At 63.7% G+C, this 57,671-nt stretch carries 37 protein-coding genes and 1 pseudogene (1 of these 38 running past the window's edge); 34 read left to right on the top strand and 4 right to left on the bottom strand.

All coding sequences use genetic code 11. The annotated features are described in order from the left end of the window. From EN861_RS33150 to EN861_RS33140, 3 genes and pseudogenes are all read left to right on the top strand, one after another. On the top strand, nucleotides 1-144 hold the 3' end of the coding sequence (locus EN861_RS33150) for an HNH endonuclease signature motif containing protein (protein ID WP_210235206.1). Its footprint begins 1,011 nt before the window's first position; the window shows 144 of its 1,155 coding nt (coding positions 1,012-1,155); the start codon falls outside the window, past its left edge; its stop codon occupies nucleotides 142-144. 226 nt (nucleotides 145-370) lie between these two features. Then, the gene (locus tag EN861_RS33145; protein WP_135867683.1) at nucleotides 371-1,510 is read left to right on the top strand and encodes a DUF3800 domain-containing protein; all 1,140 of its coding nucleotides are present in this window, start codon (nucleotides 371-373) and stop codon (nucleotides 1,508-1,510) included. A gap of 15 nt (nucleotides 1,511-1,525) precedes the next feature. Further along, nucleotides 1,526-1,899, top strand: a pseudogene (locus EN861_RS33140) (transposase); the annotation flags it as partial. Between the two features lie 1,395 nt (nucleotides 1,900-3,294). Here the strand turns inward: EN861_RS33140 and EN861_RS33130 are convergent. The 3 genes from EN861_RS33130 to EN861_RS33125 all read right to left on the bottom strand — a co-directional run bounded on the left by EN861_RS33130 (nucleotide 3,295) and on the right by EN861_RS33125 (nucleotide 7,043). Next, a complete protein-coding gene (locus tag EN861_RS33130; RefSeq protein WP_135867702.1) occupies nucleotides 3,295-4,131 on the bottom strand; it encodes an alpha/beta hydrolase in 837 nt (278 codons plus the stop codon). Nucleotides 4,132-4,538: 407 nt separating this feature from the next. Beyond that, nucleotides 4,539-4,694, bottom strand: a complete 156-nt coding sequence (locus EN861_RS35650) for a hypothetical protein (protein ID WP_189343795.1) — start codon at nucleotides 4,692-4,694, stop codon at nucleotides 4,539-4,541. A gap of 612 nt (nucleotides 4,695-5,306) precedes the next feature. Then, nucleotides 5,307-7,043, bottom strand: a complete 1,737-nt coding sequence (locus tag EN861_RS33125; protein WP_135867682.1) for an adenylate/guanylate cyclase domain-containing protein — start codon at nucleotides 7,041-7,043, stop codon at nucleotides 5,307-5,309. Between the two features lie 1,194 nt (nucleotides 7,044-8,237). Here EN861_RS33125 and EN861_RS33120 point away from each other — a divergent pair. The 26 genes from EN861_RS33120 to EN861_RS32995 all read left to right on the top strand — a co-directional run bounded on the left by EN861_RS33120 (nucleotide 8,238) and on the right by EN861_RS32995 (nucleotide 52,250). Next, a complete protein-coding gene (locus EN861_RS33120) occupies nucleotides 8,238-9,962 on the top strand; it encodes an adenylate/guanylate cyclase domain-containing protein (protein WP_135867681.1) in 1,725 nt (574 codons plus the stop codon). 405 nt (nucleotides 9,963-10,367) lie between these two features. Beyond that, entirely contained in the window at nucleotides 10,368-10,994 is a 627-nt protein-coding gene (locus EN861_RS33115) for a toxin-activating lysine-acyltransferase (protein ID WP_135867680.1), read from the top strand. Between the two features lie 300 nt (nucleotides 10,995-11,294). Beyond that, entirely contained in the window at nucleotides 11,295-12,257 is a 963-nt protein-coding gene (locus tag EN861_RS33110) for a hypothetical protein (protein WP_135867679.1), read from the top strand. A 1,639-nt stretch (nucleotides 12,258-13,896) separates the two neighbouring features. Next, nucleotides 13,897-22,020 (top strand): calcium-binding protein, encoded by an 8,124-nt coding sequence (locus tag EN861_RS33105; protein ID WP_135867678.1) that lies wholly within the window; start codon nucleotides 13,897-13,899, stop codon nucleotides 22,018-22,020. Nucleotides 22,021-22,048: 28 nt separating this feature from the next. Then, nucleotides 22,049-23,794 carry a type I secretion system permease/ATPase gene (locus EN861_RS33100; RefSeq protein WP_135867677.1) on the top strand — a complete coding sequence of 582 codons (1,746 nt, stop codon included), beginning with the start codon at nucleotides 22,049-22,051 and terminating at the stop codon, nucleotides 23,792-23,794. Then, complete coding sequence (locus EN861_RS33095) at nucleotides 23,794-25,101, top strand: HlyD family type I secretion periplasmic adaptor subunit (RefSeq protein WP_135867676.1); 1,308 nt, start codon at nucleotides 23,794-23,796, stop codon at nucleotides 25,099-25,101. Before EN861_RS33100 ends, EN861_RS33095 begins: the two co-directional genes overlap by 1 nt. 754 nt (nucleotides 25,102-25,855) lie before the next feature. Then, nucleotides 25,856-26,140 (top strand): hypothetical protein, encoded by a 285-nt coding sequence (locus EN861_RS33090; protein ID WP_135928201.1) that lies wholly within the window; start codon nucleotides 25,856-25,858, stop codon nucleotides 26,138-26,140. 31 nt (nucleotides 26,141-26,171) lie between these two features. After that, entirely contained in the window at nucleotides 26,172-27,743 is a 1,572-nt protein-coding gene (locus EN861_RS33085) for a phage tail sheath subtilisin-like domain-containing protein (protein ID WP_135867674.1), read from the top strand. Nucleotides 27,744-27,746: 3 nt separating this feature from the next. After that, on the top strand, nucleotides 27,747-28,274 hold the full coding sequence (locus EN861_RS33080; protein ID WP_135867673.1) for a phage tail protein: 528 nt from the start codon (nucleotides 27,747-27,749) through the stop codon (nucleotides 28,272-28,274). Then, nucleotides 28,274-28,972, top strand: a complete 699-nt coding sequence (locus EN861_RS33075) for a hypothetical protein (RefSeq protein ID WP_135867672.1) — start codon at nucleotides 28,274-28,276, stop codon at nucleotides 28,970-28,972. The genes EN861_RS33080 and EN861_RS33075 overlap by 1 nt, the downstream gene beginning before the upstream one ends. Further along, nucleotides 28,969-29,751, top strand: coding sequence for a hypothetical protein (locus EN861_RS33070; RefSeq protein ID WP_135867671.1), 783 nt, complete (start codon nucleotides 28,969-28,971; stop codon nucleotides 29,749-29,751). Before EN861_RS33075 ends, EN861_RS33070 begins: the two co-directional genes overlap by 4 nt. 8 nt (nucleotides 29,752-29,759) lie before the next feature. Beyond that, nucleotides 29,760-30,989 (top strand): DUF4255 domain-containing protein, encoded by a 1,230-nt coding sequence (locus EN861_RS33065; RefSeq protein ID WP_135867670.1) that lies wholly within the window; start codon nucleotides 29,760-29,762, stop codon nucleotides 30,987-30,989. Then, a complete protein-coding gene (locus EN861_RS33060; RefSeq protein ID WP_135867669.1) occupies nucleotides 30,986-32,887 on the top strand; it encodes an ATP-binding protein in 1,902 nt (633 codons plus the stop codon). Before EN861_RS33065 ends, EN861_RS33060 begins: the two co-directional genes overlap by 4 nt. Further along, nucleotides 32,880-33,077, top strand: coding sequence for a hypothetical protein (locus tag EN861_RS33055; protein WP_135867668.1), 198 nt, complete (start codon nucleotides 32,880-32,882; stop codon nucleotides 33,075-33,077). The genes EN861_RS33060 and EN861_RS33055 overlap by 8 nt, the downstream gene beginning before the upstream one ends. Further along, nucleotides 33,074-36,265: a DUF4157 domain-containing protein gene (locus EN861_RS33050; protein ID WP_135867667.1), complete on the top strand. Its 3,192-nt coding sequence runs from the start codon at nucleotides 33,074-33,076 to the stop codon at nucleotides 36,263-36,265. The genes EN861_RS33055 and EN861_RS33050 overlap by 4 nt, the downstream gene beginning before the upstream one ends. Further along, nucleotides 36,262-36,918, top strand: coding sequence for a hypothetical protein (locus tag EN861_RS33045; protein ID WP_135867666.1), 657 nt, complete (start codon nucleotides 36,262-36,264; stop codon nucleotides 36,916-36,918). The genes EN861_RS33050 and EN861_RS33045 overlap by 4 nt, the downstream gene beginning before the upstream one ends. Before the next feature lie 12 nt (nucleotides 36,919-36,930). Then, nucleotides 36,931-37,236, top strand: a complete 306-nt coding sequence (locus tag EN861_RS33040; RefSeq protein WP_135867665.1) for a hypothetical protein — start codon at nucleotides 36,931-36,933, stop codon at nucleotides 37,234-37,236. Beyond that, nucleotides 37,233-38,381, top strand: a complete 1,149-nt coding sequence (locus tag EN861_RS33035) for a hypothetical protein (RefSeq protein ID WP_135867664.1) — start codon at nucleotides 37,233-37,235, stop codon at nucleotides 38,379-38,381. The genes EN861_RS33040 and EN861_RS33035 overlap by 4 nt, the downstream gene beginning before the upstream one ends. 1 nt (nucleotide 38,382) lies before the next feature. After that, the gene (locus tag EN861_RS33030) at nucleotides 38,383-38,892 is read left to right on the top strand and encodes a phage baseplate assembly protein V (RefSeq protein ID WP_135867663.1); all 510 of its coding nucleotides are present in this window, start codon (nucleotides 38,383-38,385) and stop codon (nucleotides 38,890-38,892) included. Between the two features lie 4 nt (nucleotides 38,893-38,896). Then, nucleotides 38,897-39,235 (top strand): hypothetical protein, encoded by a 339-nt coding sequence (locus EN861_RS33025; RefSeq protein ID WP_135928200.1) that lies wholly within the window; start codon nucleotides 38,897-38,899, stop codon nucleotides 39,233-39,235. Next, entirely contained in the window at nucleotides 39,232-39,591 is a 360-nt protein-coding gene (locus EN861_RS33020) for a GPW/gp25 family protein (protein ID WP_135867661.1), read from the top strand. Before EN861_RS33025 ends, EN861_RS33020 begins: the two co-directional genes overlap by 4 nt. Before the next feature lies 1 nt (nucleotide 39,592). Beyond that, nucleotides 39,593-42,136 carry a putative baseplate assembly protein gene (locus EN861_RS33015; RefSeq protein WP_135867660.1) on the top strand — a complete coding sequence of 848 codons (2,544 nt, stop codon included), beginning with the start codon at nucleotides 39,593-39,595 and terminating at the stop codon, nucleotides 42,134-42,136. Next, a complete protein-coding gene (locus EN861_RS33010) occupies nucleotides 42,133-45,171 on the top strand; it encodes a putative baseplate assembly protein (protein ID WP_135867659.1) in 3,039 nt (1,012 codons plus the stop codon). The genes EN861_RS33015 and EN861_RS33010 overlap by 4 nt, the downstream gene beginning before the upstream one ends. Next, nucleotides 45,164-47,425 (top strand): hypothetical protein, encoded by a 2,262-nt coding sequence (locus EN861_RS33005; protein ID WP_135867658.1) that lies wholly within the window; start codon nucleotides 45,164-45,166, stop codon nucleotides 47,423-47,425. The genes EN861_RS33010 and EN861_RS33005 overlap by 8 nt, the downstream gene beginning before the upstream one ends. Before the next feature lie 9 nt (nucleotides 47,426-47,434). Continuing rightward, complete coding sequence (locus tag EN861_RS33000; RefSeq protein WP_135867657.1) at nucleotides 47,435-51,334, top strand: DUF6519 domain-containing protein; 3,900 nt, start codon at nucleotides 47,435-47,437, stop codon at nucleotides 51,332-51,334. 25 nt (nucleotides 51,335-51,359) lie between these two features. Beyond that, a complete protein-coding gene (locus EN861_RS32995; protein ID WP_135867656.1) occupies nucleotides 51,360-52,250 on the top strand; it encodes a hypothetical protein in 891 nt (296 codons plus the stop codon). A 707-nt stretch (nucleotides 52,251-52,957) separates the two neighbouring features. Here EN861_RS32995 and EN861_RS32990 read toward each other — a convergent pair. After that, nucleotides 52,958-53,143 carry a helix-turn-helix transcriptional regulator gene (locus tag EN861_RS32990; RefSeq protein ID WP_135867701.1) on the bottom strand — a complete coding sequence of 62 codons (186 nt, stop codon included), beginning with the start codon at nucleotides 53,141-53,143 and terminating at the stop codon, nucleotides 52,958-52,960. A 165-nt stretch (nucleotides 53,144-53,308) separates the two neighbouring features. On the opposite strand from EN861_RS32990, the gene EN861_RS32985 reads away from it, so the two are divergent. The 5 genes from EN861_RS32985 to EN861_RS32965 all read left to right on the top strand — a co-directional run bounded on the left by EN861_RS32985 (nucleotide 53,309) and on the right by EN861_RS32965 (nucleotide 57,364). Next, nucleotides 53,309-53,977, top strand: a complete 669-nt coding sequence (locus tag EN861_RS32985; RefSeq protein ID WP_135867655.1) for a hypothetical protein — start codon at nucleotides 53,309-53,311, stop codon at nucleotides 53,975-53,977. A 231-nt stretch (nucleotides 53,978-54,208) separates the two neighbouring features. Beyond that, nucleotides 54,209-54,466, top strand: a complete 258-nt coding sequence (locus EN861_RS32980) for a hypothetical protein (RefSeq protein ID WP_135867654.1) — start codon at nucleotides 54,209-54,211, stop codon at nucleotides 54,464-54,466. After that, nucleotides 54,463-56,223: a recombinase family protein gene (locus EN861_RS32975; RefSeq protein ID WP_135867653.1), complete on the top strand. Its 1,761-nt coding sequence runs from the start codon at nucleotides 54,463-54,465 to the stop codon at nucleotides 56,221-56,223. The genes EN861_RS32980 and EN861_RS32975 overlap by 4 nt, the downstream gene beginning before the upstream one ends. Nucleotides 56,224-56,782: 559 nt before the next feature. Further along, a complete protein-coding gene (locus EN861_RS32970; protein ID WP_127872300.1) occupies nucleotides 56,783-57,049 on the top strand; it encodes a type II toxin-antitoxin system ParD family antitoxin in 267 nt (88 codons plus the stop codon). A 3-nt stretch (nucleotides 57,050-57,052) separates the two neighbouring features. Further along, on the top strand, nucleotides 57,053-57,364 hold the full coding sequence (locus EN861_RS32965; protein ID WP_127279141.1) for a type II toxin-antitoxin system RelE/ParE family toxin: 312 nt from the start codon (nucleotides 57,053-57,055) through the stop codon (nucleotides 57,362-57,364). The last annotated feature ends 307 nt before the right edge of the window (nucleotides 57,365-57,671 follow it).

Here is a 57,671-nt window from a genome sequence, read left to right as displayed (position 1 = left end):
GCGCGCGTCTTCATGGAAGGCGAGTTATTCTGCCATGAGTCGGGCGGCATGTTCTTCACCTTGGAGGGCGCGATGAAAGCACATTGCCTTGCGATCGGCGCGCCCACGGACAGATATGAGGATTCAATCGACGATTATTGCTAGGGCGCACCCTTTCGGGCCGGGCTCTAGGCGTGCCCCAAGCCGCTAGGCGTCTCGGCCCGAGGAGCACGATCCCTTGCGCGAAGAGTAGGTTCGGGAACACACCACCAAAGCAGAGGGCTATCGTCTGGAGCCGTGAGTCGCCCTCCTGCGGTGAGGCGACGCACGGCTCCAGACCAAGCAGATTTGACCCATCAATAGAAAAGGGCGGGGGAACCCGAAGATTGAAATGTATTGTTATGTCGATGAGAGCGGGAACACGGGACTGGAGCTGTTCGACCCCAACCAGCCGACATTGTACTATGGCCTGCTGAGCGCGCCCGCCAATCTAGACATTGTGGCAGAGCCGCTGCTGAAGGAACTGCGAAAAAATTTAGGCGTGAAACGCCTTCACGCGAACGAGCTTGGCGTTGCACGGCTCACGACGGTCGCGGAGAGCCTGACGCGATTCAGCAAGAAGAACGATTTGCGTTTCTCCATGCTGAAAGTCAGAAAGCCGGATCATGCGCTTATCTGCTTTTTCGACCAGGTCTTTGACTCCGGTCTGAACAAAGCCGTGTCATGGCATCACTATTTCACGCCTTTGCGCTACCCCCTGCTGTTTAAGGTCGCATATCTTTTCGACGAGCCACTCGCGAAAGAGGCATGGAAAGCTCGACGAGAGAAGAATACGGCCCGCGCCGCGCAAATGCTTACGAAACTTTGCAATGACCTACTGCCGCGTGTGAAAACACTGCCAGACGCGCGGTCGCGCGAACTGGTTTCCGGCGCGCTAAGGTGGGCGGCCGCAAACCCGGAAGAAGTCAGCTACGGGGCGGGCAACTACGACTCGGCGTTGCAAATATCCCCCAACCTCATTGGATTTCAGCAAGTTCTGCAAACCATGGCCATACAATCTACGGCACGGAAAAAGCAGGTGAGAAAAATCACCGTTGATCGCCAAACAGAATTCAACGGCGCGCAGGGCGAGTTAGCCGAGTTTTACAGACGCCTGCGGGGGCACAAGGGCGAGATGGGACCGGGTATGCCGACTTTTGACTACTCGCTTATGCCGGAGGTTCCGCCCACCTTCACGCCTGGCGATGCCAGCGCAGGTCTTGAGCTCGTGGACATCACGCTCTGGATTACCAAACGCCTTGAAGACGACAAACCTGTTTCACCGGAACTGAGAGAGCTTTTCTGGAAGCAGGCAAAGCGTGGCTTGACCGATGAAGTCTCGTTGAGAGCAATCGAAAAGCGATGGCAGCATATCATGGACTTGCCCGAGCCCGACAAACCGCTGCCTGAAGAGTTGCAAAACCACTTCAAGGAAATGGAGGAGCGGCGGAAAAAAGAAGTCGAGAAATTGCCGACCGGAAAGGCAGCCTAGAGGTGGTTTTGGAACATTGGCGCGCTCAACGCACCGGCGCTGGCCGCAGCGGTCGGCGACGTGTCGGCGTTTACCAAGGGACGTGACTTTGCTGCCTGGCGTGGGGCTTGTTCCACGCCAGATCACGACCGGCGGCAAGCCGCGGCTGACCGGGATAAGCAAGCGCGGGAGCACCTATATGCGCGTTCTGTTGATACATGGCGAGCGAGCGGCACTGCCATATCTGGCGCGAATGGACGCTCAACTCGGCGCCTGGGCTGCAGGCATTGCTACAGCGCGCCAAGCGCAACGTGGTGGTCGTTGCGCTTGCCAACAAGCTGGCCCGGATCGCCTGGGCCGTGATGTCAAAGCGACACCCTTATGAAGCTGTAACGGCCTCGGAAGGGTAACGAGTTGGTCGAGCGGGCGCGTCCCGGCATCTGTTCGGCCGCATGAAGTCTGCGGGAGGATGTACATAGAGATGGCCCAACGGTTGATCGGCGTTCGGCAAACCTGTCGGCAGGCAGCGGCCCTTTCGAGGTCGTGTATCTTGTTAGGAGCCGGGCGCGCGAATCTCCATCTTGGCAGGGCGCCCAAAGCGCCGAGGCCGGATACATTGGTGCAGACCGAGTGTGCCTCTCAAGACATTCCGCTTGCAGACGGGGCGGGCCATACATTGCCTGCGGCCGCGCCGATCGCGAGACGGCCGGACCGCGCCGGATTGCCTGTGACGATGCTCCGTCACTCCGATGGAAAAGTGCGCCACGACGGTTCCCGTGCTGCAAATAAGCAGCGCTGCTACCCCGTCGCAGAGCGCGGAAGACTGCACGGCGCATCGGGACTCGAGGCCAGAATACGGAATCGCGGAATCGAGCATAGAATAGTGTATTATCGTAGATTAGGAGAGGACGACGATGGCGAATAAGTCTCGCAAAATACGACCGATTAAGACGGCTAGATAAAAGCCCGCAACGTGCGTGCTCTGACGGTCGTTTGTTTTCAATTAGTTACGCAGCAATTTCACAATGTCTGAATATTCGCGGCACCTTGCGGCAATGATGATTCCTGAATGTTTTCGATGGCTTAATGCAATGTGCAGTGCTTCGGGCAATGACCGGGCAAGGGTTGGAGCCGGCAAGGGGGAGTTCGGAGTGCCGGCGCTTGGCCGTGGGGCCATCCATCCTGACATGATGCGCGAGCCAACGTGGTACGGTGGTCATAGTCGCGATGTCCGATATGCCTTTGGGAGCGAAGAGGAGAGATCACCAGGATCAGGTTCAACCGCCGCGCCTTGCTCGCCCACTCAGGCGCCGCCGCCTTCGGCTCAACAGTGGTGGCGAAGGCTTGTGACACAGAGAGCGCGCGTCGAGACCTTGTGCCAACCGACGAAGTGAAGGCGTTGATTGAGGTGCATGTGACGGCATACGCCGCGTTCGGCAAGGCCATCCATAAGATGGGTGGCAGCAGTCGCGACCACGACAGAGCCAGCCGGGAAGAGCAAAGGGCGTTATTGGCCATTTGCGCCTACCCTGCGGTCAGCGGTGGGGATCGCCTGGCCAAGGCTCGATATCTTGGAGATCGAAGCGCGTGGCGAACTGGACCTGCCAGAGCACATTCGGGCTCTTCTTCGTTCGACGATTTTCGAGGGATGAGACTGCAGCCCGGTTGGCCTCCTTCAGGTCATCCGAAGACCGCCAACTAGCAGAAGCGCGTCGAGGCTTTCCGACCTCCGCTTTGCGCCTCACACCAGCCGTAGGCGGTCGTCGGCCACCCCATTCGAAGCAGACATCGAAAGCGGCGGTGATTCAGGCGCGTATGAAAGCGAGCAGGTCGGAATTGATCACGTCGGCATTCACCGTGCACATACCGTGCGAAAAGCTGGGATAGACTTTGAGCGTGCTGTTCCTGAGCAGTTTGGCCTGGAGCAGTGACGCATCCTTGTAAGGTACGACTTGGTCGTCGTCGCCCTGCAGGACGAGCGTCGGCACAGTGATCGCCTTCAGATCTTCAGTCTGATCGGTCTCCGAGAAGGCCTTGATGCCGTCATAGTGGGCCTTGGCGCCGCCCATCATTCCCTGGCGCCACCAGTTCTGGACAATGCCCTGCGAAACTTGCGCGCCCGGCCGGTTGAAGCCGTAGAACGGCCCCGAGGCCAGATCGAGAAAGAACTGCGCCCTGTTGGTGGCCAGTGCCGTTCGGAAGCCGTCGAAGACTTCGATCGGTGTGCCGCCAGGATTGTTCTCTGCCTCGAGCATCAGCGGCGGAACGGCGCTGATCAGTACAGCCTTGGCGACGCGCCCCTGGGGTTGACCATACCTCGCAACATAGCGCGCCACTTCACCGCCGCCGGTCGAATGGCCGATATGCACGGCGTTTTTCAGGCTGAGATGTTCAGCCACGGCAGAGGCATCGGCCGCGTAATGATCCATATCATGACCCTCGCTGCCCTGTGTCGAACGGCCATGCCCGCGGCGGTCGTGGGCAATGACGCGGAAACCCTGATCCAGGAAAAACAGCATCTGCGCGTCCCAGTCATCCGAACTGAGAGGCCAACCATGATGAAACACAAGCGGTTGGGCATCCTTCGACCCCCAGTCCTTGTAGAATATCTGTGTCCCGTCACTGGCTTTTACGAATGTCATGGCTTCGGCTCCTGTTCCTTGAGGGGTGGGCTCCATTGCGTACTGAGCGATTGCAGTGAAAGGTGGGATGGACAGGACTGAGGCAGCCGCGACACCCAGCGCCAGGGCGGTTCGACGCGAGATAAAGCCCCTGTCGTCGCCTTCTGTCGGCGCTGGCGCGTGGGGTTCGGGCAAGCGTCCGAAAATCGTCCTCGATCCTGATGCGCGCATGCCAACCTCGCGTCGTTGGAAAACCCATTCGTGGTAACACTTGTGACGATGAACTTGATACTCTTGAGGACTGAGCGCCATTGCACGAGGGTGGTTCGCGATAAGCGATATGTCGCGTCCGCTAAACCTAGGTTTAGAGGACGCCGCATTATGCCCGTCCGCCCATGTCGGGGGCCAGTGCTGCGTAAGGCAGACACTTAAAGATTGAACAGATGTTTGATGCGTGCGGTCAGCGGGGCGACCGATTTCGGCCCCGCAACGCCGTGGAGCTGATCGAATTTGAACAGTTCTGCGGCGGTCCTTTTCGACATAATTGAACCGAGCTCGTCGGCAATAGCCGGTCGATCTCGCATGAGCGGCTCCAGCTCGTTCCGGGAAATCTCATAGACAACGACGGCAGTCAGCGCCTCGACGGACCCCGTCTCGCCCGTGACGGAGCCGCCGACAGTCCCATTCGGACGCTCTTTTGCCGACGATATTCGCCTCTCCGTCGCTGACGTTCGCTGCAATATCCATGGGCATTTATGTCCGATGCGGCGTCCAGTTTGCCTGGGGTTCTTGGAAGCTTTTCGAACTTCTTGGGTCGCTCATCAGCCCGAACTTCGGGGGTTGATGGGACAAATTGGGACGCAGGTTCGGTAGGCGCGTCGACTTTCTCGCGCAGGCCTCTTTGTCGGAGCCCCACACCAAAGGCACGCTATTCTCGTAGCTGACCGGCGGCTATGCGCCCAATATCAGTCGTCGAGCTAATCTTAACCGTTTCCCGAAAGCGGACATCCCTGCGAACAGCTGATGCGGTACGTTTGCCAGTTCGCCGCACACACCGAGCCCGCAAATGGCCTCGCAGGTGGCTAGGCGAGGCCAGATTGTTTTCTAATGTGCGCATAGAAGACGAAGCGAGTTGCGGCTGCCCGGAATATTCGCTTGGACCGGATCGATAGCGTGTGGAAACTTGAGATGCTGATTCATTCCGGAAAGCCAGCCTTACGAAGACCTTCGAGGTACATGTCTCGCAACGCCAGGTCGCGATAGGGCTGGGATTCGACCCAATGGCTTATCTTGAAATGGGGGTTTGTTGCGATATAGAGCTGAGCCTCTTCACGCGCTTCCTCTAACCTGCCGAGCACCGCCAGGATCGATGCCAAGTTAACCCTGGATTCCGTCCGATAGGTTGCGTCATTCCTCAGGGTCTTCACTGCTTCCTCATACTTACCGGCAGCGGATTGGGCTTCTCCGAGTAACCAGAAATACCAGCTCGGTGGGCGCGGATTCAGGCGCAATGCCTTCTCGAGGCAGGCAATGGCCTCTACGCCGCGACCTTCATAGGTCTTCAGATCTCCGAAGTTTGCCCAAGCATCGGCATCGTTCGGGTTGAGGCTGAGCGAAATCTCGTACTCCTTGGCAGATTCATCCCATTGGCGCTCTAGGAGGAGTATAAACGCGAGCACCCAATGCGTGCCAGAATTTTCGGGATCGAGTTCAACCGCCTTCCTTGCCGACGCCATAGACTGTTGACGAAGGGGATTCATCGGATAGTTCCTAAAGAGCCAGGCCTCGCATTGACTGATCGCCAACCAACGATAGGCATCCGCGTAGTTAGGATCGAGGGCAATGGCCCGCTCGAACAAGGGAATGGCCGAAACGCCCGCCTCTGTGGAGTATGCCCATTCAGCCCGGCCCCGTAGATAGAGATCATAGGCTCCCAAGTCCGTTGGCCGATAACGCTCCTTCAGGTTTGCCGCGGCCAACTTGCCGGCAAGCCCTTCCACAATCTTGCCGACGACTTCGTCTTGCGCAGCGAAGATATCGGCAAGGTCCCGGTCGAAGCGATCCGCCCAGATGTGCCCACCGGCGGGTGCATCGATCAGCTGGGCATTGATCCGCACGCGGTCCGCCACCCGTCGGGCGCTGCCCTCCAGTACATATTTCACGCCCAGTTCTCGAGCGATCTGGCGGGTGTCTACCGATCTGCCCTTATAGGCAAAGGACGAGTTCCGGGCGATGACGAAGAGCTCGGGCACTTTGGAGAGGTCGGTAATCAGATCCTCCGTCAATCCATCGACGAAATACGCCTGCTCGGCGTCAGCACTCATATTCACAAAGGGCAGGACGACTATTGACGGCTTGACGGGAAGAGAAAGTTCAATGACCGAGACCACCGCGGCGGCTCCATTGTGGCCCACGAGTCGATAGGCTTGGATCGGTCGATCTATGTTTTTGAGCGTCTGAGGGCCCAACGAAACGAATGAATGTGGGAGCTTGCCGTTAATCTGCTCGAAGACACTTCCCGAGATGCACAATCCCCCGGGCTCCGACAGCCTCTCGAGCCGAGCTGCGACGTTGACTCCGTCGCCGTAGAGATCGCCGCCCTCCACCATCACATCGCCGAGATTAATGCCAGCACGCAATACAATGCGTCGGTCCCCAGCCACGTCTGCATTCGCGATATCCATAGCTTTCTGCAATTCGACAGCGCAGTCTACGGCGTTGACTGCGCTTCCGAACTCTATCAGCGCGCCATCCCCGATAAGTTTGATGATGCGACCGTGATGTTTGGAGATCATCGGCTGAACGATCTCTCGACGCCGAGATTTGAGTGTCGCCAAGGTACCTACCTCGTCGCGCTCCGTGAGGCGGCTATAGCCAACCACGTCGATGGCCAGAATTGCAGCAAGGCGGCGTTGAACGCGTTCTTCGGACATCCCAAGGGTGCTCCCCAGCGCGACAAATTGTATTTGCATCACAAGGACGAGTCTATTCGCCCGATTTTCCGCTCTCGACCTGCCTCACCGAGCGCTTGTTCGCTAGCCATGTGGTGCCGAAGCAGAACACATGGGCAAGCGGGTTTACATCGTTATCGAGAGTGGGCAGGTATGTGGCGGTACCCTTAAGCGCCGGCTCCGGGACTAGGGCAGGTCAACGGCGTCCCGGAAAGAATCTGGCCGAGCAAAAAGGCAGAACGGCTGAAACCCCGGGTCGTAGGCTCGGTCAAATTCGTAAAGGCGAGGAGAAGCATCTTCGCGCGTCGGCCGCGAGCAAAGGCCTCCCAGCGTTCGTTGCTACCCATCAGCCGCGCATAAGCCCACCACGTCAGCCGCCAAGATTGCGGAGGAATGGGAATGTACGGGTGGCCTCCTACGGAGTCCACGAGCTGGAAAAGGCTCCCTCCTGATCCAACGCTGTCGCAGACAATATGCCCAGCTTGGACTTATATTAGCACAGGCGTATATTTCTGCGTCAGCCGAGCGGGGTTCTCCTGTTCCGGGCACCAAGCGACAAGTGACGTCGCATGATATTAGTGGGAGGAAGTTGTGGCAGATGAGATGTTGCCATGGCTATACGGCCTTCGAAGCAGGGGACTTCAACACGCTCGCGCAATTGATGGACGGTTCTTGCGCATGGCATAGCCCGGGGAAGAGCTTGATAGCGGGAGACTACAAAGGCCACGAGGCGATTTTTGGCTATTTCGAAAGGTTGGGAACCGAGACACAGGGGACGTTCAAATCAGAACGACGATGGATCGGTAGTGGCAGTTCATCGGGATACGGCAGTGCGAAACGGCAGACGGCTGGATGCGCTCACATGCATTGTCTACGATATCAAGGGTGGTAAGGTTGTAGACGGCCGTGAGTATACTTACGATCTCTATGCTTGGGATGCGTTCTGGTCATAGCGTGTCTGAACGTCGATTGCTTCGCGCGATCACAGCAAAAGCGATATCTGTTTTTTGAGGAAGTCACGATCCCGCCGAAAGCAACAGATGACCCCTAATGGCCGGCGCCGCTCTGTTCGCTCGACGTCCGTCAAAAGGTTGCCTCGAGGGAGGGGGCTTCCAGAATGGAATGCGCACAGGCACAAATACCATCACCGCAACTGGTAGCAGGAGGCCTACACAGGTGGCCGAAGGACGCGTGCTTCGCCGGTTGGCCGCCATCCTCGTTGCGGATGTAGTCGGATATTCGCGGCTGATGGGGGCCGATGAAGTGGGCACACTTGCGGCGCTTAAGAAGCGTCGGACCTTGATCCTGCAGCCTACAGTGCGCGAGTACGGCGGCCGCATCGTCAAATTTTTGGGTGACGGCGTTCTCATCGAATTCGCCAGCGCGGTAAACGCGGTGACCGCGGCGATTGAGCTGCAACGAAAGATGTCGGTAGCCAATGCGGACTTGCCAGATCAAAGCCGCATTGTGCTCCGCGTAGGTATCAATCTTGGCGACGTTATCGGCGAAGGTGCCGACATCTATGGGGAAGGCGTCAACATCGCTGCGAGATTGGAAGCGCTGGCGGAGCCTGGCGGCATATGCGTTTCCGGTAAGATTCACGATGAGGTACGAGGTAAGGTCGACGCCGCCTTCGAGGACGCGGGCGAACGACAGCTCAAGAATATCTCCATGCCGGTCCGGATCTATCGGGCCGGACCTGATGTGGTGCCAATGGCACCCGAGACGATCTCACCCGTTTCGAGCAAGCCGTCGATAGCCGTCCTGCCGCTGGACAACCTCAGCGGCGATCCCGACCAGAATTACCTGTCAGACGGCATCACCGAGGACATCATCACCGAGCTGTCCCGGTTCAAGAACCTTTCCGTGGCCGCTCGTCATGCCTCGTTTCAGCTTGGCGGCAAGGGCGTAAACCCCATGCTGGCTGCGGGCGATCTCGGTGTGAACTTTGTTGTCGAAGGTAGCGTGCGGAAAACGGGCGAGCGGATACGCATAACCGTGCAGCTGATCGACACCGGCACTGGCAACCACGTTTGGGCTGAACGATTTGACCGCGAAACACACGACATTTTCGCGGTGCAGGATGAGGTCGTCTCGGCGATAGTTGCGACGCTCGAAGGGCACATGATGAGCACCGCCGTAGCGCGACTGCGCAAGAAGCCAACGTCGAGCTGGACCGCCTATGACTTCTTCCTGCAAGGCAGAGAAGTCGCCCGCCGGGCCAGCGACAGGGAAGCTGCGCCGTTCTTTGATCGTGCAATTTCCATCGATCCCGATTTTGCGCAGGCTCACGCTATGCTGGCAATCGCGCACCTCGGCAGCTACTGGTTCGACGCCCAACCATCCACGCTAGACGAGGCGCGCCTTGCCGCGCAAAGGGCCTTGGAACTGGACGGCAACGACGCAATCGTCCAGCAGGCCAACGCGATGGTCGCGCTCTGGCTGGGACAGCACGAACGTGCGAGCATGCATTTCAACCGCGCCGTCGATCTCAATCCTGCTGACGCGGAGATTCGCGCCGACCGGGCGGAAGCGATGCGATTTGCCGGGCAGCCAGAAGAGGCGTTGATCGAGATTGACGATGCGCTGCAGAGGAGCAAATTGCCGCCGCATTGGTTTTGGTGGATTCGCGGCGGCATATTGATCGACCTAGAGAGGTATGATGAAGCCGTTGCCGCCCTCAGCAACGTCCCACAGAAGGAATATGGCGCGTGGCTCCAGCTCGCAGCCGCTCACGCCCAACTTGGCCATCTATCCGAGGCCGCACGAGCACTGGGGATGGCGCGGGAGCTCCAGCCGGACATCTCTTTGCGAGATGTCGTCGCGATGAACCCGTATGCGCACAGGGAAGCGGGTGACCCGCTGTTCAACGGATTGCGGAAGGCAGGCTTGTCGGAGTGAAACGGGTCGTGCCAACGGCTTAGTCTGTGTTGGTTGTGGCTCGCCGTCTAATCAGCCACAATGCCAGCATGGCTGACCGCCGGATTCACTCGGTTAGCGACCCTCGAAGCCACTAACTCTCTCGCAGCTTTTCGAAAGGGCGGCCGCTCAGATTCGGCCCCGCGGCTTCGGCCTCCGCAATCCGGCGGGACCAGGGACGCTAGCTTAATTGCGGACGGCTGCTTTGCGCCTCATCTTGGTCATTGAAGGCAGCCTCGCGACCGCCTGGAAGCAGACGTACCGGATACCACGCTGTGGGTCGCCGGATCCTAGCAGCTTCTCGATGAAACGACATTCGGTTGTTGACCCGAACGATTGTTGCAGCAACCATGACCGCGTTGAAATTGCAGGCATTGCGAGGATTTGATGGCGAGCGAAAAGAGCGGCAATGACGAGATCGGAAAGACGTCGTCGAAGCAGAATGGCGGTGGGAGCGAACCTGGCAGGGGTAGCGCCGCGACCGCCGAAGTGAAGGCGGCGCAGCCCCAGTTGTCCGCCAAGGCCCAGGCGAAACTGCGCGAGATGCGCAGCAAGCTCGCCACCGCGTTTTCCCAGGTCACCATGGCGTTGATGGCGACGCCGCGTTATCGCAACCTGTCGATCTCGGACCTTGAGTGGCTGGTGCTCGAACCGCTTCTGCGCGACCGCATCGCGATTGCCTCCGGCAAGCTGCCGGCGAATGCCGAGGAGGGGCCGATGGTGGGCATGGCGATCTGGGCAAAGGTGTCGGAGGTCGTCAGTGCCAGGATCGAGGAGCAGGCCCGCGCCGGCAATTTCCCGGTCCGGCTCAAGGGCAATGACTGGGACAGCGGCGACATCGTCTGGCTACTCGACGTGGTGGCTGCCAACCGCGCGCTGGCCACCAGTGTGCTGATCAATTTCGGCCAGCTCTCCAAGGGCGCACCGGTGCACGTCCATCCGATGATCCGGCAGCTGGTCGACAAGGACATACTGGAAAAGCTCAGTGAAAAGCGTGCGCCCGTGCCGTCGTGAGTTTTGGAAATAGCAGCGTTGGCCGCCTGTTGGCGGCATGTTTTTCCGCACGGCCTTCAATTTGGAAGGAAATATTGCTTCCGATGAGCGGAAACGGACCTTGTCCCTACATGTACAGTAGATAGAAGTGTAAATTAGACATTTCTTATAGAAAGAAACAAGAATTTCTTAAGTTATTTTCCCGTGCACTCTTAACAGTCGATCACGGCTATGTTACCAAATTCGCTGCGGGGGTAACGCGACGGTGATCGTCGCGCGCCCATGAAAGCGGCGAGGGTTTAATGGTGTCGGGCGTCGCGCTTGGCATGGCTGGTGGCATATGCGGGTGGGAACCGGCATCGTCTAAGCGTGCTGTGGCCAATATTTCTGCTCAGCGTGCGATGCGGGCTCAGGCATTTGCATCAGCGCTTTTCCCGCAAATTGAGATTTCTCTATTTAGGAGCAGAGCCAGAAGTGGGGCGTCGAGGAAACCCATTGTGGGGAAAGTCGCAGAATCGATTGCGTCTGCCATCTGTGGTCGCGCTACTGGCTTTTTATTTGCTGGTACCAAGGGCTTTCGCCGCCGAAACGGCGGAAGATGTGTACAAGCTGCCTTGCACGGAACCAGATCTCAGCGCCGAGCCTGGGCATCTGACGAAGGAAGCTGAGCGCAGGCGCCTGATCGACCCCGCGCACCCTGTCGCGGTCAACCTCGGGCTGCTGAAATTCGAGATACCATGGGCTTACATCTATCCCCGCCCGTTCTCCACTCATCTCAATTGCAATCCGAACCGTAAGTCGGTCGGGATCATATTCTGGATACCGGACCTGAAGGCGCCCGAGCGCGACCTTTGGGGGATACCGGAGTTCCATCCGAGTGAAACGGACAGGCCGAATCCCGGGCCGGACGACTCAGTTATTAGGGTTACCGGAATACAGTATTACGGCCAAGGTTATCCGTTAAAGGAAAGCAACGCTGACCAGAGGATCGACAAGCTTCTCAGGTTATATCAAGACGACGGACTGACTATTATCGATCAGGACGGATTGTCGAAAATGCAGACAAAATACACTACAAGAGATAACGATCAGTATTATTTTAGGAATGATAAGGATAGCCTGTTGTTGTCATGCATGCCAACATACTGCCAAGCATACCTCGATCTAAAAGATATGAATCTCACTGCGCAATTCGCAATACGCAGAGAGGTTTTTAGAAAGTATCAGCAGGCATCTCGGGGTATCAGGACACTTCTCATGCGCTGGATGCCTGAGAAGAATTAGAATAATATTCGCATGAGGATATATCATGGTTGCGCTGTCGGATGATCAAGTCGAGACGTTAAAGGCTATCACAAATAATGGAAATGACAATTTTTGGGCAGGCTATATTTTTATTCGATCAGCAATAGAATCGGATCCTGCTTCTTCATCAACGGCATACTGGCTGACGAAAGCTAGCGAGATCAATATCAATGATTCGACAAGCGAAGCAGCCAGTTTCGTTCGCGGTGTCACCAGAAATGGTTTCCTGTTCGATGGCATAACTGACTTCGATATTCAGCAAAATTCGACGTTCATAGGTAGATCAGTACTGGAAGATGTGATCTCCAATCGCGTGATGCCGTCGATTGAGGAAATCGTAAAAAGAGATGTCGGCCAGGCGGTATTGGGTGGTGGGCAAACATATGGCGGTTGGGGCGGTGCGTTCTACTATTGGAATTTTCAACTATCAGAGACGCTGGGCGATACCGTAGGTCAGAGAATCACGAACAATCCCCTCGACTATGATAAATTTATAGCGGCGAACGCGAAGTCAACTTACGATGTGATGGCAAAGTTTGGTCTAACGGCTGAACAGGCTATATCGGCAGTGAATGCTCAAGTGCCATCGTCAGTCATGGCAGATATCATCACGCGTATCTACGAATATACCATCACGCACGAGGTGCCCAGCCTAGCAGGTGATCCGTATAATATTGATGGGTTCACTCCAATTCTCGGCGAGAACGACGACGTTGTCGGATGGCGACACAACACGGAGACCGAAATTGGCGTTGAGGTCACCGATGCGACGCTGATAGCACAGCTTAACGCACGTTACGCGGTTCGCATCAGGCTTGCCGATGATCTCGCTTTCAATTCGGAAAACCCCGATCATGGGTTGGCTGCGCAGGGCGGGTTGGATGCTTTAGCCGACGACACGCGCGAGTTGAACGCCATCTTGCACCAAGCGCCCCAGTCATACGTTTCTACTGGCGGGGCCCAGATTCTGCTTGCGGAGTTGGCTACGTGGTACGCCGACCGCTTTGCTAAAACGGAGGGAGCGGGCACGGTCGGAGGTGGCACATCCCTCGGTATTCTTAAATCAGGCCTGGTCGACTCCGGTGTTCTGTCCGTCGAGTTTTCGGACGAGATCAATGCTGTCATCGACTATGTCGCGCCCAGCTCAGTGGGACTAAGCACTTTGGAAAAGGAGCAACCAAGGCAATTCGCCCTTGATGCTGTTTATCAGGGGCTGGCATCTTCAGGAAAGCCAGACGCCGATGCCACCTCTCTCCTTGAAACCGCAATCAGGACGGTCTGGGACACCGGTGACGATACCGCCCGAGAGACTGCTGTCAAGAAGATCCAATACTACGGGTTTGATGCTCAAGGGGGAACAGGGATCACAATTCATGCGCAGACCCACAACGGCGTTGATATCAATTCAGCTCTCGTGGGTGGCACCGGCAGCGATCATCTGGTCGGTCTCGCAGGTGACGACATCTTGGTCGGTGGGGCGGGCGCTGACTTTTTAGAAGGAGGCCGTGGATCGGACATCCTTTTCGGGGGTGATGGAAACGACACGTTTGTGGGCGGGGCGGGGCAAGATTTTCTGGCCGGCGGCAAAGGAGATGACACATTCATCGCATTGCCCGGGATGGCCAATGCGGGCCTACCTAGCGGCGGTGACGATGACGACACCTATGTCGGCGGCGCCGAGCGCGCCATCTCTTGGAGGCAGTGGGTTCTTGGAAACCATGGCTCGGATGATGCCGACACAATAAAATATTATTCAGGCGCCCAATCCCCTGATCTGATCGATGCAGTGACGCACGAACCCACGGCGGCAAGCCGAAGTGGCGTCATCGTCGAGCGACTCGAAGCGGTTTCCGAGGAAGGTCATAAAAGCATAGAAATTGTCGTCCGCGATATGGAGACCAATCACACCGCTGGGACAGATACACTGATCTCGATCGAGCGAGTGAAACTGTCTGACAATGGCGACACCCTGAAGGTAACCGACCAAGCTCTCGATGCCGAAATCATCATCGACATGGGTACGTCTCGGCGCGTCCAGTCGGAACTGAAGCCCGGCGACACGCTCGACCAAGATGCCTTCATTCACAATGTCGACACGGTCGACTATTCCGGCCTCGGCCATGGTCTGGTCTATTTCAACGGCCTCACGACAGAGCGCGAACAGGGCCTGCTCACTGGCGGCATTTCGCAAACCGGCGGTTTGGCGACTGAACTGGGGCTCATAAGTGGCCTCGGCAACGTCGACAATCTGCGCGTCGAGGGTGCCGACAGGATTGTCCTGACGAACCAGGACGACGTATTCGTTGGTGCGCAATACGGTTCGATCGTCGAACTCGGTGATGGGCAGGACAAAGTCTGGCTACAGCCTGGTATCCTCGTGCAAGGTTTTGATGCCGACGATCGGCTAACCCTATTCGGCACGCTCAACCTTTATGGTGGGTGGAAGAATTCCGCCTCGGAATCTCCCTATGCGGTCGGCGCCTACGGTGTGCAGTATGGCATCAACCAGGATGGTGACCTGCTCGTCATCAATCCTTGGATGATCCCGGCTGACGGCCGCGATCCCCACATGTTTATCGAGGGCTGGCAGCAGCAGGTGCAAGGCGGGGAATTCGGTGTCGGTACCGGACCAGGCAACATCCTTCTCGCCGAAGTTACCATCACCTCGCATAGGCTAATGGACGAGCGTCCCAAGATGGCCAACGAGATTGGTCTTTGGGGCCTGGTCGACCTTCAACTGCGCATGCTCACCGGCGCCTGCGGTCCCGAAACCGCCGATCCGCTGGTGCTCGATCTGGATGGCGACGGGCTCGAACTGACCATGCGCACCGGGACGTCGGCACGTTTCGACGTCGACTTCGACCTCTATTCCGAGCGCACCGCCTGGGCAAAGCCAGACGACGGCATGCTGGCGCGCGACATCAACGGCAATGGCGTCATCGATGGCGGCGGCGAGCTGTTCGGCTATGGCGACACCTTTGGCTACAGCATCCTTGCAGCCCTCGACGGCAATCATGACGGCGTCGTCGACGCCGCCGACAACGGCCTTGCCGACTTCAACGGCGATGGCATCGTCAACGGCTCCGATACGTTCGGCAGCCTGCTCGTCTGGCAGGATTTCAACGGCAACCTGATTTCCGAGGCGGCAGAACTGAAGACGGTCGGCCAGCATGGCATCGTCTCGTTCACTCTGCCCACCGTCGGCAATGGCGCCGTCGAGATCGGCCCGAACGGCGAAGCAGTGATCCTCGACACCATCAATGGCAACCATGTCATCGGAACCTCGGGCTTCACCCGGGCCGACGGCTCGACTGGAACCGTCGGCGAGGTGCTGTTCAACATCGACGACATGAACACCCGCTATGATGGGCCGCCCATCACGGTCACCGCCGAGGCCGCCGCGCTGCCCAACCTGAAGGGCTTCGGCACGCTGACCGATCTGCGCTCGGCGATCAGCTATATGCAGAATCCCGCCGATCCGGTGCAGCAGCAGGCGGCGCATGACCGGGCTGTTGCCATCGAGGGTCTGCTGGCGGCATTCAACACCAACGACCTCGACGCGCTTGTCGCCGCGGTGCGCCCGATCGCCCAAATCTGGGGCAATGCAGCGCCCGTGCGCGACGATGCCGGCGCCATCGTCACCGGCCTCGAAAACCTGCCCGATCTGTTGGTGGTGCGCGTCGGCGGCCAGATCGTCGACTATGTCTGGGGCGGCACGCAATCGACGGTGCAGGACACGGACGGCAGCACCATCACGCTGACCACGGTCGAATTCGCCAGCGGCGCCAGGATCGTGCACAGCCATGATTCCGATCTGTCGACCGGCTCAGCGATCGGCGACTGGCACGACCTCTACGATGCCTTGTTCGGCACCGGCGACGCATACGAACTCGACCCGGCCTCCGGTGGATACTATCTGAAAGGCACCGATGGCGGCCTTGTAACCTACCAGGCGGGATCGATCGGCGGTACGCCTCGGCCGGTCGTCGACAGCGCAACCGGTGATCTAGGCCTGACGCCCGGCACCGCTCTCGACTGGGTCCAGGGCGAAGACCTGGCCTTCTTCGAGCGCTATATCGGCGGCGACCTGTCCGTCTTCTACCAGCGGCCGGCACCGCAATCGGCGCCCGTCGCGACGTTGATCGAAACGATCACGCGGATGGAGGAAGGCTACAAGCAACTCGCCGTCAGGGTCGCGGTGCAGGGCGGCCCGCTCTCCAGCTATTTCAGTGACCTTGCCTATGACACCGACGCCAATGTGTTCGTCGCGACCAATCATCTGCGGCAGCTCGGCGGGTCGTTCGAGAAAATCATCGCGGAAGCGGCCACACACGCCGATCCGATCGACTGGCTGCATGACTGGAAGCCGCTGCTGGACTACGTCATCGGCAATTTCCAGCGCGGCGAGGCCTTTCTGCAGAACACGAACCCGTTCCTGCTGCAGAATGTCGTCGATGGCTATGAGACGGCCGGATCGACATTGGACTTCGTCGATGTCGCGACCGCGATCGGCCTGCCGGGCGACGCGATCATCGCCGCCAGCGGCGATGTCGTTGGCAGCAACGACATCGACCTGTTCTACCTCAATGGTGACGAGACCAACGTCTCCGGAAAGGCGGGCGCCGACGCCTACGTCTTCGGGTGCAATCTCGGCCACGTCGTCATCGAGGACACTGTCGTGCTCGCCGATGGCACGGGCAACCAGGTGCGTTTCTCGCAGCACGTCGCATCCGATTTCGACGTCACCCGTGATGGCTCAAATCTCGTTCTGACCCTGATTGCCACGGGCGAGACGGTGACGATCAAGGATCAGTTCGCCGGCGAATGGCCGAGCGACCTGATCGGCAACGCATGGCCGGTTTCGGGCATCGATCAGATCGTCTTCGCCGACGGCACGACCTGGAACGATGCCGACCTGACACGTGAAGCCGCGACCGTCGATCCCGGCAGTTCAACCGTTACCGGCTCGAACGACACCGACTACATCTGGGGCGGCAAGGGCGACGACCGGCTCGAAGGCGGCAGCGACTTCGATATCTACCGCTTCGACCTCGGCGACGGCCATGACGTGATCCACGACTTCGAGAACAATCCCTTCCGCTCGATGGCGGATTCGATCTATTTCGGCGCCGGCATCACGGCCGCGAACGTCTGGTTCACCCGAGAAGGCAATTCGAGCGACTACACCATCCACTACGGTAATCTCGGCGACCAGATCGTCGTGGAGGACGCCAACAACAAGCTCTATCCGTTTGTCTATCCCGAGTTCTTCACCAGCAGCATCGAATACATCGTCTTCACCGACGGATCGTCGATCACCGAGCGGCAGATCATGGACCGCCTCATCGATTATCAATCGACAGATGGCGATGACAACATCTATGGCTTCAACGCCGATGATCATATCGATCTCGGCCGCGGAAACGACTTTGCCCAGGGCGGCAACGGCAACGATACCTACCTGTTCGGCGAGGGCTATGGCCATGACCGCATCGATGATGGCGCCGGCAACATTTTTGGCGGCCTGGACGGCGACGCGCTGACCTTCACCACGCGGTTCAATCTCGAAGAGCTGCAGCTTCTGAGAGATGGCAACTCGTGGGATCTGACGCTGCGAGTTCCCGATGGCAGCGATGTGACGATCGTCAACCAGTTCTACGCGATCTATCCGTTCATTCCCGATGTCGTCTATTTCAACCGCATCGACAATTTCAACTATGTCGACCGCGCCGGCCAGGCGCATACGCTTTCATGGGTGGACCTGCAGTTGGAGATGCTCGATCGGGCAAGCACCGACGGCAACGACACCATCTATGCCTTCAGCAGCTATGACATCCTCGAGGGCGGCCGCGGTGACGACTTCATGAGCGGCGGCAACGGCAACGACATCTATCGCTATACGCTCGGCGATGGTCATGACAGGATCTGGGACAACGGCCAGGCCGTGCTTGGCGGCACCTTCGATATCATCGAACTGGCCGGCATCGATCCTGACGATGTCCACTTCAGCCGCGACCCGGCAGCGCCCAACGACCTTATCCTCAACATGCCTGACGGCGGCTCGATCCGCCTAGTCAACCAGTTCTGGCACACCAACATCAACTGGCGCCCGGATGGCATCGAGGAAATCCATTTTGCCGACGGCACGGTCTGGACCGAGACCGATTTCGTCGCGCGCTATCTTGCCGATCAAGCAACGTCGGGCGACGATGACATCCACGGATCTCCCTGGAACGATACACTCGCCGGCGGCGCCGGCAACGACATTCTGGCGGGTGGCGACGGCGACGACACCTATCTCTTCGGATACGGCGACGGACATGATGTCATTCACGAGAGTCTGGAAGTCGTTCTGCAGGGCGACAACGACACGGTTCGCTTCGGTCCGGGCATAGGCGTCGACGACGTCACTTTCTCGCTTGGTGCCGATCGCAATGATCTCATAGCAACGCTGAATTCGACCGGCGAAACGCTCACCATCTCGGGCGAGTATGCCCTGTGGAACTGGTTCACCTGGTACGATATCGAGCAGTTCGTTTTCGAGGACAATACGGTCCTGACCAAGTTCGACGTCGCTCAGCAGTTGATCTCCGAGCAGGCCACGTCCGGCAACGACACGATCCGGGGCTTCTGGACCGACGACACCATCTATGGCGGTGCCGGCAACGATCAGCTGGACGGCGCCGGCGGTGCCGATACCTATCTGTTCGGCTATGGCGACGGCAACGACTCGATCTGGGAAAGCTCGGATTCCATCTGGGTCAGCACTGACCAGGACAGGATCAAGTTCGGCGCCGGGATCGATACGGCCGATGTGGCCATAGCCGTGACCGGGGCGACGATGAACAGCGCTACGTTCACGCTGACGCAAACCGGAGAGGTGCTCAGTCTGGCCTTGCTGGATCAGATCGAGTTCTTTGAATTTGGCGACCAGACGCTGACACGCGACCAGCTTCGTCAGCTTTACGTGGATCGCCAGACCACCACAGGCAACGACACTATCGTCGGCACCAGCGGTGACGAGAAGCTCACCGGCGGTCATGGCAACGACACCCTGACTGGCTGGGCCGGCAACGACACCTATGCCTACAGCCGCGGCGACGGCAACGATGTCTTCGATGACACCACCGCCGGCGCCAATGCCAGTGGCACCGATCAGGCTGTGCTGCATGACATAACGACCGCTTCCGTGACGGTATTTCGCTCGGGCAACGACATCATTCTCAAGATCGCCGAGACTGTTTCCGGGGCCGGGGATAGTGGCCAGATCGTCCTGGTCGGATCGGGCACGGAAAACGGGCAAAATGGCATTGAGACGGTCAAGTTCGACGACGGAACGATCTGGGACAGAGCCACCTTACGTGACCTGTCCCTGGCTTCCGGCTCCTTGGATGGTGACGATGTCCTGAATGGAACAAACGCGTCTGAAACCTTCCAGGGCGGCCTTGGCAACGACACGCTGAACGGCGGGCTGGGCGACGACACCTATATCTACAACCGTGGCGACGGCAACGACGTCGTCAATGAGGGCAATGGCTATTACACATTTGGCGGCAATGACACATTGATCCTGCACGGCGTCACGCCATCATCCGTGACCTTCGATCTTACAACCGACCGCGACCTCATCGTCATTATCGGTGAGACCGCGCCGGGCGCCGCCGACGGCGGCCGGATCACGCTTGTCGGGACAGGTGATTCAAATTGGGATCGTGGCATCGAAACCGTGCGCTTCGACGACGGCACGGTATGGTCCAAGACCGATCTGAAAACCCGCTATCTCGAAGGGGTCAACACGTCAGGCGACGATACGATCACCGGCTTCAACTCAAGCGATACGTTCCATGCCGGCGCCGGCAACGATACATTGATCGGCGGCCTGGGCGACGACACCTACATCTATAACAGAGGCGACGGCAACGACATCGTCCATGAGGGCAATGGCTATTACACCTTCGGCGGCAACGACACGCTGATCCTGCACGATATCGCACCGGCAACGCTGAGCTTCGATCTCTCCGAGGGAGATATCGTTCTGGTCATTGGCGAAAGCGCGCCGGGCGCCGCCGACGGCGGCCGGATCACGCTTGTCGGGACAGGCGATTCAAACTGGGATCGCGGCATCGAAACCGTGCGCTTCGACGACGGCACGGTGTGGTCCAAGACCGATTTGAAAACGCGATATCTGGACGGAGCCAACACGTCGGGCGACGACACGATCACCGGCTTCAACTCGAGCGATACATTCCATGCTGGAGCCGGCAACGACAGGCTGATCGGTGGGCTGGGCGATGACACCTACATCTACAGCCGTGGCGACGGCAACGACATCATCGATGAGGCCAATGGCTATTACACCTTTGGCGGCAATGACACGCTGATCCTGAACAGCATCGCTCCAGCATCCGTGACATTCGACCTCACGGCCGGTAACGATGTCGTCCTTGTCATTGGCGAAAGCGCGCCGGGCGCCGGCGATGGTGGCCGGATCACGCTGGCCGGGACAGGCGATCCAAACTGGGATCGTGGTATCGAGTCGGTGCGCTTCGCCAACGGGACGGTCTGGACCAAAGTCGATCTCGCGATCTGGGCTCATTCCCCGATTTTGGCCAATGCACTGCCGGACTACGAAACCTCGGAAGGAGCGTCCTTCAACGCTGTCCTGCCGGCAGATGCCTTCTCCGATCCGGACGGCCAGTCGCTCGTGCTTTCGGCCAAGCTGGCCGACGGGTCAGCTCTGCCGTCCTGGCTGACGTTCGACGCCGCAACACGCGCTCTGTCGGGCGAGCCCCCGTCGGGTTCCGAAGGCGTGATCGACATTACGGTCACGGCTTCCGATGGCACGCTGCATGTGTCGGACACGCTCTCCTTGACGATCGGACCAGCTCAGCCGGCCGAATGGATTGGCACCGACGACGCGCTTACCACGACCGCAGGCACTGCTCTTGTGCTTAACCTGATGGCCAATGATCTGATCCCGGCCGACGCGAATGCCGAGCATTTCATCTGGGTGCAGCCCGAGCATGGCACCGTCTACTGGAGCAGCGCGGACAATTCCTACATCTACGAGCCGGACGCCGGATTTACAGGCACCGATACGCTGACCTATGGTCTGCACGACGCTGATCACCTCGACCAGACCATGACGCCAAACGGCGTCCATGTGACCATCGATGTCACCGAGGCCGAGACTAATCCGGACGAATGGGTTGGCAATGACGACGCGCTGTCGACCCGGGAAGACACGCCGATCATCCTGAACCTGATGGCCAACGATGTCATTCCCAGCGGGGCCAATGCCGAGCACTACATCTGGGTGCAGCCAGAACATGGCACCATTTCCTGGAGCAGTGCCTCGGATTCCTATGTCTATCAGCCCGATGAAGGGTTCGTTGGCACCGATACGCTGACCTACGGCCTGCACGACGCCGATCACCTCGACCAGACCATGACCCCCAACGGTGTCCACGTCACGATCGACGTCACCGAAGGCGGCGATACGTTCGTCTTCGGGCCGAATTTCGGCAATCAGCAGATCGAGGATTTCGTGGTCGGGCCCGGAACCGTCGATGTCGTCGAGTTCGAAAATGACGTCTTCGCCGACTTCGCTTCGGTCCTCGCCGCGGCAGCCCAGGTCGGCGCCGACACGGTGATCACCCACGATGCCAGCAATGCGCTGACTCTGAAGAACGTCGCTTTGGCGAACCTGCACCAAGACGATTTCCAGTTCATTGCCGCCTGATGCCTGAACTGGAATTCATGTGAAGGCGATGCCGCAGTCCCGCCCATCCGAACCGCCGCGAACAACCCTCGCGGCGGTTCTTGGTTCCTTCCGGCGTGCCTTCGCCGGCATCGCGCTGATGAGTGGCGTCGTCAACATCCTGGCCCTAACCGGTTCGTTTTTCATGCTGCAGGTCTATGACCGGGTCATTCCCGGCCGTAGTGTGCCGACGCTTGTTGGTCTTGCGGTGTTTGCCGGCACCCTCTTCGTGTTCCAGGGTGTGCTCGAGCTCATCCGGTCGCGCCTGCTGGTGCGCATCGGCATGGGTCTCGACGCCCAGCTGAGCGGTCAGGTCTATACCGCGCTCATGCGCTTGCCTTTGCGCACCAAGCTCGCGGGCGACGGCATGCAGTCGCTGCGCGATCTTGATCAAGTGCGTTCGTTTATGTCGAGTGCTGGTCCGACCGCACTTTTCGACTTGCCTTGGATGCCGCTCTATCTCGGCATCTGTTTCCTCTTCCATTTTTGGATCGGTATGACTGCGCTCGCCGGCGCCGTCATCCTTTTCAGCCTGACATTGTTTGCCGAGGCCCGCACGCGAGAGCCTGCCAAGGAAGCCAACCGCCATGCTGCGGCGCGCAACACCTTGGCCGAGGCGACGAGACGCAATGTCGAGGTGCTGCAGGCGATGGGGTTCGGCTCGCGCATCGCCGGGCGTTGGGCTGGTATCAACGCCGACTATCTCGGCACGAATGCGAAGGCCAGTGATCTTGCAGGCACGCTTGGGACCATTTCCAAGATCCTGCGCATGATGCTGCAGTCCGGCATCCTGGCGATCGGCGCCTGGCTCGTCATCCATCAGGAGGCGAGCGGCGGTATCATGATCGCCAGCTCGATCATGATGGGCCGGGCGCTGGCGCCGATCGAACTGGCAATCGCGCATTGGAAAGGCTTCGTCAACGCTCGCCAGGCCTGGGCGCGGCTCACCCAGCTCCTGGCGCTGCTTCCCGAGGCGGTGACGACCGTCTCCCTGCCGGCGCCGGCTTCGGCGCTGGTGGTCGAAGGCATCAGCGTTACCCCACCGGGTGAGCGGCGGGCGGTGGTACAGGATGCCGGATTTGCCCTGGAAAAGGGCGCCGGTCTCGGCATCATCGGGCCGAGCGCTTCGGGCAAATCCTCGCTGGTGCGGGCGATTGCCGGCATCTGGCTGCCAGCCCGCGGCGCGATAAGGCTCGATGGCGCAACACTTGATCAGTGGTCGCCGGAGGAGCTCGGCAAGCATGTCGGTTATCTGCCGCAGGACGTGCAGCTATTCGATGGCACCATTGCCGAAAACATTGCGCGTTTCGAACCCGACGCCGCTTCGGAGAAGATATTGTCGGCGGCCCGGGCGGCTGGCGTGCATGATCTGATCGTTCATCTGCAGGACGGCTATGAGACACGCATTGGCGAGGCGGGATCTGCCTTGTCGGCCGGCCAGCGGCAAAGAGTGGCGTTGGCGCGGGCGCTTTATGGCGACCCGTTCCTGGTTATTCTCGACGAGCCCAATTCGAACCTTGACGCTGAAGGCGAGGCCGCCTTGACCGAGGCAATCCAGGGCATTCGCGCCCGCGGCGGCATTGCCGTCGTGGTGGCTCATCGTCCAAGCGCGCTGGCGAGCCTCGATCAGGTCCTGGTGATGGCCAATGGCCGGGTCCAGGCCTTCGGACCGAAGAACGAGGTCTTGAACAAGGTCACCCGGCCTGGTGGCGTTCCTTTGAAGGTCGTGTCCGCGCCTGAGGAGAACGTATCCTGATGGCCTCCGCGGCTCCCATGATCGATCGGACCATCCGGCGCTATCTGTTAGGCGGCGTGGCTGCCTGCATCCTGCTCGTCGGCGGCGCGGGCAGCCTGGCGGCGGTCACCGAGCTCACCGGCGCCGTGATCGCATCGGGAAAGCTGGTCGTCGATTCCAGCGTCAAGAAGGTGCAGCATCCCACCGGCGGCGTAGTCGGCGAGATCCTGGTGCGCGAAGGCGATGCCGTGAAATCGGGCCAGATGCTGATCCGCCTCGACGAAACAGTCACCCGCGCCAACCTGGCGATCGTGACCAAGGGTCTCGACGAATTCGAGGCACGTCTCGCCCGTCTCGAAGCCGAGCGTGATGACCACACCGAAATCGCCTTTCCCGCCTCGCTGACTTCGAGGCGAGATGACCCCAACGTTGCGCGGGCCATGGCCGGAGAACAGTCGCTGTTCGACTTTCGCCGGCAGGCCCGCGCCGGACAGAAAGCGCAGCTGGAAGAACGCATCGCACAGCTATCGCAAGAAGCCTCCGGGCTTACCGAACAACGGACCGCCAAGAGCCGCGAAATAGAGCTGATCGGCACCGAGCTGGACAGCATCCGCACGCTCTGGCTCAAGAAGCTTGTCTCGATTGACCGCCTCACGGCGCTGGAGCGCGACGCGGTCCGGCTCGATGGCGAACATGGGCAACTGACGGCATCGATTGCGCAATCGAAGGGCCGCATCGCCGAAACGCGCTTGCAGATCATCCAGGTCGATCAGGATCTGCGCAGCGAGGTTGCGACCGAGCTTCGTGACGTCCAGGGCAAAATGTCCGGATTTGTCGAACGCAAAGTCTCGGCCGAGGACCAGCTCAAGCGCATCGACATCCGCAGTCCGCAGGATGGGATGGTTCACCAGCTTGCCGTCCACACCATTGGCGGCGTCATTTCGCCAGGTGAGGTCATCATGCTGGTGGTGCCCGTAGCGGACGATCTGACCGTCGAGGCCCGTATCGCACCGCAGGACATCGATCAGATTTCGCTGGGCCAGGATGTCGCCCTGAAGCTCTCGGCATTCAACCAGCGCGTGACGCCGGAACTGAACGGGGTGGTCAACGAGATCTCTGCCGACCTCAGCGTCGACGAGCGCAGCGGCGCGGGTTTTTACACCGTTCGCGTCAGCCTGCCGCGCACGGAGCTGAAAAAGCTGAAAGGCCTGACCCTGGCGCCGGGCATGCCCGTCGAGGCTTTCTTCTCCACCGGCAGCCGAACCATGCTGTCCTACCTCGTGAAGCCACTGGCTGATCAGATAGCGCGGGCGTTCCGGGAAGAGTGACAGTCCTTCTGGGCTCCTGTAGGGTCGTCAAAGCAATGACCGCTTATCGACAATATCGTTCCAACAGCAGACCGACCGCTTGCGGCCCCAAAGCGGACGTCAGACAGTTCTACGATTGGGCGTCGACCGGGGGTCTCGGGATTGTCGAGCTTTCTGTGTAGCGGTCTCAGTCAAACTCCAAATGCGCGCTCTTCTGAAAGAAGTTGGCATGCCTGGATCCGACATAGTGCGACCCTTGGTTCAATGGGGGTTCGAGCCGGTAGAGCGCTACATCGCAAAACCCACTATCGAAGAGGCGCTCTTTTCCTATCGGAGGCATAGGGCCTAGTCGAAAGCTTTCCAATTTGGGCGCGGAGCTAGCTTGCCCTCCGAAGGCACAGGTATGCACGACGAGGAGGACCACCTCAAATTAAGTGCAGCAGCCGTCGCACGATTGTCAAGTCAAGTGTAAGTCGATGATATCATTGAATTTCCGTTGTCGTGATTAACTGGCAAGCGAAAAGGGGGCCGATATATTGAATTTGACTTTAAGTCGGCGCAAATTCTCACGCAGCTGGATTCATGCTAGACGCTTGTCGAAATCGGCGCTAGCGTGTCGGCTCAGTTTCCTTGATAACTCACTTGATAGCTTAATTGCGTTGATAAATGTGTATAAGGGGGAGGCATCGTCGTGCCCAAGCCTATTGCATGGTCATTCAATGCCGGCTCGTCAGCGGCGAGTGTGGGTTCTACTGGGACCCTCGATGTTGAAGCGGTGACAGGCGCATCAATTGCTGTCGCCAAGGGCGCAAAGGTTAGTCTAGCCTTGCAGCTCGAGCACATCGACAAGTTGAAGTTCGTCTACATTGCTGCCGACAGCTATAGCGGCAAGATCAAGATCAAGGCTGGCGCGGCCGACGAGATCGGGCTTGAGGGGCCGGTCATTCTGTTCGGCGCCGCCATCGGGCTGTTGGGTCCGTCGTTTGCGACGCTCAGCGTGACCAATGGCGGGGCCGAGCCGGCCAATGTCGAGATCATGATCGGCGGCCAACTCTCGTAAAACTCTGGTTTCTCGGCACGGAGCAGCGGTCATGGCAGTGCAGACGAGCTATCCCGGCGTATATGTGAATGAAGTGCCGAGCGGCGTTCGCACGGTGGCGGGGGTGTCGACCTCGGTGACCGGCATCGTTGGGCGGTTCGTGCGCGGACCGGTAAACGAGCCGGTCAGCTGCTTCAGCTTCGGGGAGTTTTCCCGACGCTTCGGCGGTCTGGCGCTGAACACGCCGGCGGCCTATGCGGTCGACGATTTCTACGCCAACGGCGGCTCGGAGGCACTTGTTGTCCGGCTGTTCAAGGCGGGTGCCGACGACGGCATGGCCCGCCTGGTGCTGAGCGGGCTGAAACTGGTCGCCGCGAGCCCGGGCATGTGGGGCGGCAAGCTGCAGGCGCAGGTCACCTATCCCAATGCGGCGGCGGCCAAGGCCTATGTCGATCTCCACCCCGAGCTCGGTCTCGCGGTCGGTGACCTGTTCGACCTCGCGGTGGTCGACCAGGGCACCAAGGCGCGCGAACAGTTCCGCAACCTGACGGTCAAGGATGCCGGCTCGCGCCGCGTCGATCGGGTGCTGAAGGCGGAGTCGAACCTGGTGCGGGTCGACCTCAAGGGCGATGGTACGCCTGACGTCGCAGGGGCGCGACCGGCCGAAGGGGCGATCACCGATTTTCAAGGCGGCAACGACGGGGTGCCGCTGGCGCTGGCCGAGTACAAGGGCAACAAGGTCAACAAGACCGGCATCTATGCGCTGCTCAAGGCCGATATCTTCAACCTGCTGGTGATCCCGCCCGATACGCGGGATGGCGATATCGACCCCGACGTCTGGGAGGAGGCGGCGAGGTTCTGCAGCGAGCGCCGCGCCTTCCTGATCGTCGATCCCCCCGCCAACTGGGACGCCAACCCGGACAACGCCATTCAGGTGACGGTGGATGCAGCCAGCAACACGCCGCCCTTGAGCCTGACCAATGGCGGCAATGCCGGGCTGTTCTTTCCGCGGCTGCAACGGCGCGATCCGCTGCGCGGCGGGCAGATCGACTATTTCGTGCCTTGCGGGGCGATTGCCGGAATCATGGCGCGTACTGATGCAAACCGCGGGGTGTGGAAGGCGCCCGCCGGCATCGAGGCGACGATCTCGGGCGCCGACGGGCTGACCTTCAAGATGACCGACGAAGAGAACGGCAAGCTCAATCCGCTGGGAGTGAACTGCCTCAGGAGCTTTCCCAATGTCGGCCGAGTGGTGTGGGGCGCCCGCACCATGCGCGGTTCCGACCAACTGGCCGACGACTACAAGTATATCCCGGTGCGGCGGCTGGCGCTGTTCATCGAAGAGAGTCTGTTCCGCGGCACCAAGTGGGTGGTGTTCTCGCCCAATGACGAGCCGCTGTGGTCGCAGATCCGGCTCAATGTCGGAGCCTTCATGCAGCGGCTGTTCCGGCAGGGGGCGTTCCAGGGCGCCAGCCCCAGGCAGGCCTATTTCGTCAAATGCGACCGCGAGACCACGACGCAGGACGATATCAACCGCGGCATCGTCAACATCGCGGTGGGCTTTGCGCCGCTGCTGCCGGCCGAATTCGTCGTCATCAATATCCAGCAGATCCGGGAGGCCTAGGCGATGGCGCAGTTCTCGACCAATCCCGAACGGTTCGACCCGTACAAGAACTTCAAGTTCCGCATCCGAAACGAAGACGGCAACTACCTGGCCGGGATCAGCAAGGTAAGCGCGCTTAAGCGCACCACCCAGGTGGTGAGCCACCGCGAAGGCGGCGATCCGTCCTCGTCGCGCAAATCGCCCGGCCAGACCGAATATGAGGCGATCACGCTCGAGCGCGGGGTGACGCACGATATCGAGTTCGAGCAGTGGGCCAACAAGGTGTGGAACTACGGCTCGGGGCTGGGCGGGGAGTCCTCGCTCAAGGATTTCCGGCGCAACCTCATCCTCGAGCTCTACAACGAGGCGGGGCAGATCGTCCTGGCCTACAAGCTCTACCGCTGCTGGCCCTCCGAGTACCAATCGCTGCCCGAGCTCGATGCGAGTGCCAACGCCGTCGCCATCCAGATGCTCAAGCTCGAAAACGAGGGTTGGGAGCGCGACTACGACGTGGCCGAGCCAACCGAGCCGAGTTACGTCGAGCCGATCTGATGCGTGCGCTGGCCGCCGCGGACATCGTCGAACTGGCCGAGGCAGGGCAGGGGCGCGGACCATCGTTCCTGGCGCTCGGCATTCTCGGCCGGGCCGACCCCAGCATCGACGCGGCGGCGCTGACGCTGGGGCAGCGCGATGCCATGCTGCTGGCGGTGCGGGCGCAGCTGAGCGGCCCGCGCCTCGATTTCGTTTCGGCATGTCCGGCCTGCGGCACGGTGCTCGAAATGACGCTCAGGGCCGAAGAGATCGGGCTCGGCCTCGCGGCGCAGCCGGCGCCGCAGACACGGCAGATCCGCGCCGGCGATGCGGTGATCGCGGTGGCGCCGCTGACGGCGGGAGCGCTTGCCGCGGCCGAACAGCTTGCTGATCCCGACAGCGCCCGGCGGCTGCTGCTGAAGGCCGCGGCGCCCGATGCGCCGGAAGAGGAAGCGGTGCTGGCCGCGGTGGAAGCGGCGGTGGAGGCGATGGATCCCGGGCTCGATACCGGGCTCGACTGGTCGTGCCCGGCCTGCGCGGCGCGCTGGTCGGAGGCTGTCGACGTGGCGGCGCTGCTGGCAGGGGAAATCACCGTGCGCTCGCGCGGCGTGCTCGCCGATGTGGCGGTGCTGGCGCGGGCCTTTCACTGGTCGGAGCGCGATATCCTGGCGCTGCCAGCCGAGCGGCGGCGCTTCTATCTCGACGCGGTGCAGGCATGAGCGGCGTGGTCTCCCGGCTCACCAACCGCATTTTCGGCCTCGCGCCGGTGGCACGGGTGCGGCTGCCGGCCCGGTTCGAGGTGTCGGGCGCCGCCTTCGCAGGCAGCGCCGGGCCGGCCGAGATCACCGCCGAGGCACCGGCCGCCCGGCCGCCTCAGCCCGGGGTCAGCCAGGTGGTCGAGCGCTGGACGCCGCCGGCCCAACCGGTGCCGCGCCCCGACGCTGGCGAGCCGCGGCGGACAGTTGCGCCACAGGATAAGCCGCGGATGGCGGCGCCGCCCGTGCCGGGGCCGGCGCCACGGCAGGTGGTGGAGCATGACGCGCTGCCATCGGTCCCGCAGCCGGCAGCCGCCCCTCGTGAGGCCGCTGCGCCCCGCGCCGCGGCGCCGCTGGCCGGCTCGCAGCCGGTCGCCGCTCAACCCCCGCAGTCGCCCGCCGCTGTTGCCGGCGCGCGCGCCGCCCTGCCGCGCCCGACTCCGGCACCGCCGCCCGGCATCGCGGTGCTGCCGGAGCCGCAGCGACCACGCCGCCACGCGACGATCGCCGCGCCCGCCGCGCCGGCGCAGGAGCCGCCACGCGCCCGCCCGGCCGCCCCGGTGCAGCCGGCGCCGGTGGTGCCCGAGCCTGTCGCTGCTGCGCCCGCGACCGAGCCGCTCGAAATCATCATCGGACGCATCGATGTACGGGCGCCGGCCCCTAGGGCCCCGGCGACCCCCAGCGTTTCGGCCGGGCTGCAGCGCATCCCGAGCCTTGCTGCCTATCTCGCAACGAAGCGCTGAGGCGGCAGATGGGCAACAAGCTGTCAGTTGCCGCCGTCACGGCCTCGCTCCAGTTGATGATCCAGGAGGCGGCTGGAGGTGCGACCGTCAAGGTTGGCCGGCCGGGCAACGAGAACGATGCCGATGTTGGGCCGGTGGTGAACGTATTCCTGTTTCAGGCCACGCCCAATGCCGCCCGGCGCAACGCGCACAACCCGACCCGCAGCAGCAATGGCCAGCAGGTGGCCAACTCGCTGGTGGCGTTCGACCTGCATTACCTCATTTCGTTCATCGGCCGGCCTGAGCTCTACCAGCCGGAACTGCTGCTCGGCGCGGTGTCACGGGGGCTCGAGCATCGCAGCGGCATTGCGCGGCGCACCATCGACAAGGTGAAACAGGATAACCCCGGGCTGGTCGATGTCGACCTCGAGAACGAGCCCGAGCCGGTGCGCATTCATCCGGCCCCGATGAGCTTTGAGGAAATGTCCAAGCTCTGGTCGGTGCTGTTCCAGACGCCCTATATCCTGTCGCTGGCCTATACCTGCTCGCCGGTGCTGATCGAGACCAGCACGCCACTGAGCTCGGGGCCGCCGGTGACCAGCGTCAACAATGCGGTGTTCGTGCTCGGCGGGCCGGTGGTGCTGGGGGTCGAGGCGGCGGCGGGCGCCACGGCGCCGGTGCTGTGGGGCGGCACGCTGGTGGTGCGCGGCCATTCGCTCGATCGACATGGCATGACGCTCAGGATCGGCGGACGCGATACGGATCTGGGCGCGGCGCGGATCAGCGCCGATCGCATCGAGCTCGAACTGGTCGCCGCGAGTTTCGGTGGCGAGGAACTCGCCGCGGGGCCCTTGGTGCTTGAAACGGTGCTCCCGGCGCCGGCCGGGGCGCCCAGCCATCTCGAGCGGATCAGCGACCGGGCGACGTTCCTGCTCAGGCCCCAGATCAAGCTTGCCGCCAGCGCTACTGCCGGCAGCAAGCTGACGGTCGTCGTCTCGCCTGGTGTCGGGCGTGGTCAGACGCCACGGCTGGTGCTCAACGGACAGAGCGCTGCAGCCGCCAGCGTTCAACTCAACGCCGAACCCTTTGATTCAGGCTTTCCGGTCGCCAACCTGAAGTTCCCGCTCAAGGGTGTGCCCAAGGGCAGCTACTACGCGCAATTGCTGGTCGAGGGTACCGCCAGCACGCCTCAGGTCGAGACCGATCGGACGAGCCCGGCCTTCGGCCAGATCGTGGGCCCGATGCTGGAGGTGAAATGAGCGCTCCGGCCCTCAGCGAAGTCCTCGCCCAGCTCAAGGCACAGATCGCCGGGGCAACGCCTGCTGCCGGCCCGACGGCATTGCCTGAGCGGCTGGCGCGGCTCGCCGCCGCAGCCGGGCTTGGCCGCTTCGAGTGCGAGGTGCTGTTGCTCGCTGCCCTGCCGGCGCTGGAACCCGATGGCGCCGCCGTGCTCGCCGCGGCGCAGGGCGACGCCCGGTTGCGGTTGCCCAGTGTCGCCTTCGCGCTGTCGAGCCTCGCCGAGGCGAACTGGCAGGCTTTCGCGCCCGAGGCGCCGCTGCGGCGGCTGGCGCTGATCGGCCTCACCGACGAGAGCGTTGCCAGCCTCGCCGGCATCGCGCTGCCCGAGCGCGTGCTGCACCACCTGATGGCGCTCGACGGCATCGACGCCGAACTGCTGGCGGTTTCGACGCCGCTCGAACCGCGCTTCGAGCTTGGCGGTTCGCATGGCGAGCTGATGCGCCAGTTCGGGGCGAAATTGTCGTCCGACAGCAAAGGGTTGGCGCCGGTCTTTGAACTGGTGGGTGCGGATCGGAACGCGGCGCTGGCGATTGCCGCGGCCGGCGCGCGGGCGGCTGGGCGGCGCGCCTACCAGGTGGTTGCCGAAGCGCTGCCGGCTGCCGCCGGCGAGCGGGCGCGGCTGGCCCAGCTGTGGTCGCGTGAGAGCATACTGGCAGGGACGCTGCCGGTGCTCGACCTCTCCGATGTGACGGGGCCGGGCGAGGTGCGGAGCGCGCTGCGCTTTGCGGCGGCGATTGCGGGGCCGCTGGCGCTGGTCGCGGCCGAGCCGCTGGCGGTGCCGGGCCGCGACAGCCTGCGACTGGTCGTGCCGCGCCCGACCATGGCCGACCAGCGGACGCTGTGGGCGGCGGCGGGCGCCAATGCGTCGGATGTCGATCGGCTGCTGGGCACCTTCACGGCCTCGCCGGAAATCATCGCCGATGTCACGGCCAATATCGGCGCCGACCTCGCGCCGGTGGCAGGCAGCGGGCCGGCGGTGCCGCTGGCCGACCGGCTCTGGGCGGAAACCCGGGTGCGGCTGCGGCCCCGGCTCGACGAGCTGGCGCAGCGGATCGACGTGCGCAGCCAGTGGAGCGATCTGATCCTGCCGCATCGGCAGTTCGAGATGCTCAAGGCCATCGCGGCGCAGGTGCGCCAGCGCCGGCAGGTGCACCACAACTGGGGCTTTGGCGGCAGCAATGGCCGCGGGCTCGGCATCACGGCGCTGTTCTCGGGCCCGAGCGGCACCGGCAAGACGCTCGCTGCCGAAGTGGTCGGCGGGGCGCTGGAGCTCGATGTCTACCGGGTCGACCTGTCGGCGGCGGTCAGCAAGTGGATCGGCGAGACCGAAAAGAACCTCCGCCGGCTGTTCGACGCGGCCGAAGACAGCTGCGCCATCCTGCTGTTCGACGAGGCCGACCAGCTGTTCGCCAAGCGCACCGAGGTCAAGGACAGCCACGATCGCTACGCCAATCTCGAGGTGAGCTACCTGCTGCAGCGGATGGAGAGCTATCGCGGCCTCGCCATCCTCACCACCAACCTCCGCTCCAATATCGACAATGCGTTCCTGCGACGCATCCGCTTCCTCGTCGATTTTCCGTTGCCGGAGGCGGTCGAACGGCAGCGGATCTGGCGGCTTGCCTTCCCCTCTGGGGCGCCACTCGACGGTATCGAGGTGGAGCGGCTGGCCCAGCTGACGGTGGCCGGCGGGAGCATCAAGAACATCGCGCTGAATGCCGCCTTCATCGCCGCCGACGAGGGCTCGCCGATCCGCATGGGGCATCTGCGGCGCGCCGCGCGGGCCGAGTATGACAAGCTCAGCAAGCCGCTGACCGAAGGCGAACTGCGCGGCTGGAGCCAGGAGGCGCCGCATGGTTGAGGCGCGCCGAGTCCAGATCCAGAGCATCCGGCTCGAAGGGCTGTCGCCGGCCGAGCGGGTGACGGCGCTCGCCGAAATCCGTCGCGCCGTGGCGGCCGCCGTCACCGCGGCGCCGACGGCTTCATCCGAGGCGCTCGGCAAATCCATCACCCAGGCGCTGCAGCCGCTGGCCAAGGGAGGCGGCAAATGAGCCACGCCCCGTTGCGCAGCAAGGCGCAGAGCCCGGACCTGGCGCAGGGCGTACGCGCCGCACGCAAGCCGGCGAGCCAATTGGCCGACGAGACGGCGCCGCCGGTGCCGAAGTTCGGCGGCTCGCTCGCCGGGCTGCCGGCGCCGCCGCCGGCCGGCGGCAGAGGCGGGCTCGAGCCGGTCCTCAGGGGCAATATGGAGCGCTCGTTCGGGGCCGATTTCTCCGCGGTGCGCCTGCACAGCGATGCCGCGGCGGCGCGTACCGCCGGGCAGTACGCCGCCAAGGCGGTGACGGTCGGCGACAATGTCTATTTCGGCGGCGGCCGGTACGCGCCGCAGAGCGGCGAGGGCCGGCGGCTCATCGCGCATGAACTGGCCCATGTGGTGCAGCAGCGGCGCGGCGGGGCCACGGCGCCGCGCATCGACGGCAGCGGCGGGCTCGAACGCGAGGCCGGGCGCGCAGCCGATCAGGCAATCGGCGGGGGCAGGGCGATGGTCCGGCTCGGCTCGGCCACCGGGCCGGCCGCCGAGCCCGAGGAGGAGCCCTGGTACAAGCGCGCCATCAGCAAGGCCAAGGATGTGGGGTCGAGCGTCAAGGACAAGGCCACGAGCTTCGTCCAGGAGGTGGCCAAGGACCCCAAGGTGCTGATCGACCACGCCGAAAAGCTGCAGCCGGCGGTGCTGCTGGCCGATGCGACACAGAAGCTGGCCGACAAAGCCAAGGGCAAGCCGGTGCTGGAAGGGTTGACGAGAAACATCGCCAGCCTCGCCAAGGCAAACTCGAACCTGGTGACCAAACCGGCAAAGGCGTTCGGCGAGAAACTGGTCAGCAAGGACAAGGATGGCTGGCACGTCCATCCGCTCGACGCCACCAAGGCCTGGAAGGCCAGCGCCGATGCTGGCTTCAAGGGCGTGCACGCCGCGACCTTCAAGGCGATCGACGAGTTCGAAGATCTCGAGCCGGCCAAGCCGACGGTCGACGAGAAGGCGCATCCGACGCTGGCGGCTCTCGAGCAGGGCAGCCTCGCGGTTTCCAACGCCACATCGAAATACTCGAGCCAGTTCGTTGGCGGCATGGGCAAGGCGCTCTTCAGCATGGTCGAAGGCGTCGGCAAGATGGCGATCCATCCCTTTGACACGGTGAAGGGCCTGGGGCAGTTGCCGGGCTCCAGCCTGACCAATCCGCTCAAGTTCATCGGCACCTACGCCCAGCTCGAAGAGGATCTGTACGACGCGACCTTCCCCGACCTCGAGGAGGAGGCCCGCCAACAGGCCGCCCACGCCGAGGAGGCCCGCAAGCAGGCCAGCGAAGGCCAGCCGCCCGGCAAGCCGCCAGAGCGCATGTCGTATGGCGCGGCGCTGCGCAAGTTCGGCGGCGCCATGCTGCCGGACCAGGAGCGCGATCGCAAACAGACCGTCGGCCTCGTCAAGGCGCTGGGCGAAAACTACATCGAGGCTTGGGAAGCGAAGCGCTATGCCGAACTGCCCGGGATGGCGCTGGTCGATATCGGTAGCTTCTTTATCGGCGGCGGCGCGGCGAGCGCTGCCGGCAAGGGCGGCAAGGTCGCCGAGGCGGCTTCGGCCACGAGCAAGATCGGCGAGCTCGCCAAGACCGGCGAAGTCGCGGGGTCGCTGGGCAAGGCCGAGGCACTCGCCAATGCAGGTGGCAAGCTTGCAGATGTCGCCAAGGGCACTGAGGCAGCCAAGACCGCCGAAGTGGCCAAGGCCACCGAAGTGGTCGACGTGGGCAAGGGCGGCGCCGTGGGCGAGGTCACCGAGGCCGTGAAGGCCGGAGACGGCGCCAAGGCCGGCGAGGTCGCCGACGCCACCAAGGCTGCCGAAGCGCACCCAGCGGCAGTGGAAGCCCCGAAGCCGGCGGCAGCGACCCCGAAGCCCGCGGCGGAGGCGCCGAAGCCGGCCGCAGAGGCGCCGAAGCCGGTCGAACCTGCACCCGAGGGGATCAAGACCGAGCCTCCCGGCAAGACCAAGGTCGATCCATTGGAGCATGCCGAACCCATGCCCGAGGGGCTGAAGGGCGAACCGGTCAACGATGTGAAAGTCGATCCGCTGGAACATGCTGAGCCTCTGCCAGAGGGGCTGAAGGGTGAGGCGGCCAACAATGCCCGGCCGAAAAAGGACACTAAGGTCAGCTCGCTCGACGAGGCCCGACAGAAGAAGATCGAGCGGGAAGCGGCGCAGGAAGCCATGCCGCTGGAGCAGAAGGGCACCGGGACCTACGGCCCGGGCGATGGCCATGTCGGCCAGCCGGTCGAGGTTCCGAACAATGCGCTCAAGGGCGAGCGGCCGCCGGAGATTTCCGCCGCGCTCGATCGGCCAAAGCGCGCCCCGACGACCAAGCTGGCGCCGGCGCGGCGCGGCGGCACCACTCGCGGCACCGGCAAATCGACACCGTCGCGAGGGGGCGGTGGCCGGCCGCGGCCAAGGCAACTGCCGGAGCGGATCACCCCGGAACTGCCGGTCCGCCCCAAGAGTGCCATCGGGCCCAAGAACAGCCCGGCAAAGCCGGCTGCTCCGACCCGAGGCGGGGGCAAGGCGAAGAGCACCCTCGACAAACCTGCTACGGGCCCGAAGCCGGAGACGCACGGGTCGGTTCAGGAGGTGCCACTGCGCGAAGAAACGCCCTTACGCGAGCCCGTCCGGGACGAGGCGCCGCTCTCGAATGAACTGTATGACGACGCGCCGCTGGCCGGCCCCGAGTCCAGCCTGACCAAGGAACAACTGGCCGGAAAGCACATGCTGGAGGACATCGTCGAGCGTCAGCGCAACGCCCGGGATGTCGCCAAGGTCGAAGCCAACCAGGCAGCAAAAACCCGGGAGACCGGAAAAGCCGGGGCGGGGATGCAGGCCAAGCCGAAGCATCATGTGTTTCCGCAGGAACACAAGGCTTGGTTTGAGAGGCGCGGCTTCAAGGGCGATTTCCACATAGACCACTTCACAGTCTCCATGGACGAATGGGCGCACCAGGCAGTCCACGCTGGCGGAGACTACAAATATGCCCGCCGGTTCGTCGAGGCGCGGGAGTTTGAATGGAACAGCAAGGTGATGAAAACGCTTAGATCTGCTGAAAGGGCAAAGGGAAGTCGTCTAACGAGGAACCAGATATTTGATATCGTCTTGCCACTCATGCGCGAATACCAAATCCCACCCTGGTTTGTGCCCTACAGATGACTGACCCGCGCTCACCAAAAATCCTCAAAGGGGCCATTGTCGGTATCGACATCTTCAACCCGCTCGCCTCGGTGGTGGTGTTTCAATACAACCCCGAGCAGTTATCGCGCTCGCTCGAGCCGCAATATGGCGATGCCGGCGGGGCGCGAGCCGAGGCGCTGCGGCTCAACGGGCCGCCGCGCGAGACGATCTCGGCCACCATCAATATCGACGCCATCGACCAGCTCGAAAGCGACGACGCCAAGACCAAGAAACTGGGCATCAACCCGCAGCTCGCCGCGCTCGAGATGCTGGCCTATCCCAAGAGCACGCTGGTGATCGCCAATACCGTGCTGCTTGCCACCGGGACCATCGAGATCGTGCCGCCGATGGGGCCGCTGACGCTGTTCATCTATGGCTGGCAGCGCGTGGTGCCGGTCAAGCTCACGCATCTGTCGGTCAGCGAGGTGATGCACGATCCGGGCCTCAACCCGACGCGAGCGACGGCCGACCTGTCGCTGCAGGTGCTCACCTACAACGATTTTCCGCTCGCCCATCCCGGCTACGCGACCTTCCTCGCCCACCAACTGGTCAAGGAGACGATGGCGACCATCGGGACAGTCAACAACCTGGGCGCCGTGCTGGGGCACGACGCCAATCTTTTCACCCGGTGAGAGCTCGCGCCGATGTTCGAACAAACCAGTCGCTATGCCGGTCTTGCAACCCGCACGATCACCACGCCCGAGGGGCGGCTCATCACCTATGTGGCACGTCGCAACGTGCCGCCGGCCGCGGCCTATGTCACGGCAGGGGGCGTGACCACCAGCGATTCCGACCGGCTCGACAATATCGCGCACCGCTATCTGGGCGACCCGCTGGGCCTCTACCAGGTGGCCGACGCCAACGAGGCGATGCACCCGATGGAGCTGACGGCAGAGCCGGGCCGGCGGCTGGTCATCCCGCTGCCGCGCCACCCGGGGGCCAAGTCATGAATATCCTCGGGGTACGGCTCAACCTGCTGATCGGGCCCGATCCGGTAGCTCTGCCGGCCCCGATCCGCATGCTCGAGGCGCTGGCCGAGGTCGAGGTCAGCCACTCCGACCGCGAGCGCTCCGGCTTCCGGCTCACCTTCACCGTCGGGCGTTCGGGGCCGACCGACCTGATCGATTACGAGCTCATCCTCAACCCCTTGCTGCAGGTGCATAGCCGGGTGGTGCTGACGGCGATCTTCGATATCCGGCCGCGCGTCATCATGGATGGGCTGGTGACGCGGCGCGACCTGGTGCCGGGCGATCGGCCGGGGGAGGGGCGGCTGGTGCTGAGCGGGCACGACCTCTCCATCGCGCTCGACCGCAAATACAACCCCACCGAGCACATCAACCAGCCCGAAGCGATGATCGCGGCCAAGATCGCGGCGAGCTACCCGCAATATGCAATGCTGCCCAATGTCCGGCAGCCGCCGCTCAGCACGCCGCCGCTCAATATCGAGCACGTGCCGCAGCAGACGGCCACCGATTGGGATTATCTCGAGGAGATGGCGGCGCGCTTCGGCTTCGTCACCTATGTGAAGTCGGGCCCGGTGCCGCTGCAGAACTCGCTCTACTGGGGGCCGCCGATCGCGCCCGAGCTGCCACAGCCGGCGCTCAGCGCCAATATGGGGCCAGTGACCAATGTGTCGGGACTCAGCTTCACCCAGGATGGGCTGGCCATCACGATGGTCAAGTCCAGCGTCAAGGATGCGCTTACCGGGCAGACTATGCCGGTGTTCTCGGTGGTGCCGAGCCGGCCGCCGCTGGGGTTGGTGCCGACCTTCTTCACCGGCTTTCCCAGCCTGCGCGAGGTGGGCATGGAAACCACCGGCCTCAACAGCCTCGAGGCGCTTGCCCGGGCCCAGGCCAAGCTCGACAGCTCGTCGGACAATGTCCTGATGGTCAACGGCACGCTGGACAGCACGCGCTACAACGACGTGCTGCTGGCGCGCGAACTGGTCGACCTGCGCGGGGCGGGGGCGACGCATGACGGCACCTACCTGGTGCGCAGCGTCACCCACAAGATCGCGCGCGGCGGCTACACTCAGGATTTCACGCTGTCGCGCGCCGAACTCGGCGCCAAGCTGCCGCTGGTCCGGGTGGCCTGAGATGACCCAGCGGCACTACGGCAAATTCCGGGGCACGGTCGAAGACAATGTCGATCTGACCGGGCGCGGCCGGATCAAGGTGAGCGTGCCGGGCATCACCGTCGGCGACAATGGCTGGGCCTGGCCCTGCGTGCCCTATGCTGGACCGGGCGTGGGGTTTTTCGCCATGCCGCCCAAGGGGGCGGGGGTGTGGGTGGAGTTCGAGCAGGGCGACCCCAGCCACGCCATCTATTCGGGCTTCTTTTGGGCGCAGCCGCTCGATGCACCGGTGCCGCCCGGTCCGCTGGCCAGCGGCATCACCATGCTCAAGACCGACAAGTTCACGCTCGAAATCGACAACAACCGGGCGCTACCGACGCTCAAGATCGAGATCGCGGCCGGTGGGGCGGTCGGCAAGGCGGCGCTCAGCGTCGACCAGGCGGGCATGACGCTGAGCGCGGCGGGCAACAAGATCGAGCTGCAGCCCGGGTTCGTGACGATCAACGGCACCAGTCTGAAGATCATGCAGTGAGGCGATGATGGTCTTTCCGATCCTGACGCAACTGACGCAGCTGCAATGCCCGCACGGCATTCCCGCCATCATGCAGCCGAGCGCCACCAAGGTGCTGATCGATAATGGCCTGCCAATGCTGGCGGGAGACCTCGCGAGCATTGCCGGCTGCCCGTTCACCGTGCCGCCGGGCAAGCCGCAGCCCTGCACTACCTCCAAGTTCGCGACGCTGTCGAGCAAGGTGTTCATCGAGGGCAAGCCGGCGGTCCTGCAGGGTGTCGCGGACCTGGGCATATCGGCCGAGCAAATCCCGGGCGGGCCGCTGATCTACGCGCTGGTGCAGGCCAAGGTGATCGCCTCATGACCGAGTTCGGGTTTCCCTACCGGGTGGCGGCGACCGGCGGCACGGCAACGGCCAGCCCCGACGAGCATGTGCGCGATCTCATCGCGCTGGTGCTGTTCACCGGCCAGGGCGAGCGGGTCAACCGCCCGGATTTCGGCTCGGGGGCGCGGCAGCTGGTGCATTCGCAGAACGCCCCCGAATTGGCCATGGCGCTGCAGCACCTGGTGCTGTCGAGCCTGCAGCGCTGGCTGTCGGAAGCCATCGAGGTGCGTGGCGTCGAAGTGGAGGCGCATGACGCGACGGTGTCGGTGGAAGTGCGCTTTCGGCCGCTCGACGGCGACCAGGAGCGGTCGGTGCAAGTGGTGAGGCAGGCCTGAAATGGATCGGCGGCAGTTCTCAGCCAACAGCGAGAGGCGAAAGAAGCTGCTCGGCTCCCAGGTGAAGATCGGCGGGCTGCGCCTCAACGGGCTCGATTACCTCGAAGTGCTCGATGACGATGCGCCCAGCCCGGCGCTGCGGCAGCGGCTGCTCGACGTGGTGTTCCTCAGGCCCGACGGCGTGGCCGATCTGAGCGGGGAGAACTTCGCCATCGAGGGCGGTGTCAGGATCGTCGGCATCGAGGTCATCGCCGCCGCTCCGGGCGCCAATGCCCAGACGGTGCGGCTGAGCCTCGACCGGGCCGGCGATTTCTCGCGCTACCGGTTGGTGCTGCGCGGCAGCAACCTCGACGCGCCGCCCGCCAGTTTCGATCCGGCGCTGGCGCTGATCGAGTTCTCGTTCAAGGCCGATTGCCCGACCGATTTCGACGCCTTGCCGCCGCCGCCGCCGCTGCCTGAGCCGCCGCCGGCGCCGCCGATCGACTACCTCGCCAAGGATTACGAGAGCTTCCGGCGGCTGATGATTGATCGCATGGCGGTGACCATGCCGGGCTGGACTGAACGCAGCGCCGCGGATCTCGGCGTCACCCTGGTCGAAACGCTGGCTTTCGGGGCCGACCTCGCGAGCTACTACCAGGACGCGGTGGGCACCGAGGCCTATCTGTCGCGGGCCCGGCTGCGCGCCTCGGCTCGGCGGCATGCGCGGCTGCTCGGTTATCGGGCCGGCGAGAGCTGCAACGCCCGCACCTTCGTGTGCATTACGGTCAATGCGGACCGCACCCAGCTCGACCCACCGCTGGTGCCGGCCGGCACCATGCTCCTGACCCGCCCCGACGGGGCGAGTGGCGGCGGGCTGCCCAAGGCGTTGCCGCGCGATCCCGAGCGGCTCGCCGAGGCGCTCAATGCCGGGGCGCGAGTGTTCGAGACCATGGTGGATGTGACGGCGCTCTATCAGGCGCAGAACGAACTCACCCTGCACAGCTGGAGCGCCAGCGCCGGCCGGCTGCCTTCCGGCGCGACCATGGCGCACCTCGTCGGCACGGTGGCGAGCACCCACCTCGAGGCCGGCGACGTGCTGGTGTTCGAGGAGCGCTTCCCGATCGGCGGCACGGCGAGTGACCCGGCCGATCCGACGCACCGGCATGCGGTGCGGCTCGACCGCAGCCCGCGCGAGCTCAGCGATCCGCTCGAGGGCAAGCCGGTGCTCGAGATCCACTGGGCGCTGGCCGACGCCCTGCCATTCGCGCTTAATCTCGGGCGCGATGGCGCGCAGCCGGGGGCGGTTGCGCGCGGGAATATCGTGCTGGCCGATGACGGGCACACCCTCGATTATGCCTATGCCAACCTCGCGCCCGAGGCCGAGGCGCGGCAATCGCTGCATGCCGGGCTGGTGGGGCGCAGCGCGCTCGACCCCGAGATGCCGCCCGAACCCGACAGCAGGGGTTATGGCGCGCCGCCCTACCGGCCGCGGGTCACCGTCGGCCCGCTCACCCGCGCCGTACCGTTCGATGCGGTGGCGGCGCGGCGCCGGCCGGCGGCCGAAGCGCTGCAGCAGAATGCCGCCGCGGCGCTGCCGGCGATCGAACTCAGCGCCGGCGAGACGTGGCTCGCCAGCACCGACCTGCTCAATTCCGATCGTTTCGCCGCCGAGTTCGTGGTCGAGACCGGCAATGACAGCAGCGCCGAGCTGCGGTTCGGCGACAATCGCTTCGGCGCCACCCCGCAGCCGGGCGTCCGCTACCGGGCGCGACTGCGGGTCGGCAGCGGCGCGGCCGGCCGGCTGGGGGCCGACGCCCTGGGCCATATCGTGCTCGATGACGCGGGGTTCGTCGACGACATCAGGAACCCGCTGCCGGCGGTGGGCGGCGCCGAGCCGGAAACGCTGACGGCGATCAAGCTCGCCGCGCCACGCGCCTTCCACCAGCAGCGCCGCGCCGTCACCGCCGACGACTATGCGGGGTTCGCCGAGCGGCACCGCGATGTGCAGCGCGCCATTGCCGAGCGGCGCTGGACCGGCAGCTGGCAGACCATCTTCATCGCGGTGGACCGGCGTGGCGGACGGCCGGTCGATGCGGCGTTCGAAGCCGAGCTGATCGGCTTTCTCGAGCCGTTCCGGCTGGCCGGCCACGATCTCGAGATCGAGCCGCCGGTGTTCGTACCGCTCGATGTGGCGCTGGTGGTGTGCGCCGCCGATGGCCACTATGCCGAGCATGTCGAGGCGGCGCTGCTGAGCCGGTTCAGCTCCGGCGTGCGGCCCGACCGCACGCGTGGCTATTTCCATCCCGACGCCTTCAGCTTCGGCGAGGATGTGCTGCTGAGCAGCATCATCGCCGAAGCCATGGCGGTGCCGGGGGTGCGCTGGGTGGGCATGCAACTGCCAGGCTCCAGCGCCAGCGGCCGCTTCCGCCGCTTCTACGATCAGGGCGTCGATTATGCCGAAGATGGCGTCATCGCCATCGGGCGCCGCGAAGTGGCGCGGCTCGATAACGACCCCAACGCGCCCGAGCATGGCCGGCTGCGCTTTTACGTGGAGGGCGGGCGATGAGCGGCGACAGCGACGACGACCTGCCGGCGGCTTTTGCGCCGCGCCGGCCAGGCAACCGGGCGGGGCTCGCCGCCATCGACTATCGGGTCGGGCGGCACGGCGATTTCCTCGCGCGCGTGCTGCACAACCTGCCGCGCGAGCGGGTGGTCGATCCGGCGACGCTGGCGGAAAAGCGGCCTCTGGCCGGCCTCACCAGCCGTGCCGCGGATGACCCGACAATTGCGCTGGCCGACGCGTTCTCGGTGACGCTGGACGTGCTGAGCTTCTACCAGGAGCGGATCGCCAACGAGGGCTACCTGAGGACCGCGCTCGAACGGGACTCGATGGTCGAGCTGGCGCGGGAGATCGGCTATGAGCTGCGGCCCGGCGTCGCCGCCTCTGCAAGCCTCGCCTTCACGGTCGAGGATCGCGACGATCCGTTCCGGGTGATCACGGTCCCCACCGGCACGCAGGTGCTGAGCGTGCCGCAACACCCCGACGAACGGCCGCAGACCTTCGAGACGGTGGCGCCGATCACGGCGCGGGCCGAGTGGAACGACATCGCGCTGCGCACCGAGCGGCCGCAGCACCTCGCCATGTTCTGGGACGAAGGCAAGCCGCACCATGGCGAGCTCTGCCTGCTCGATCTCGACTCGTCCTTCGATTTCAGCGCGGTGGATGCCGCCGACCTGATCGAGATCACCAAGCCCGATCTCGACAAGTACCTGGCGGTGGTGCCGGGGCTCGATATCGGCGCAGCGCTCGACGACCTGATCGAAGATGCCAAGCTGAACCCCGAGATCGCGCCGGTCATCCGCGGCGTGTTCGTCGATCGCATCCAGTTGCGCGGGCTCGGCCTTTCGCTGCGGCGCGGCATGCGGATGCTGGCGGTGGGCGTCGGCACCCTGGCGCAGACGCGCGCCTTCCGCATCGTCGAGGTCAGCGAGGATATCGGCCACCAACTGACCGAGGTGGTGCTCGCGCCGCTGGTCACCAAGCCGCTGCCGCCCAAGCCGCTCAAGCTCAAGTTCATGACGGCGCTGCTGCCGGAGGCGAAGCTCGACATCCGGCCGATCGCCTTCAACGTCAAGACCGCCAGCCGGGCGATCAAGCGCGCCACCTGGCGCGGCAATACGCTGTCGAGCTTCATCAAGCTGCAGGCCTGGCCGCGGGTGAAGCTGATGCTGCTGTTCCGCTTCCCCAAGGAAATCGAAGCGCCGCCGCTGGAGCAGGTCAGCCCCGGCCTCGTGATGCTGCGCCAGAGCACCGGCTTTTTCGGCAACGCTGCGCCGAAATGGAAGCTGCTGCCAAAGAGCCGGAACAAGAGGGGCGAGGAGCAGCCTCCCGAGGCTTACCCGAGGGATTGGGAGAAAGACGGAAAGCCGGTCAAGATCTGGACCGACTCGCAGGGCGTGTCGCTGACTGGCAAAACGGGTGACGATGACAGGGAGCCGGTCGACGTGTTTCTCGAGCGCGAGATTCCGGAGATCGTCCCCGGCGACTGGGTGCTGTTTGAAAACCCCAACGCATCACAGGTCAGGGCGCTACGTGTCGGGGCGGTCGGCACGCAGTCCCGCGCCGACTTCGCGCTCAGCGGCAAGGCCACCGGCCTGCTGCTCGCGACCGAGAATGGCGACTTCACCAAGACTGACAAGGACGCGCTCGACCTCAACTTCCGCACCGCGATCGCCCGCGTGGCGAGCCAGCCATTACCGCTGGGCGGTCTGCCGATCGTCGATCCGATCGCGGCCGGCACCAGGAGCCTGACCCTCGACGGGCTCTATCTCGACGTCATCGTGGGCAGCGCCATCTCGATCGTCGGCGAGCGCGCCGATGCGCTGGGCCTCATCGATGGCGAGACGCTGGTGATCGCCGATGTGACGCATGTCGGCGGCTTCACCACACTGGGGTTTGCCGAAGGGCTGTCGCGCAGCTATGTGCGCACCAGCCTCAAGGCCAACGCCAATGTGGCGCCGGCGACGCATGGCGAGTTCGGCGAGGAGGCGCTGGGCAGCGGCGACGCGCTGCTGGCGCACCAGGCGTTCAAGCTGTCGCGCCCGCAACTGACCTTCGTTCCCGCCGCCACCGATCGCGGCACGGCGACGACGCTGGTGGTGCGGGTCGATGGCGTCGCCTGGTCGGAAGTCGAGGCGCTCTACGATGCCGGGCCGGACGACCAGGTCTATGCCGTGCGGATCGACGATGACGGCACCACCAGGGTGGTGTTCGGCGATGGCCAGCATGGCAGGCGCCTGCCGACCGGCAGCCTCAACGTCACCGCCAGCTATCGCAGCGGCATGGGCGTTGCGGGGCAGGTGGCCGAACAGAGCCTGACGCTGCTGAAATCGCGCCCGCTCGGCATCCGGGCGGTGATCAACCGCAGCCCGGCGCGCGGTGCGGCGCCGGCCGAAACACTCGCCGATGCGCGGATCAGCGCGCCGCAGAGCGTCCGGATGCTCGGCCGCATCGTCTCGCTCACCGATTACGAGGATTTCGCCCTCGGCTTTGCCGGCATCGGCAAGGCGAAGGTGGCGGCGCTGCGGCTGGGCCGCCGGCAGGTGGTACATCTCAGCGTGGCGCCGCGCCTCGAAGGGGTGTTCGACCCAGCCGACAGCACGTTGCGGAGCCTCGCCGAGGCGATCGAGCGCCGCCGCGACCCGGGCCATCGGCTGTTCGTGGCGCCGCATCGGCAGCGCTATTTCCAAATTGCCGCCAAGCTGGCCTACGACCGGCGCTATCGCCTCGAGGACGTGCGGGCGGCGGTGGAGGCCGAGCTGCTGCGCCGCTTCGGCTATGACGAGCGGGCGCTGGCCAGCGCGCTCAGCGCGGCTGAGATCACCGCGGCAATGCAGGGCGTGCCAGGGGTGGTCTACAGCGATCTCGATCAGCTCAGCCCCTATGGCGCGAGCCAGGCGGGGCCGGCGACGCTCACCTCGGTGATGCCGGCGGGCGCTGCACGGGTGGTCGATGCCGAGGCCCCGACGATCGATCCCGCCGAGCTGCTGGTCGCCCTTCCCACCGGCATAGCCCTGACGCTGGAGGTTGCCGATGCGTAACAGTGCGATCGACCGGCTGTATCAACTGTTGCCGGGTTACATCACCGCCAGGGACGCCGACGAGGGCCGCCCGCTGCTGGCGCTGATGCAGATCCTGACGCGGGAGCTCGAGCTGGTCGAGCGCGACACCGATCAGCTCTACGACAACTGGTTCATCGAGACCTGTGAGAACTGGGCCGTGTCCTATATCGGCGACCTGGTGGGGGCCCGCGCGCTGCGTGAGTTCGGCGAGGGCAGCCTCAGGGCCTATGTCGCCAATACGCTGGCCTATCGGCAGGCCAAGGGCACCAGGGTCATTGTCGAGCAATTGGCTCGCGACGTGTCGGGCTGGCCAGCAGTGGCGGTGGAGTTTTTCAGCCTGCTGCAGCAGACCCGCTACCTCAACCGGCAGAAGGGTGGGGTGCCCGCTACCATGTCGCTGCGCGATGCCGCGACGCTGACCGGCGGGCCGTTCGAAAGCGCGGCGCACTCGGTCGATGTGCGGGCCATCGGCCGTACCTCAGGCCGCTACAATATCCCCAATCTGGGGCTGTTCGTCTGGCGACTCCACAATAACGACCTGCCGTTCCTCACCGACGAGAGGGAGGGCGGCTATCTCGGCGGCGTGGTGCCGCGCGCCGCCGCGCCGGGCGCCGGCTACCGCCTGCTCGATCCGGTGGGCCGGCCGCTGCGGCTGTTCAACCGGCCGCGCACCGAACAGAGCGTCGATCAGTCGAGCACCGAGGCGTCGGTGCCGGGGCCGCTGCGCCGCCGCCGCATCGCCGCCGATCTCGAGGCGCTGCGCGACGGCAAGCCGGGCGGAGGGTTGTTCTTCCGCACCCGCCCGGTGTTCGCGGCGCGGCTGGGTGGCGTCAGCCTCAGGCCCCAGCAGCTCCATTGCTGCAACCTCGCCGATCGCCAGTTGGGGGGCGGCGTGAGCTGGACCCGGCCGGCGGTCGCCGGTACGATCAATTTCGATCCCGAGCTGGGGCGGCTGTCGCTGCATGCCGATGACGAGGGCAAGGCCGTCGAGGTGAGCTATGCGTTCGGCAGCGCCGGAGAGTTCGGCGCCGGGCCGGGCGATCGCCGGGCCTTGGTGGCCGATTGGATCGGACCGTTCGCCGACCCCGAAGCGCAGCCGCCATTGTGGCAGGTCGGGGTGACCCGCCGCACCGAGGCGCTGAGCGCGGCGCCCGGCCAGACGATCGTCGCGAGCCTCGCCGAAGCCATCGCGCTGTGGAATGCGGAAGCGGCGGCCGGCCGGCGCGGCATCATCGCGGTGCTCGACAGCGCCAGCTATGACGAGGACCTCAGTAGCGCGGCGCAAACCATCAGCATCCCGCAGGGCGCCATGCTGGCGATCGTCGCAGCCGGCTGGCCGCTGCGCGATACCGCGGCGGGCGCAGGGCACCGCAAGGCGGGCGACCTGATTCCGGCCGGCCGGCGGCCGCATCTCGCAAGCGACCTCAAGGTGCGCGGCACGGCGAAAGCCGACGAAGCCGGGGGCACGCTGATCCTCGATGGACTGCTGCTCGAGGGCCGCGTGCGGGTAATGGCCGGCCAGCTGGGGCGGCTCGAGCTGCGCTGCGGCACGTTCGGCGCCGGCGCCGAGGCGCTGGGCGACGCGGTGACCGTGACTGCCGGCAATGCCGGGCTCGGGCTCAGGATCGAGCGCAGCATCTGTGGGCGCCTCGGTCTCGCCGCGGCGGCCGGCGCCATCGCGATCGTCGACAGCGTGGTGGGCGAAGACCGGGTGGCCGATGGCGATCCTTCGGCCGCGCCGGTGGTCATCGACGCGCCCGCGGCCGACCTCGCGGTCGAGCGCTCGACGCTGTTCGGCCGCAGCGTCGGCCGCAGCCTCGAGGCGTCGGACAGCCTCTTCACCGCGCCGCTCGAGATCGCGCGGCGCCAGGCCGGCTATGTGCGGTTCAGCTACGTGCCGCCCGGCTCGCGCGTGCCGCGGCGCTTCCATTGCGCGCCGGAGCTGCAGGTGAGCGAGGCCAGGGAACGGCTGGGTGTGGCCTTCACCGCCGAGATGGAAACCGCCATCCGCCGCAGTATTCGTCCGGTGTTCAGCGCGACGCTCGCCGAGGAGCCGGCTTTCGCCCAACTGGCACAGCGTTGTCCGAGTGAAATCGCCGAGGGCGGCGAGGGACGTACCGAGATGGGAGCCCTCAACCGGCTCCGCAATCCGCAGCGGCTCGCCAACCTGCGAGACGCGCTCAGGGAATACCTGCCGTTCGGCCTCGCCGCCGACGTCATTTTTGAGAGTTGAGGATCCGTCATGGCTGACTACACGCGCGATACTTTCCGGCCCTCCCGCCATTTCTCCGGTGTCCGGCAGCAGCAGGGCCGGGTGCACCTCGATGCCGACTGGAACGAGGCGTTCGATATCGGCAGACATGTCGAGCGTACGACCAGCATCGATGTCATCGGGCAGACCGGCATGCCGGGATCGGCGGCGGGCTTCGCGCTTGCGGCGGTGCCGGCCGCTCCCGGCGCCGACCTGCTGATCGGCACCGGGCGGGCCTATGTCGGTGGCATCCTGGTGGAGCACGAAGCGAGCCCGGCCAGCGTGCTGCATCGGGTCTCGGGCGCCGATGCGGCGACGCTGTGGGAGGTGGTCGGCGGCCCGGCGCTGCGGGTCGGGCAATGGGTCGAGACGACGGCGGCGGGCGCCGCGACGCGGGCCAGCGTCGCCGAGATCAAGAATCCGGAGGAGGGCGATGGCGGGCACCAGCGCCTGACCCTCTCGGGTGCCGTCGGCGCCGCCGACACGGTGGAAATCCGCGGCCTTGCCTCGCTGCTGCTGCAGCCGCACCTGCCCGGCGCGGTGCTGCCGGTCGACCCGGTCAGCTATCTCGCCTATCTCGATGTGTGGGAGCGCGAGATCACCGTGCTCGATGATCCGGTGATCGCCGAGACGGCGCTCAACGGCCCCGATACCGCGGTACGCAGCCAGGTCGTCTGGCAGGTGAAGACCGTGCCGGTCAAGCAACTGCTCGATGCCGGCGCCGTCGCGGCGCCGGTCAGCTGCAGCTCGTTCCCGCCGGGCTGGACGCCCGAGGTCGGCGAGCCGCTGCGGCTCAGCGCCGCCGCGCGCGAGGCCGCGGCCGAGCAGAGCCCCTGCGAGCTGCCGGTCGAGGGCGGCTATCGCAGCCTCGACAACCAGCTGTATCGCGTCGAAATCCACAATGGCGGGGCGGCCGGAGCCGCCGGCATCACGCTCAAGTGGTCACGCGACAACGCCATCCACCGCCACCGGCTGCTCGACGTCGCCAATTCCAGCCTGGTGCTGGAAGAGATCGGCCCGGACAGCCCCACCAGCATCGCCGCCGACGATTGGCTGGAGCTGCTCGACGAGGAGCGGGTGCTGGGCGGCGAGCCGGGCTATTTCATCGAGGTCGACGAGGTAGTGGGGACGCGGCTCGGCATCCGCGCCATCCTCGATCCGGTGACGCTGCAGCCGCTGGTGCAGAACGGCGCCCCCAATGCCGACATCCTGCCCAGGCGCGGCGTGGTGCGCCGCTGGGAGGGCGGACCGCCGGTCGGCATCCCGGCCGATGGCAAGCTGACGTTGGAAGCCGGCATCGAGGTGACGCTCAGCGCCGGCCGCGCCGCCACCGGCATGTACTGGCTGATCCCGGCGCGGACGCTGACCGCGGCGCTCGAATGGCCGGCCGACGCCGCATCGGGAGCACCGCTGGCGCTGCCGCCGCACGGCATCCGGCACGCCTATTGCGTACTCGGGCTGATCGACAACGGCGCCGGCCTCAGCGTCGTCAGCGATTGCCGGCCGATCTTCGAGCCGCTCACCGAGCTCGAGACCTTCGCCTATCTGGGCGGCGACGGGCAGGAGGCCACGCCCGATCTCACTGCGCCGGCCACCCTGGTGCCGCTCAACTCGCCGCTCCGGGTCGGGGTGACCCGTGGCCGCCATCCGGTTGCCGGGCGGGCGGTGCGCTTCAGCCTCGCCGAGGCCAATTCGGGCGCCAGCCTGGTGGTGCCGCCGGGCGGCTCGGAGATCGAACATGTGGTGACCGGCGCCGCCATGACCACGCTGGTGCTGCGCACCGATGCGGATGGCGTGGCCGAGACGGGGCTCAGCATTCCCGGCCTCGCCGGGCAATATCACGTCGTCGCCGAACTGCTCGATTCCACCGTGGTGGCCGGGGCCTCGGTCTCGCACCTGCCGATCGAATTCACCGCCAGCGCGTCGGTTGGCGCGGCGGTGGCGTTCGACCCCGCCAATTGCGCCTATCAGGCAAGCGACCGGATCGCGCCGGTCCCCGCGCGCACCGTGCAGGAGGCGATCGACCGGCTCTGCCCGCGAGTCGAGCTGCGGATGGTCGGCGGCGACAGCCAGCTGCTCACTGGCCAGCAGCAGTCGCTGCGACCGTTGCGCGTCGGGGTCTACTGGGGCAAGCAGCCGCTGGCGGGCGTGCGGGTGGATTTCGCCGTGGCCAGCGGCGATGCGACGATGAGTGGGCCGAGCCCGCTCACCAATGCCGAGGGCATCGCCGAGAGTTTCATCGTCGCCGGCAGCGACACGACCTCGAATGGCGGGCTTGTCGAAATCACCGCGACCGTCGTAGGGACGCCGGCGCCCAACCCAGCACCGCTGGTGTTCGGGGCGCAGTTCGTCAAAGCCGATGGCGCGAGCGGGCCGAGCTGCAGCGTCACCATCGGGCCGGATGGACTCGAGGCGGCTGGCACGACGCTTGCTGAATTCATCGGCAAGCTGGTGACGGCTGACCGGTCGCGGCGGATCAGCATCTTACTGCTGCCCGGCAGCTACGTGCTGCACGAAACACTCGATCTCAGCGGTTTTGACAACCTGGTGCTGGCCGGGTGCCGCGATGGTGTCTGGCTCAAGCCGGATGAGGGGACCCCCCGTGCCTTCGAGCGCGGGCTGGTGCTGATCGAGCGGGCCACCAACCTCACGCTGCGCCGGCTGGGACTGATCCTACCGAGCAAGAGCGATGAGCTCAACCTAGGGGTCTGGGTCTCGAAAGCCGGCGATATTCGGATCGAGGATTGCGTGTTCTTCCTGCCACCCCGCGGCGTGCGCTCGAGCCTCCTGGCGCTGCGGATCAGCAGCGAGTGTCCCAACCTCAAGATCCTCGGCAATCGCATCGGTGGGGACACGCCGCTCGAGCCGGAACGCGGCCCGCGCCTGGGTATCGTGGCCGGGATCGATCCGCGCAGCGGCAGCGAAAAGGCCGAGGCTGCGTTGCTGACTGGCCTTGAGATCAGTCGCAACGAGCTACAGAACCTGACCGCAGCTGTCTATCTCAGAGCGCTGTTCGGTACCGTTCGCTGCGAGGACAACCGCGTCGAGGGGTGCGATAACGGCATCTTCGTCGTGGCGGCGACCGTGACCGACCGCCGGGTGCTATTCGACGCGCTTGGGCGCGGGGTGGACGTGGCCGACGGCAGATTGATCCTGGCGGCCTTGCAGGGGGCGCACCCGGCGCTCATGCAGAGCGTACAGGAGGCGCTGGCGGCCTCACCGCTGCCGGCCGACCTCAGACCCAGCACTGTCGGGACGTTCGGCGAACCACGGGTGGCACGGCGCGCCGCCGAGGCGAAGCTGGCACAGGCCAAGGCGCTCAACGCGACGCTCCTGGAGCAGTTCAACGCTGACCCCGAGCTCAGTCGCGAAGCGCGGGAGCGCCTGCGCCGCGATGTTGCGGCGCAGGCAGCGCCGGATCGACTGGCCGCCGCGTTCGACGCGCTGGCCGTATCGCCCTTCCGGGTGTCCAACGAGAAGTTCCCTGCTTCGGCGACCGTGCGCATCGCCGGCAACGACATCGTCACCTTGCCGGCAAGCGAGGAAGGTCAGGTCAACACCAGCAGCAATCTGCTAGTTTACCTCGATGAGGCCACCGAGCCCACCGTGATGGTGGCCGGCAACAACATCAGAGGGCAGCGGCGGCAGTTTCTCGTATGGGTCAAAGGGGGGGTATTCGGTACCGTCACCGGCAACACCATCATCAATCGCCAGGCGGGCGTGGCCGCGGGGCGGCTGGCGCTCTACTACATGCTCGAGGTGGAGGCGCCGGTCTGTGTCGTCAGTATCGCCGGCAACGTCATCGTCGGCTCCGTCAAGGCGGTGGACCCGCAGCATGCCGGCAGTCCGCTGCCCAACTGGCACCAGATCAACAGCAATGCATTCGTCTGATCGCTGATCCAAGGGAGGATGACACATGTTTGACAACGGCAAATCCGGTCCACAGTTCTTCATTCCGTATTCCGATGCCGACGTCGCCGACGAGGGACGCCGCCCGATCCGGCCGCCGGCGATCAGCTACATATGCGACGGGATCGAGCACAGTGACTACGTTCCGGGCGAGGATCTCGAGGTCAGGGTCCGGGTGGCAAACTTCGCCGAGTTCGGACGGGCGCTCGTCGATGTCTGGCTGATCCGCCCGAGCACCGGCCTCAGCATGGCCGGCCGCACGCCCGACCTCGCCGACCTGACAGTCGACATCGGCCCGCCCGGGGACCCCAACACGCCCAAGACCATCAAGGCCCGTGCCAAGCTGACCAGGCTGGACTACATTGCGGTCGATCCGCTGGCGGACCGGCATCAGTGCCTGATTGTCCGCGTGCGCAGCGAACTCGACGAACCGCTGTTCCTCGAACAGGCGCAGCCGGGCGTCTACCGTCACTGGGCTCAGGAAAATCTCAGCTACCAGCCGACCCCAGCCAATGAGATCCAGTCGATCGGCTTCGATGCCGGCAATCCGATCCCCGAGTACCTGGATTTCGAGATAAAGGCGTCGCCGCCCGACGATGGCGTCATTGAGCGGCTGATCCGGCGGCTAGACCGCGGCATCTATGTCGATCTAGACGCCGAGGTTTCGCTGGGCGAGTTTCCCAAGGAACTGACCGGCAAAAACGCGCTGGTCGTCTCTCTAAAGGAGCAGGAGATTCGCCCGCTGTTTCTCAATTTCATGCTGCACAGCGAGCTCAAGCCCAACACCTTCGGCGTGCTGCAGGTACTGCAGCGCCGCATGCCCACCCAGAAGGAAAAACCCGACGACCCGGCGCTGATCATTGGCGGCATCGCGGTAGTGGTGCTGCCGGTGAAATGAAGCTTGGGTTGGGTATCGAATGGGCTATGTCGCAGAATCCGACACGCAAACCTGCAGAATACCGTGGGTGCACACCGAGGTGACCTAGCTGCTAGCAAGGCCCCTCGTCCGGCAGACCGCGCAACGTCGGGCTGGACCCGGACCCAATTCGCGGCCCGGGGACGAAGTGAGCCAGTAGCTGTCGAAGGAGAAGCTGCTGGCGGGCGATATTCCAGTGGGTTGGCGATCGGAGGGGGCGACAATGAAGCGGAAGACCAAGACCCAACATATTGGACGGGCCAGTGTCGCATTGCGCCTTGTCGACAAGCGCACCGATGACTACGCGAGTCAGGTTTGCATGTGCGGCTTCGCAGTTAGGTGCTGGAAGTTGATCGACATACGCTAACCAGATCCGAGTATCTAGTCGCGACTGCCGGAACCGGTGTCAATCGTCGCTCGCTGTCAGGCCGCCCCAACCAATCAGCGTCCGCGCCACCGCAGCTCAGGCGCGCTGTCGCACGTAAGGGGACGGCGCCAATTGCATGGAACGAATGGAGTGTCGAGGCAGACGCTTTGTCGCGGTGGTCCCGGCTAGGTCCGAAATGCGGCAACAACTGCTTCCTGAAGGTCCGTGCCATCACCGGACAGTCTGGTTCCGGCCCCAAAACTGTCTTGGATCGCGCCACGAAGGATCAGCTGTCAAACTGGGAAATCGGTTCAATAAGTTGTCACCTGTGCGCTCTGTATCGAATCCCGTTCTCGGATAAGAACTCGATTCCGGCACCTTCCAGGGCATGCCTTATACTCGTCAGGTTGTTGGCGATCGGCATACGCGCCCCTCGTTCAAAATCAGCAATCGTTTGTCGAGCAACGGTTGCTGCTTCAGCTAACTGCTGTTGGCTCCATCCAAGCATCGCGCGAGCGCCACGACACTGCTCCACCGTTAGCGCATGCTGCATTCTATCAATCCGATTGACGTCAATCAATTTGTATAAGATGATGTTCCCCTTATCGGCCGAGCTGGGCGCTAGCACGCCCAGCCCGACCTAACCACAACCAAGCTGTAAGGAGCTCGGATCATGGCTGATTCCGACAATAGCACGACTCCGCCTCGCGTCACCCGCAGGAGGCTACTTGGTGCAACGGCGATCGCAATCGTCGGATGGGAGAGGAGTGCACTCGCCGGTGAGGCACCGGCAGTAGCCCTGCCCTACGATCCGGTGCTGGCGATTTGGCGAGAATGGCACAAAATTCACAAATTGGGTGAGCGCCTCTGCGATCAGAGCGCGTACCTGGAGCGTACGCTCGTCGAGATCGTCGGCTTCCCTTGCGCGACCGTCCAGTTGCCCGGCGGCGAGGAAGTGACTGTTCATTCCATCAGAGCACTCCGCGAGGTGCTCGGTGCTGGCGCCGACGCCGCTGAAGCTCGCGCGACGGCAGAAGCCCATTTTGCGGCTCATCAAGCCCGCTGGGATGCCGCCGACGAGCGAACCGGCTATTCCCACGTTGCAGACGCCGAGAGGAAAGCGGGTGATCGAGCCGAAGAGCTGCTCCAAGCCTTGTCGCTCACACCTGCCACCTCCTTCGCCGGTGTGGCAGCTAAGTTGAGCGCGGTGCTTCTTGAAAGTGATGTGCGGGAAGGCGGCACCGAGTTCCCCTGGCCGCAGATCCGCTCCGCGTTCGATGATTTTATACATGTCGGCCAGCAGCTCTTTCCCGAAGTAAGATTTCCGAGCGAGATGCTGTGACCGAAACACTTTCCCGAGCGGCACCGTTCGAGGGTCGATGCGTATGGAATCGCGGCATAAGAAAGCCGATCAAACATCATCGCCGATCATTATTGAGGGTTCGTCTTTGGGGGACAAAACCGCACTGCGTAAGTCATTGCACGCTGTACCACTACGATATGAACTTCGTGCTTTCCTTTGCCGTCGAGAGACATCTGATAGCGAGTCGATCCACGATTGGGAGCGACCGCGGTGGCAGAGGAACTCAGGACCGGCCCACAAGCTTTGGTTCCAGCGAACGACAACGGCGATCTCGCCAGCTCCGTAGCGGCGGCCAAGCTGGATCGGGTGGTGCTGGATATCGCCCGGCTGATCGGCCGGCAGCTGGCGCGGGAGGCATTCGAGACGGGGGTGGTGGTCAACGACAATCGGCCGGGCCACCGAAAGGGAGGGGGCACGGAGCCGGATGGCAAACCCTTGGGGCACAGGAGAGAGGATCTGCCGCCATGACCCGTGTCGCACTCTATGCCCGCTATTCATCAGACAGCCAGCGGGATGCCTCCATCGAGGACCAACTGAGGCTGTGCCGCGAGCAGGTAGCGCGCGAGGGCTGGAGCGTTGCGGGGAACTATGAGGACGCGGCGATCTCCGGCGCCAGCACGGTGCTGCGGCCGGGTATCCAGCATCTGGTGCGCGATGCCCAGCGCGGTCGCTTCGACGTGGTGCTGGCCGAGGCACTCGACCGCATCAGCCGCGACCAGGCCGATGTCGCCACCCTCTTCAAACATCTCAAATTCGCCGGCGTTACCATCGTCACTTTGGCCGAGGGTGAGATCAGCGAGCTGCATGTCGGCCTCAAAGGCACGATGAATGCTCTCTTCCTCAAGGACCTTGCCCTCAAGACCCATCGCGGCCTCCGGGGCAGGGTGGAGAAGGGCAAGGCCGGAGGCGGGCTGTGCTACGGCTACCGGGTAGTGAAGGAACTCGATACCGCAGGCGAGCCTGTTCGCGGCGACCGCGCGATTGTGCCCGAGGAAGCGACCATCGTGCGCCGCATCTTTCGCGAATTCGCCGCCGGCAAGAGCCCGAAGGCGATCGCCGTCGACCTCAACAAGGCGGGCGTTCCTGGTCCGCTCGGCCGACACTGGGGCGATACCAGCGTGCGCGGGCATGTCATCCGGGGTACCGGCGTCATCAACAACGAGCTCTACACCGGTGTGCTGGTTTGGAACCGCCTGCATTTCGTCAAGGATCCCGCCACCGGCAAGCGCGTCTCACGGGCCAATCCGCCAGCCAAATGGATTCGCACCGAGGTGCCGCATCTCAGGATCGTCGAGGACGAATTGTGGCAGGCCGTGAAGGAGAGACAGAAATCCATCGCCGGTCAGTTCGAGGCGGTGGCCATCGCCACGCGCAAGGCCCGGGCCAGGAAGCTACACACTATGAGGCGGCCGGTCTCCCTCCTCTCTGGTCTGCTCACCTGCGGGTGCTGCGGCGGACGCTACGGCCTGTTCACCCGCGAGCGCTATGCCTGCCTCAACCACCAGCGCCGGGGCATTTGCGACAATGCCCGCTCCATCACCCGCGAGAAGATCGAGCAGCGGGTGCTCGCAGGCCTGAAGGAAAGGCTGGTCTCGGCTGATGCTGTGGCCGAGGCGATCAGAGCCTACGCCCAGGAGACCAATCGCATCAACCAAGAGCGTCGCGCGCAAGGGGAACAGGACCGCAAAGCGCTCGACAAGGTCGAGCGCGCCATCGCCGGCATCATGGCCGCGATCGAGGATGGCCTTTACCAACCTTCGATGAAAGCAAGGATGGAAGACCTGGAGCGGCAGAAGGCGGAGATCACCGCGCGTCTGGCGGCGGCACCCACTGACGTGCCCGATCTGCATCCCGACATTGCCAACCTCTACCGCAAGCGGGTCGAGCAGCTCACGCAAGCGCTTGCCGACCACGAGGACGGACGTCCGGCCGCCGAGGCCTTGCGTTCGTTGATCGGAGAGATCGTACTCACGCCCGGCGACAAGCGAGGCGAGGTTCATGCCGAGCTACGCGGCGAGTTGTTCGGCATCCTCGAAATCGCCAAAGCCGACCCAAATGGCCGGCCCGACGATGTTATGACAAAAGAGGTTGCGGGTCCCCGCAACCAAATACAAATGAGCCCGCCATCGTGCGGGCTCTTTTGTATTTTGCTGTCGTGGCCCGCCGATCTTAACCTGTCATCAGCGGCCCGCAAGGAGGCAAAGCCGACGCCGCAGGACCGATAACTCAAATCCTATCCCCAAAACCAAATTAAAACGCCCGCCAGAATCAAACCCGGAGGGCCGTTTTGCGTTCGAACCAGCCGCCATCGATCTTAGCCATCATCAGCACGCAAAGACGGCAGCCAACCACCAGGACAACAAACACAAACCCTGGCTAAAAAAGACCTGCCTCAACAAGACAAAAACAGCCCGCCAGGCTCCCGCCGGCGGGCTGTTCGCATTCGTATCCTCGCCGCATAACGAAATCGCAGACAGATACACAAACCGGAAGGTGCAGTCTCGGAGGTCCAGATATAAAACGAATTTGTACTCAGCCGGCTTCCGTACCTATCCCGCGCGCATCTGGCACCGTGATGGATGCGGGGTATCGAGTTGCGCGTCTGCTGGCCGGTGCCGTCGTGGCCGAGGCGGTATTTCAGTCAATGCCGAATCAGGCGACAAATTGATTCTCTCCGGACGAATCGCGGAAATGAGCACCGGCCGAATCGGTCCAGTTTGCCAATAGGTGACATCTATTGCTATATAGGCACCGCGATCCCGCACTCGCTCCAAGAGGTTGCCAATGCCAAATTACGCTTTGAATGACCACTATGAGAGCTTCATCAAGAAGCAGCTCGAATCGGGGCGTTACAACAATGCCAGCGAGGTCGTGCGTGCCGGCCTGCGCATGCTCGAGGATTTCGAGGCGGAGCGGGAGAGGTGGCTGCGCGAGGAAATCCCGTCGCGCCTGGCCGAACTCAAGCAGGATCCGGCGAAAGCGACACCAGCTGACGCGGTCTTTTCCAGGCTGGAGGCGCGCCATCGCGCGAAGCAGGCGAAAGCCAAGTAGGCAATGGAGTATCGGATTGTCTTTCATCCTGCCGCGCAAGCCGAACTCGAACAGCTCTACGACGACATAGCCGAACGGGCGTCGCCGGCGATCGCCTGGAATTTCGTCGTGGGCATCAAGGACCATTGTCTCGGCTTATCGACTTTTCCACAGCGAGGTACGGAGCGGGTCGAGATCATGCCTGGGCTGCGGATCGTTGGCTACCGGCGGGCGGTCAGCATTGCTTTTGCGGTCGAGGGTGAGCAGGTGCTGATCCTGGGCATCTTCTACGCCGGCCGAAACATCACACCGGAATTGTTGGAGGATCGGCACTGAAAGCCGCTCGGGCGAGGTCCGTGGCCGTGTCGGCGGGCGGCCGTTTTTCAAAGCGAAGCGTGCTCACCATGAGGACCGAAGCGAGTAACCCAGGCGTGACCAACCGCGGAAAGCGGCGCGGAAATTCAGCCTAGCCAACTCACGAATTTCGACCCCGTGGATATCTCCACGAGAAATCGAAAAAACTTTGCGAAGGTGTGTTGACAGTTTTGGTAGGTGGCGACTATATACGCCTCACGAACGAGGGCGGTGCGCCGCTGGCGACGAAGAAGTTTGCTTCTAAGACTGCCCTCAGCGAAATTCAAGA

This window comes from Mesorhizobium sp. M8A.F.Ca.ET.218.01.1.1, from assembly GCF_004791165.1.
Lineage (GTDB): Bacteria > Pseudomonadota > Alphaproteobacteria > Rhizobiales > Rhizobiaceae > Mesorhizobium.
This window is presented reverse-complemented; position numbering and strand designations above follow the sequence as displayed.

What these genes read in the sequence shown, in the direction of transcription:
- EN861_RS33145 (WP_135867683.1), top strand. Translation starts at nt 371, where the DNA reads ATGTATTGTTATGTCGATGAGAGCGGGAACACGGGACTGGAGCTGTTC.
- EN861_RS33130 (WP_135867702.1), bottom strand. Translation starts at nt 4,131, where the DNA reads ATGACATTCGTAAAAGCCAGTGACGGGACACAGATATTCTACAAGGAC.
- EN861_RS35650 (WP_189343795.1), bottom strand. Translation starts at nt 4,694, where the DNA reads ATGCGAGATCGACCGGCTATTGCCGACGAGCTCGGTTCAATTATGTCG.
- EN861_RS33125 (WP_135867682.1), bottom strand. Translation starts at nt 7,043, where the DNA reads ATGTCCGAAGAACGCGTTCAACGCCGCCTTGCTGCAATTCTGGCCATC.
- EN861_RS33115 (WP_135867680.1), top strand. Translation starts at nt 10,368, where the DNA reads ATGGCGAGCGAAAAGAGCGGCAATGACGAGATCGGAAAGACGTCGTCG.
- EN861_RS33105 (WP_135867678.1), top strand. Translation starts at nt 13,897, where the DNA reads ATGGCCAATGCGGGCCTACCTAGCGGCGGTGACGATGACGACACCTAT.
- EN861_RS33100 (WP_135867677.1), top strand. Translation starts at nt 22,049, where the DNA reads ATGCCGCAGTCCCGCCCATCCGAACCGCCGCGAACAACCCTCGCGGCG.
- EN861_RS33095 (WP_135867676.1), top strand. Translation starts at nt 23,794, where the DNA reads ATGGCCTCCGCGGCTCCCATGATCGATCGGACCATCCGGCGCTATCTG.
- EN861_RS33085 (WP_135867674.1), top strand. Translation starts at nt 26,172, where the DNA reads ATGGCAGTGCAGACGAGCTATCCCGGCGTATATGTGAATGAAGTGCCG.
- EN861_RS33080 (WP_135867673.1), top strand. Translation starts at nt 27,747, where the DNA reads ATGGCGCAGTTCTCGACCAATCCCGAACGGTTCGACCCGTACAAGAAC.
- EN861_RS33075 (WP_135867672.1), top strand. Translation starts at nt 28,274, where the DNA reads ATGCGTGCGCTGGCCGCCGCGGACATCGTCGAACTGGCCGAGGCAGGG.
- EN861_RS33070 (WP_135867671.1), top strand. Translation starts at nt 28,969, where the DNA reads ATGAGCGGCGTGGTCTCCCGGCTCACCAACCGCATTTTCGGCCTCGCG.
- EN861_RS33065 (WP_135867670.1), top strand. Translation starts at nt 29,760, where the DNA reads ATGGGCAACAAGCTGTCAGTTGCCGCCGTCACGGCCTCGCTCCAGTTG.
- EN861_RS33060 (WP_135867669.1), top strand. Translation starts at nt 30,986, where the DNA reads ATGAGCGCTCCGGCCCTCAGCGAAGTCCTCGCCCAGCTCAAGGCACAG.
- EN861_RS33055 (WP_135867668.1), top strand. Translation starts at nt 32,880, where the DNA reads ATGGTTGAGGCGCGCCGAGTCCAGATCCAGAGCATCCGGCTCGAAGGG.
- EN861_RS33050 (WP_135867667.1), top strand. Translation starts at nt 33,074, where the DNA reads ATGAGCCACGCCCCGTTGCGCAGCAAGGCGCAGAGCCCGGACCTGGCG.
- EN861_RS33045 (WP_135867666.1), top strand. Translation starts at nt 36,262, where the DNA reads ATGACTGACCCGCGCTCACCAAAAATCCTCAAAGGGGCCATTGTCGGT.
- EN861_RS33040 (WP_135867665.1), top strand. Translation starts at nt 36,931, where the DNA reads ATGTTCGAACAAACCAGTCGCTATGCCGGTCTTGCAACCCGCACGATC.
- EN861_RS33035 (WP_135867664.1), top strand. Translation starts at nt 37,233, where the DNA reads ATGAATATCCTCGGGGTACGGCTCAACCTGCTGATCGGGCCCGATCCG.
- EN861_RS33030 (WP_135867663.1), top strand. Translation starts at nt 38,383, where the DNA reads ATGACCCAGCGGCACTACGGCAAATTCCGGGGCACGGTCGAAGACAAT.
- EN861_RS33025 (WP_135928200.1), top strand. Translation starts at nt 38,897, where the DNA reads ATGATGGTCTTTCCGATCCTGACGCAACTGACGCAGCTGCAATGCCCG.
- EN861_RS33020 (WP_135867661.1), top strand. Translation starts at nt 39,232, where the DNA reads ATGACCGAGTTCGGGTTTCCCTACCGGGTGGCGGCGACCGGCGGCACG.
- EN861_RS33015 (WP_135867660.1), top strand. Translation starts at nt 39,593, where the DNA reads ATGGATCGGCGGCAGTTCTCAGCCAACAGCGAGAGGCGAAAGAAGCTG.
- EN861_RS33010 (WP_135867659.1), top strand. Translation starts at nt 42,133, where the DNA reads ATGAGCGGCGACAGCGACGACGACCTGCCGGCGGCTTTTGCGCCGCGC.
- EN861_RS33005 (WP_135867658.1), top strand. Translation starts at nt 45,164, where the DNA reads ATGCGTAACAGTGCGATCGACCGGCTGTATCAACTGTTGCCGGGTTAC.
- EN861_RS33000 (WP_135867657.1), top strand. Translation starts at nt 47,435, where the DNA reads ATGGCTGACTACACGCGCGATACTTTCCGGCCCTCCCGCCATTTCTCC.
- EN861_RS32995 (WP_135867656.1), top strand. Translation starts at nt 51,360, where the DNA reads ATGTTTGACAACGGCAAATCCGGTCCACAGTTCTTCATTCCGTATTCC.
- EN861_RS32990 (WP_135867701.1), bottom strand. Translation starts at nt 53,143, where the DNA reads ATGCTTGGATGGAGCCAACAGCAGTTAGCTGAAGCAGCAACCGTTGCT.
- EN861_RS32985 (WP_135867655.1), top strand. Translation starts at nt 53,309, where the DNA reads ATGGCTGATTCCGACAATAGCACGACTCCGCCTCGCGTCACCCGCAGG.
- EN861_RS32975 (WP_135867653.1), top strand. Translation starts at nt 54,463, where the DNA reads ATGACCCGTGTCGCACTCTATGCCCGCTATTCATCAGACAGCCAGCGG.
- EN861_RS32970 (WP_127872300.1), top strand. Translation starts at nt 56,783, where the DNA reads ATGCCAAATTACGCTTTGAATGACCACTATGAGAGCTTCATCAAGAAG.
- EN861_RS32965 (WP_127279141.1), top strand. Translation starts at nt 57,053, where the DNA reads ATGGAGTATCGGATTGTCTTTCATCCTGCCGCGCAAGCCGAACTCGAA.